This is a genomic window from Streptosporangium jomthongense (assembly GCF_042650425.1).
In the GTDB taxonomy this organism is placed as follows: domain Bacteria; phylum Actinomycetota; class Actinomycetes; order Streptosporangiales; family Streptosporangiaceae; genus Streptosporangium.
On the sequence record NZ_JBHSBC010000048.1, the window covers coordinates 1 to 54,530 of the forward strand.

The window sequence follows — 54,530 nt, forward strand, 5'->3', positions numbered from 1 at the left end:
CCGGAGTGCTCCTGGGCGCCGCCTGCGCGGTGAAGTGGTCGGGAGTGTTCTACCTCATCGCCTTCGCGGTGATGACACTGCTGTGGGACGCGGGAGCCCGCCGCGCCGTGGGGCTGCGCAGGCCGTACAGCGGGGCGCTGGGCAAGGACCTGCCGACACTGCTCGGAGCGGTCGGCCTGCTGCCCGCCCTCACCTACCTGGTCTCCTGGACCGGGTGGTTCATCAGCGCCACCGGCTGGGGCCGCAACTGGGCGCAGGCCACCTCACAGGGACCGGCCTTCTTCGTCTTCGACTCCATCCGGTCGTGGCTCAACTACCACTTCCAGGTGCTGAGCTTCCACACCGGCCTGTCGACCCCGCACAACTACCAGTCGGAGCCGTGGAGCTGGCCGCTGCTGCTTCGCCCCGTGGCCTTCTTCTACGAGGGCCCCAAGAACGCCTGTGGAGCCGATACCTGCTCACAGGCCGTCCTCGGCGTCGGCACCCCGGTCATCTGGTACGGCGGGCTCGCCGCCCTGGTCGCCATGATCGCCTGGTATGTGGCCACCAGGGACTGGCGGGCCGGAGCCGTCCTGCTCGGCTACGCCGCGGGCTGGCTGCCCTGGTTCTACTGGGCGCTGGCCGACCACCGCACCATGTTCATGTTCTACGCCATTCCCATGGTGCCGTTCATGGTCCTGGCCATCACCCTGGCGGCCGGGCTGATCATCGGCCCCGCGGACGCCATACCGTCGCGGCGGCTGCTCGGCTCCGTGGTGGTCGGCGCGTTCACGGTGATCTCGATCATCAACTTCTGGTGGCTCTATCCGGTGCTGACCGCCGAGATCATTCCCTACGCGGATTGGAGTTCCCGCATGCTCTTCAAGAAGGGGTGGATCTGAGCTCCGGCTCACGATCCGCTTAGCACCGATTTCCTAGGGTAGGCGACGTGCGCGATCCATTACGTCACGTTCATCGTCAGGGCAGGCCCGCATACGGCAGACTTCGAAGCATGCCTGCACCGGACGTGGCCGCGCTTCTGTCCGAGCTTGAGCGGTCCGAGCCCGACTGCGCCGAGCGCGCCCGTAACGCGGTCGACTGGCTGACCGGCGGCGAGCCGTTGGAGACGATCACCGAGCTCAACGTGTGCGAGTTCCTCTGGTACACGCTGCCGACCAAGGCCCGCGGTGACCGGGCCGCGATCGCCCATGCCCTGAGCCGCCTGCTGCGCCTGGGCGGTCTCGAACGTTACGCCGCGATCTGCGTCTCCCCCACCACCACCAGGATTCTGCGCGTCTACGCCCACGCCGGTGAGGAGGCCGGGATGGCCGCCTACCAGAGCGCGCTCGACGCCACCGGCGTGCTCCCGCCCGACGTCCCCGAGCTGCGGTGGAGCTCGATCATGGGTCCCGAGGAGCTGGGCGCGCACGGCGCCTGCTCGGCCGCCCTCGAACTGGCCATCGTCTCGGGACAGCTGAGTCCCGACTCGCGGGAGCGGATCGCGCTGACCCGCCGCTGGCTCACCACGCCCCGCGCCGAACTCGGCGGGGACAACTGGCTGCACCGGGTCCAGGGCGAACGGCTCAACCGCTGGGTGCTGGGCAGGGGCACCGCGTGGCGCGAACTCGCCCAGCCCTTCGAGGTGTGCCTGCACGCCCCGATCCCCGCTCCGGAGAAGGACCACCTCGAAGCGCTGCGGTGGCTGCTGAGGGTGGGCGACAGGCCCGGCGGCGTCTCACTGACCCAGCGCCACAACCTGGCCCGCGCCGTGCTCGCGGAGAGCACCTGGAGCGCCGGGGAACTGGCCGCGGCCAGGGAGATGGCGCAGACCCAGCTGGGCGCGCTGCACCGGGTCGGCAGACGCCTGGTGACCACCTCGATCGGGCAGCGACTGCTGGCCGACCCCGTCCTGCTCTGGGAGTCCGCGGCGGCCGCGTTGCTGACGCCGGTGCCGGGAGAGAACGACTTCGGCGCCTCGGCGCGGGAGGTCGCGCTGATGCTGCTGGTCGACGGCTCCCCCGCCGAGCGCGAGCACGTCACGGCGGTGATCGACTGCGAGAAATGGCAGGCGGCCGAGGTCGAGGCCTCGCTGACCGAACTCGGGCGGCGTCTGGACGCCTTCGGGCTCAGGGTCGGGGGCAGGCTGACGCCCGCGGGCCGTTCCGCCGCCCTGGCCGCCCTGCGCAACCACGCCCTGCGCCCTCGCCAGTACGTCAACCTTCCCTGACCGGACGGGCCCGGCTCTCCGTGTCGTGGAGAACCGGGCCCGCCGTACGGGAAGGGGTGCGTGTCAGACGCCGCTCTCCTGGCCCGCCTGCTCCTCACCCGTGTCCGGGGGCGTCGCGGGCGCGCTGGGCGTGGGGGTCGGCGTGGGGACCCCGGCCGCGGGCAGGGCGCTGCCCTTCTTCCACTCGGTCCAGCTGAGCTGCCAGAAGCCCCAGCCGTTGCGCCAGTCGAGCTTGCGCTTGGTGCCGGCGATCTTCACGACGTCACCGCGCTGGGCGATGCCGTAGAACCACTTGGCGCCCTCGGGCGTGGCGCGCACGCAACCGTGGCTCTGGTTGGAGCGGCCGAGGTACTGGTAGTAGCCCGCGCTCTGGTGGACGTACTCACCGCTGTCGGAGATCCGCACCGCCCAGGGGATCTCCTCCTTGTAGTAGCGCGGGTCCTTGGGGTCGGTGACGCCGAGCCAGGAGGAGGTCATGGTCTCGACCGCCTTCTTGCCCATCGTGAGGTGGACGCCACTGGTGGTGAGGTAGACGTCGACCCCGTTCTTGACCAGGCCTCCCCGGCCCGCGCTGATCGGGATGGTCTTGGCGAGCTTGCCGTCCCGGTAGACCTTCATCAGGTGCCTGGTGGTGCTCACCGTCGAGATGTTGGCCGTGCCGATCGCGAAGCGGCGGCTGACGTCCTTGGCCGCCTCGTTGCCGGGGATCTGGCTCAGGCGGGCGGTGAAGAGGACCTTCTGGTGCGGCTTCCAGTAGGTCTTGGTGCGGTAGATGACCTTGCGGTCGGAGACCCAGCGCCAGGCGCCCTGGACCGGCTTGTCCGCCTGGACCTGGAGGACGGCCTCGGCCGCGGCCCGCTTGGCGACCGCCCTGTCGAAGGTGACGATGATCGGCGCGCCGACGCCGATCCGCTCGACCTTCTCCCCCATGGGCGTGATGTCGGCGATGCCGAGTATGGGCTTGCCACGTCGTGCGGTCTTGGCGGCCTTACCCGCCGCGGGAGGCGGAACCGCCGCCTTGTCCGCGGCCGATGCGGCGCTGGACACGGACACGGGCGCCGCCTGTACAGCCGAGCCGCCCTCCCCAGCGCAGGCCGCAACGGCGGCGAGGGCCACGAGGGCGAGCGAGGCCTGGGCCGTCCGCCTGATGGTCTTCACGGTCTGCTCCTCATATGCATGCTTCCGCGCCCGTTTGAGCTACTGGCGCGCTCCATATGTGAGACAACCGAAAACCGCGTTATGCGTACCGGATCACGCAACGATTAGATAACAGAGTGATTGGTGGGGTTTGGCAGCGTTCCCACCAGGGGGAACGCCGCGACCGTCGAACAGCCGCGGCGCCCCGGAGGATGAGGTCAGCCCTGGCCCTTCCGGGCGGCGAGGAAGGCTGCGAGGTCCTCCCCGATGCTGGCCTCGGCGGCGGCCTTGTCGATCCCCAGGCCCGACAACACGCCCTGGCCGTCCTCGAATTCGAGCAGGGCGAGCAGGAGGTGCTCGGTTCCGATGTAGTTGTGCCCCAGGCGCAGGGCCTCCCGGTGGGTGAGTTCCAGCACCTTGCGCGAGCGCGCCTCGTACGGGATGAGGTCCGGCACCTCGGCCGCCGCCTCGGGCAGCAGGGCGACCACGGCCTGCCTGAGGGCCTCCGGCGTGACCCCCTGCCTGCCGATCGCCTTGACCGCCAGCCCCTGGGGCTCGGCCAGCAGGCCCAGCACCAGGTGCTCGGGGAGGACCTCGTCGTTGTTCGCGGCGTGGGCCTCGTTGTGCGCGGCCATCACGACGTTCCGCGCCCGATCGGTGAACCGGCCGAACATCTGGCCGAGGTCGCCGGAGGCGTCGCCCTTGGCCACGAAACGCTTCTGTACCGCCTGCTTCGTCACCCCCATGCTTCTGCCGATGTCCGTCCAGGAGGCGCCGGAACGCCTCGCCTGGTCGACGAAGTGACCGATCAGGTGGTCCGCCAGCTCACCCAGGTGGTCGGCGACGATGACCGCCCCGGAGAGCTGCGTGAGCGCGTCCGAATGGGACTTCTTGATGGCCTCGATCAGATCGTCGAGGCGAACCTGGTTCGTCATGCGAACTGAATCCGTCATGCGTCAACCATAGGTTGACGCCATGTGGTCGTCAACCCAAAGTTGACGCCATGGATCCCTTTTTCGTCCGCCTCCTCTGGCACCATCCAGCCATGGACCAAGACGACTTCTGGGCGACCATCGAACGAGCCCGTGCCCTGGGCGGCCCTCTCCACGAGGCCCTGGAGACGGTCCTGGCGGACATGCCGGCCGAGGCGGTCGTCGACTACAGCCAGCACTACGACGAGCACGGGGCGGCGCTCCACCGCTGGGACGTCTGGGCCGCCGCCTACCTGATCGGCGGTGGTTGCAGCGACGACTCCTTCATGGACTTCCGGGCCGGCGTCATCGCCCAGGGCCGTGAGTGTCACCGGATCGCCCTCACCGGCCCGGACCGCCTCGCGGACCTTCCCCTCGTCCTGGCGGGCGACGGCGAGGACCTCTTCTACGAGGACTTCGTCTACGTGCCCGCCAACGCCTACAGGCGCCTCACCGGCGGTGACGACCTGTTCGCGGCCCAGAGGACGCGATACCCGCAGCCACTCGACGAGCCGGACATGGGCGAGGACTTCGACTTCGACGACCCCGCCGAGATGCGCCGCCGCCTGCCCCGGCTGGCGGCCCTGTTCCTGGACGACTCCCCCCGCACATGAGACGCAGGGCCGCCTTTCACAGAAGGCGGCCCTGCCCGGTGAGCTCAGTGAGCGCGCAGGACGACCATGGGGATGACCCGTGTCGTCTTCTCCGCGTAGTCGTTGAAGCGCGGGTTCTCCGCCACCATCAGGGCGAAGAGCCGGTCGCGCTCGGCGCCCTCGGCGGGAACCGCGGTCGCCTGATACTTCTCCGCGCCGATCTCCACGGTCACCTCCGGGTTGGCCACCAGGTTGTGGTACCACGCCGGATGCTTCGGCGCCCCGGCGTAGGAGGCGGCCACGGCGACCGTGTCACCGTCCCTGACGTAGACCGCCGGGGTCGTGTGCGGCCTGCCGCTCCTGGCCCCCACCGTGGTGAGCAGAAGGAGGTCGGCCCCCTCGAAGAAGCCTCCGACCTTCCCCTTGTTCGCGCGGAACTCCTCGATGACGGCCTCGTTCCGGCTCTTCGGCGTCGGTGCGTCTGTGGACATATGTCGACTCCTCTGTGGGACGTTGACGGGCTCGTTCCAAACGATCCCTGTTCATGGAACACGATGGCACGCGTCGTATCCCGCGACGTTCGCGGGCGCTTCCGAAGACAGCCGGGACGAAAGATGTGGGAGGTGCCGCCGTCGTGGGCATGATCTCCGTCACCACACCAGGGCCGGACAAGGAGCGACGATCGCCGTGCGACCGAACAGACCCGCGCCGTCATGGAAGCTGAGCCGGAGGCTGCTGCGCCTGGCCTTCAACGTGGCGGAGCACATCGGCCCTTCGCTCGCCTCGATGCACTGGCACATCCCGCGTGAGGCCTACGCCCCGCCCGCCGAGCCCTGCGACCGCTGCCCGTCGCCCTTCGGCCCGCCGCCCGGCCACCCGGAACGGCTGATCCCGGAGGTCGGAGCCACCAGAGCCGAGCGCGCGCTCTGGGCCCAGCTCGACCTGGGCGCCATCGCGAAGTCCAAGGCGTGGAGCCAGCGCCGGTGCCCGCACACGTGAGGCCCTGACGGCGGTCAGTCCCCGTCCTGCGAGGGGTCCACGCCGGCGAACGCCCGCCTGCCGTACGCGAGCAGCTCACGCACGGCGGGGTTGTGCGTGTCCCGCCAGACCAGCGCGAGCAGCGCGGGCACCTCGGCGTCCTCGATCGTGAGGGCCGCGAGCCGGTCGCGGTGCCAGGCGGCCATCGAGTCGCTGAGGACCGCGACCGCCAGGCCGCGGGCGGCGAGGTCGGCCACGGCGTCGGCGGCACTGGCCTGCAACGCGACCACCGGGGTGAGGTCGCGGGCGGCGCAGGCCCGGTCGAACACCGTGCGCAACCCCGTGCCCGGCGGCATGCACACGATCGGGTGGGCGGTCAGGTCCCGCAGGGTGACACTCGGCCGCTCCGCCAGCGGGTGACCGTACGGCACGGCCGCGACGAGTCCCTCCCTGACGACCGTCAACGCCTCCAACCCCTCGGGGGTCGTGCCCGCGCTGCCGGCGAGGGCCAGGTCGGCGGTGCCCGCGCGCACCTCCTCGACGAGCCGGTCGGAACCTGCCTCGAACAGTGAGATCTCCACCCCGGGATGGGCCCGGTGGAAGGCCGCCAGGGCGTCGAAGAGCGGCGTGACGGTGCAACCGACGACCATTCCGACTGTGAGGCGCCCCCTGACCAGGCCGGTCACCTCCCCCACCGCCCGGCCGAACGCGGCGGCCCCGGCGAGCGCCGCGCGGGCGTGCCCGAGGGCGGCCTTACCCGCGACCGTGAGGGTCACGACGCGCGCCGAGCGGTCGAACAGCTCCGCCCCGACCTCCCGTTCGAGCTGCCGGATCTGGGCGCTGACCCCGGACTGGCTGATGCGGACCCGCTCGGCCGCCCGGGTGAAGTTGCGCTCCTCGGCGACCGCGACGAAGTACTCCAGCTGCCTCAGTTCCATAAGCATGGATTCTAGTTACGAGAAGAACAATCTGTTGGACTTCTGAAAAGGGGGTGACAAGACTGGAGAACGTCCGAACCGACGACCAGGAGGACCCCATGACGGAGTACGAGAAGGCCATGCGCCCCGAGGACATCACCCGGCTGTTCGTCGAGCGGTCCAACGCCGGTGACGCGGCCGGGGTCGCCGCCCTCTACGAGGAGAAAGCGGTCCTCGCCTACCCGCCCGGCGGCCGGACCGTCGGCCGGGAGGCGATCCGCGTGCTGTGGGAGAAGGTCCTGGCCAACCGGCCGCGCTTCGAGGCGGAGGAACCGCTGCCGACCCTGGTGAGCGACGACATCGCCCTCACCTCCACCCCGCCGAAGGACGGCTCGGGCGCCCGGGCCCAGGTCGTACGGCGCCAGCCCGACGGGAGCTGGCTGCGCCTGCTCGACCAGCCCGAGTTCGTCACGCCTCCCGCTCGCTGAACCCGCGGCCTTCGAGGGTCCTACCCGACGGCCCGGTGGAGCGTGCGCCGGCCGTCCTCGGCCTCGCGGGCGATGGCGTCCAGGGCGGCCTGCGAGGCCGCGTCGGAGGCCCGGTAGATGACGAGCCGGTGACCGGGGTCCTGCAACGGGTTCAGCACCTCGAAGTCGACGGTGAGCGGCCCCACCCTGGGATGCATGAGCGGCTTACGGCCCCGGCCGTTCACCTTCACATCACGGAGCGCCCACAGACGGACGAACTCCTCGCTCTGCTCCTGCAACTCGGTGACCAGGTCGCCCAGCGCGGCGTCGTCGGTGTGGGCGGCCCACGCCGCGCGCAGGTCGGCGATGCCCTCGCGCATCACCCGCTCACGGTCACGGTAGAAGTCGTGCAGCCCGGGGTGGACGAAGCAGAGCCAGAGCGAGTTGCGCTGCCGGGCGGGCACGGCGCCGAAGTCCAGCATCAGCGCGGCCATCTCACGGTTCCAGGCGAGAATGTCGAACCGGTGGTCGAGCAGCATGCACGGCAGTGGCGACAGGTCGTGGACCAGCCGGGCGACCGGCGGGGGAACCTGCCTCGACGGCGGAACCCGGGTCACCGCCCGCTGCCCGACCAGGTCGAACAGGTAGGCCCGCTCGTCGTCGCTCAGCCGCAGCGCCCTGGCCAGGCCGTCCAGCACCTCCGGCGAGGGGCGCAGCCCCCGCCCCTGCTCAAGGCGGATCACGTAGTCGACGCTCACCCCGGCCAGCTCGGCGACCTCCTCGCGCCTGAGGCCGGGAGTGCGGCGCGAACGTCCGCTTCGCGGAAGCGCGAGGTCGTCGGGTGCCAGCCGTTCACGGCGGGTGCGCAGGAACACCGCCAGCTCGTTGGTCACGTACGCGTTGCCGTTCACCGTCTCGATCCTACCTCCGGCCCCCTGGAAGAGCCGGTCCCCGGGCCTCGACGCCGATGTCGCCGTTGGGCGGGCGAAGGCCTCCGGTTGCCTGGGAGAGCCAGTCCCAGGAAGGACCTTCACTGGTTGGCCGTACGTGATCGTTCCAGCATGGGAGAAACGAATCCGGCACACAGGAGGCCATCGTGTCCGAACCCGTCTCCCTCGACCTCTACCGGCTGCTCGGCCGTTCCGGCCTGCGTGTCTCCCCTCTCTCCCTGGGCACCATGACCTTCGGGTCCGACTGGGGCTGGGGATCGGACAAGGACGAGGCCCGGCAGATCTTCGACGCCTATCTCGACCGGGGCGGCAACTTCGTCGACACCGCCAACCAGTACACCAACGGTACGGCGGAGCGGTTGCTCGGCGAGTTCGCGCACGGCCGCCGCGAACGTCTGGTGCTCGCCACGAAGTACACGCTGGCCACCCGCCCCGGCGACCCGAACTCGGGCGGCAACCACCGCAAGAGCATGATCGACTCGGTCGAGGCGAGCCTGCGCAGGCTGAACACCGACTACATCGACCTGCTCTACCTGCACGCCTGGGACGGCACCACCCCGGTCGAGGAGGTGCTGCGCGCCATGGACGACCTGGTCAGGGCGGGCAAGGTGCTATACGTCGGCATCTCCGACACCCCCGCCTGGCAGGTCTCACGCATGCAGGCGATCGCCGACCTGCGTGGGTGGAGCCCGCTGATCGCGCTGCAGATCGAGTACAGCCTGATCGAGCGGACCGTCGAGCGTGACCTCATCCCGATGGCGCGTGAGATGGGGCTCGGGGTGATCCCCTGGTCCCCGCTCGGCAGTGGCGTGCTGACCGGCAAGTACACCCGCGCCGATCTGGAGACCGGGGCGGTGTCGGCCACCGCCGAGGGGACGCGGAAGGACATCGCGGTGTCCAACGGCTCCCTGACCGAGCGTGGTCTCGCCATCGCCGACGTGGTCAAGGAGGTCGCCGCGGGCAGGGGCGCCACGCCCGCGCAGGTCGCGCTCGCCTGGACGCTGCTCAACCCGGCGGTCACGTCCTCGATCGTCGGAGCCAGGACCCTCAAGCAGCTTGAGGACAACCTGGGCGCCCTTGAACTGCGCCTCACCGAGGACGAGGTGACCGCCCTCGGCGAGGCCAGTGCCGTCGAGCTCGGCTTCCCGCACGCGTTCCTGACCAGCCCGATGCCCCAGGGCCTCATCTTCGGCGGCACCAGGGTCGCGCGCTGATCAACGCACGGCGGAGGGCTCACGCGTCCTGCGCGCCGCGACGCCCGCGGCCCACAGCGCGACGCCGATGTAGAGGATCTGCTCGGGGACCCGCTGCCACAGCGGTGCCGCGGGCTCCCCTCCGAGGGTCGTCCCGGCCAGCACGGCGTAGACGTTGGCCGGGAGCATGAGCACGAACAGCAGTGCCAGGCAGATCCCGGCCGCCCGCCGGGTGGCGGGAAGCACCAGCCCGACCGCCCCGGCCAGTTCCAGGACCCCGGTCAGGTAGACCACGAAGGCGGGCAGCGGGACGAACGGCGGAACCATCGCCACCATGTCGGCGTGGTTCGGCATGAACGTCACGCTCGACGGGACGAAATGGGCACTGGCCGTCATGACCAGCATGACGGCCAGCCCGCAGGCGGCGCTCATCCTCCAGGTGGCGAAGCGCGCCACGCCGAACACCGCCCCCGACAGACGGAAGCACAGCGTGGCCACGAAAAGAACGATCACGGTCATAGAACTCACCTTCCTTGGATAGTGATGTTATCCAACGTTCGATAGTGGCGCTACCTAACGAACTTCGCCGGTGAGTTCCGTGCTCCGCGGTGGCCCGCCCTGCCCGGGGATCAGCTCCCCGCGGGCGGGAGCCCCTCGGGGCCGATCACGTCCCAGGACGGATCGTCGATGACCACACAGGGCTTGACGGGGCCGTCGGTGACCTGGAAGAGGAACTGCCACAGCGCCCTCGGCTTCTCCGGACCCGAGGTCTGGTCATCGTTCTCGGTGAACTCCATGACCACGGTCCAGTTCGGCTTGATCTTCTCCGGGTAGATCTTCAGGCCGCCCCCCGGCACGGTGTCGTACGCCTGACGTGAGGGCGTGCCCTCCATCGCCTCCAGGACCCGCTTCCTGACCCCGGGGTCCTTGCTCCGTAGCTCCTCGGGGGTGAAGGACGGCTCATCGATGGTGGTGAACCGCCCCGGGGCGCACCTCTTGCCGGGTCGGACGTAGGAGACGTCCGCCTTCACGCCCAGATCGGCGAGGTCCCGCTCGACCTGGTCCGGGTTCCGGAACTCGTTGATCTTCAACGTGATGGATCCGTCCGGGTTCTCGGTCAGCGCGTACGCCGAGCTCTCCGTCCCCATGACCATCGGTACGGCCACCAGCGCCGCGGCGGCCAGGCCCGCCACCGCCACCCCCGTCAGCAGCCGTCGGCGCATGGGCCTGCGGACGGGCCCCCGCGCCATCCGCTCGCTCATCTCTGTCTTGAGTTCCATGAGCAGTCTCTCCTCGAAATTCATCGGAGTCCTTCCATGACCGTGGGGGAGGTGACGCCGGGAGCGTGGCGCAGTGCGCGGCGGGCGCGGTACAGCCGGACCCTGGCGGTCCCCTGCCGGATGCCGAGCGCGGTCGCCGCCTCAGGGATGGAGAGCTGGTCGACGACGACCAGTTCCAGGACGGCGCGTTCGCTCTCCGGCAGACCGGCCATGGCCTCGAAGGCCCGCCGGGCCGGGCTCTCCGCGTCCAGACGTTCCTCAAGCCGCAGCAGGTCGTCCGCGTCGAGGAGCCGCCGTCCGCTGATCCTGCTGGTGAGACGCAGCTCGCTCGCCGTCCGCCGCCGCTCCGCGGACAGGGTGTTGCGCGCCACGCCGTACAGCCAGCCGATCTCACTGCCCAGGCCAGAGCGGTAGGTGTGCGCCGAGTCGAGCACCGCGACGAAGACCTCCGCGACCAGGTCGGCGACCGTGTGCGGATCGTCCACCCTGCGGGCCATGAATCGCGTGACCGCTTCGACGTGGCGCCTGTAGAAGGCTTCGAAAGCCTCGGGATCGGTGGAGATCTCCACCGATCCCGTGTGTTTGAGGCGCACTGGCCGCGCTCCCTTCGTCGTCCTCCCGAACACGTCAGTGCTTGGAAGAAGGCAAAAGAAGCGTTACATGCCCAACCCCCACGATCCCGACAACCTTCGGCGTCCTCCGGTCACGTGAGGAGGCGAGCATGCCCCTGGGGCCGAGCGGTAGGCGCCGGCGAAACCACGATGAGACGCCCGGGCAGCTTCTCCAGGTCGTACCTCCGCCGCCAGGTGAGGATGCGCTCGCCGTCCGGTGCGGCGGAGGGCCGACGCGCGCCCGCCGTGATCACCCCGCTCGGAGCAGGCGCGGTCGCCGTACCCGCCTTGCTCGGAGGCAGATCCTTGCTCAGAGACAGATGGAGCCGGGCCGCGGGATCCGTCGCCCGGCCGATCGGTTCGAGGTGCTTTCCGGCCGTCCGCGCGGAGGACACCCGTCCTGGCGCGCGGTCACCGTACCCGGCCGGAGGGCCACTGCGACCCGGCGGGAGAACCTCCGCGACTCGGCACGGAGCCGCCATGGCTCAGCGGAGAACCGCCGTGACTCAACCGGAGAACCGCTGTGACTCAGCTGGAGAACCGCCGTGCGAGGTCCCGGGCCCATCGTGCGGCCTCGGCCGCCTGGTCGCCGGGGACGGGCGCGCCGGGCATCCGGCTCAGGCGCTCCACCTGCTCGGCGAAGCCGAGACACTCCCGGTGCGCGTGCTCCCGGCACGGCAGACAGGTGACGCTCTCCGGGCGGAGCGAGGTCATCGCGTAGAGCACCTGAAGCCCGCACCCGGTGGTGACGACGCTCGGACTGTCGGGCACGAGCCCGAACGACGAAACGATCACATTGCGAAAGTCGGCACCGGCCCGCAACACCTGCCGCCCGACGTGGACGTGCGGATCAACCTCCACACCGCCTCCATTCGAGTCGTCTGCAAATGAGACTAACGCGGTCCACCGGGCCGGTCAGTACCCTGCTGTTGTGGATCACTTGGAGCGTGCCGCCGGGGCGGTCGTCGGTTCGGCGGTCGGTGACGCTCTGGGCGCGCCTTTCGAGTTCGGTCCACCAGGTGCGTTCTCCGCCCGCTTTCCGGCGCCTGGCTCTGGAGACGAGATGAGCGAAGGCGGTGGTTGGAATGCCGGGGAGGCCACCGATGACACACAAATGGCTGTTCACGTCGCCGAGTCGCTTCTGGAACGCGGCGGCCTGGACCTGCCGGACATCTTCACGCGTTTCCTGCGCTGGGCGGCCGACGACCCCAAGGACATCGGGCTGCAGACCGAGGACGTCCTGACGCGTGGCCTGCCCTGGGATCAGGCCGCCGTCGCCCACTACCGCAGCAGTCACCGCGCCGCGGGCAACGGCTCACTGATGCGGGCCACCCCTTCAGCGGTGTACTTCGCCCCCAAGGGACGGCACGTCACCATGGACGCCGCCCGCCGCATCGCCGCCCTCACCCACGGCGACCCCGCGGCCTGGGAGGGCACCGCGATCTTCCACGACCTGGTCCGCGCCGCCTTGAGCGGTGTCGACCCGTTGGACTCCCTTTCCCTGACCCTCTCCGCCGTTCACCCCGACCACCGGGAGCGATACGCCGTCGTCCTGGCGCCGGACTGGCATCCCAGCCAGGCCACCGAGTCCAACGGCGCCGTCTGGGCCTGCCTCGGTTCGGCGGCATGGGCTCTGCGCACCACCCGGGGCTACGAGGACGCGGTCCGCGCCGCGATCGACCTGGGCGGCGACACCGACACCGTCGCCGCGGTCACCGGCGGCCTGGCCGGGGCCGTCCACGGGTTGGCCGCGATCCCGACTCGCTGGACCGAGCCCCTCCATGTCCCGCTTCCGGGAAGCGGCGGCCGGGTCCTGCGCCTGTCACACCTGCTCGACCTCGCCCATGGGCTGGCATCGTGAACGTACTGGTGACCGGGGCCACGGGTGGGATCGGGAGGGTGCTGGTCGACGCGCTCACCGAGGCGGGACATCGGGTGATCGCCGTGGGCCGTGACGTCGGGCGGCTCGACGTCCGTGGCATCGAGGCCGACCTGGCCGAACCCGCCACCCTGGCCGCCGCGCTGGAAGGGCTGGAGGACATACAGGCGCTGGTGCACTGCGCGGGCGTCTCCCCCGTCGAGGCCGTCGCCGAGAGCGACCCTGAGACGTGGCGGCGGACCCTGGCGGTGAACGTGGCCTCGGCCGCCGAGCTCGTACGGCTGACGCTGCCCGCGTTGCGTCGGTCCGGAGGTCACGTGATCTTCGTCAACGCCTCGCCCGGGATGACGGCGGTCCCCCGCTGGTCGGCCTTCGTCGCCAGCAAGGCGGCGCTGCGGGAACTGGCCGAGTCGCTGCGCGCGGAGGAGGCGGCCCACGGGGTGCGTGTCACCACGGTCTTTCCCGGGGGAACGGCGACCGACCTGCTCGGAGAGGTCAGGCACGCCTTCGGGCGCCCGTACGACCCCGGACTGTGCATCCAGCCGCGGTCTCTGGCCGCGATGATCGTCTGGGTTCTGAACGCGCCCCCCGACGCCTACGCCTGCGAACTGTCCGTACTGCCGGCGCCGCATTCGCCCTGACAACAGCGGGCTTTTCCCAGCCGTTCCGCGGACCGGGCAGCACCACAAGAACCAGGACGGTCGACGAAGCAAGGAACGCCCGAATGGAATTATAACGGTCGGTGATCGCACGATTCCGTTCGGCGGCGCCATATCCCCCAGCAGGGGCATTCGGCCCGGCAGAAAGCAACTCCGGCGAGCGGGACCCTCTCTGATATCAAGCGCGCCAAAACGGAATTGTCAGTAGCATAGACGCATGACGCCTATTACACCCCCCTACTACGCGGTGATCATCACCCAGAAGCTGAAGGACACCGGCCTGGAGGGGTATGACGAGATGGCGGCCCGGATGGTCGAGCTCGGCACCAAGTGGCCGGGCTATCTGGGCCGTGAGTCCGTCGCCAGAGCCGACGGCCACGAACTGACGGTGATCTACTACGCCGACGCCGAGTCGATCGCCGGCTGGAAGGCGGACGTCGAGCACCTGGAGGCGCAACGACTCGGACGCGAGCGCTGGTACGAGTACTACGACGTTCAGATCGCCCGGGTCGAACGCGCCTACAGTTTCAGGTCCTGAACATTCACAAGGCACCTCTTTCCGCCTGGCGGCGACGTATCCATAACCTGGGACCGAAGCCCGTGTTCCGGGTCTCCCTCTGGGAACGAAACACGCGCCGTGGAGGCGGAATGAGATCGTGACAAGAATCGCCAGTTCAGAACTGCATGTGACTCGGATAATGCCCGGGTGGTATTCAAAGGACTGAGGGCCCTACTCGTGGTGTTACTCATCCTCCCCACGACCGCCTGCGGGATGGTGGAGGACATCACGGGAAGAAGAGGCTTCCGAACCGGAAGTGCCGCGATGGAGCCCACCATCAAGAAAGGTCAGCACTTCATCGCCCGCATGGTCGGCGCAGACTTCGTTCCGAAGACCGGTGAGGTCATCCTCTACCGGCCACCCGCGTCCTGGACCGACCCGAGTTCCCAGCCGGACACCGGTTTCCGCATAGCGCGGATCATCGGCGCTCCCGGAAACTCCGTCAGTTGCTGCGACGCCACCGGGAAGGTGGTGGTCGACGGACGCTCGCTGTCCGAGCCGTACGTGTCCGCACATCCGGCCTCCGCCGCGGACTTCGAGCTCGACGTACCGCCGGGCCGACTCTGGATCATGGGTGACAACCGCGACATATCCGCGGACTCGCGCTATTACCAGGACACCGCCGAGCACGGCACGATCGCGGTCTCGGACGTCGTCGGCGTCGTGGACACCAGATCCAGCTGAGCCTCAGGCCGGGTCACCCGGACGACCTGTCGGTGGGCCTCCCTGGCTTCCGTGAGCGATGGACACCGCGTCGAACCGAGACAGCCGTGAGGAACCAGGGGCGCCCGTCGTCCTCGGTGAGACAGACCTCTGTGTGGGATCACCCGTTGCGACAGACGTGACTCATCTCGCGTAGGCGCTCAGATCCCGCACCCGCACGTCGCCGTCGCCATCCCCGGTGACGGCGACCGCTTTTCCACCCACATGTCCGACCGCTACGTCTCCGACCCAGTTGGCGTATCTCATTCGTTCGCCCAGCGGTCTGTGCGTACGTAGATCCCAAACCCGCACGGCACCGCCGCCGTTTTCGTCGTCGCCACCGCCGGTGAGGGCCACCGGCCGACCGTTGATCTCTTCGACCACCACTGTCCTGACCCCATGGACATGGCCGGCCGCCATCGGTGCACCGATGAGCCGGTGGGTGGTCAGGTCCCACACCCGAACGTCCTTATCGTCGCTGGAGACAGCGATCTGTCTGCCGTCCACCCGGCCAAGCGCGACATCCCCGACGCCGGCGCCGTTGGTCATCGGATCGCCGATCTGTTCGCGGGTGGTCAGGTCCCACATGCGTATCGTGCCGTCAACGCTGCCGGTGACGGCGACCGCTCGACCGTTCACCTCTCCGAGCGCCACAGTCGAGACGAAGTCGGTGTGTCCGATCATCGGATCGCCGAAAGGTTCGTGTGTGGCCAGGTCCCACACCCACACAGGCAGTTCATAGCCGGAGTCGCCCCAGCCCGCCGCAACGACGACGACGGCTCGACCGTTCACCTCCCCGACCGCAAGAGCATCGACGCGTTCGGTGTTGCCGAGCCTTATCGGTTCACCGACGAGGCCGCGCGTAGCCAGATCCCAGATCCGTACGGTGTTGTCGTAGCCGCCTGTGACGGCGACCGGCCTGCCGTCCACTTTCCCGAGTGCCATCGCCACGACGCCCTCCGGGTGAGCGACGATCGGTTCGCCGATCGGATCGCCTGTGGTCAGGTCCCACACCCGCAAGGTGGTGTCGTCGGGGCCACTACCGGCGCTTACGGCGACCGGCCTGCCTTCCAGTTCCCCCACTGCCGCCGCCCCGACAGGGTCGTCGTGATGCCCCAGCAGATCGAAGGAAGGCCACACGACGACGGCCAACGCTCCCAGAAGTGCCAGTGCGACGACCCACCGGAGACTTCGACGGAAGAACGACGGTCGCGCCGATACGGCTGTCGGCTTCATGGAGCCGGACCGAGCGGAGGGGAAAGATCGGTCGTCCACCGAGGGGTCACCCATACCCGGCGCGGTTGGACCGCCGGCAGAGGCATAGGAACCGTCCGTGTCCAGCCGCACCAGATCAGACACCACTCACCGTCCCTTGTGGCCGGTTCTCAGCCCGAGGGCGACCGGAGGAGTCAAACGATCACAGACGGCCGAGAGTAATGGCAGTACTCCCGGCACACCAGATCATGCAGACACCCTTGTTCTCCACCACAATGATCATGTGATCGATTACTACCGTGGCTTCTTCGAGCGGCATCAGTGGCTGGAGAACGGTCTCTCCTGGACCGTGGTGCTGCCCCTCAACGAAGAGATCACGGTGGATGACCTTCTACGGCGGCTGAACGGAGGTCGCGACCCCGAGCAGCGCGTCATGGACCATCCCGGGGAAGAGGCCATGGACGAAGGCCGCCCCGTACTCCTCCTCTCCGAGGGAGAAGGAACCTGGGGCTTCCTCGAACTCGCCTACGGCTTCGGCCTGTCCGACCGCGTCCTGACCGAACTCAGCAGGGAGTCACGCGTATGGATGGTGACCTGGCACTTCAACGGGGGATACACGATCCTCTACGCGGCCGACGGCAAGATCAGGGCACGAATGCGCGACTTCGTCTTCACCGAGCACCGCATTGAGGAGGGTGATCCGAGCACATTGACCGACTTCCGCGCCATGCTCGACACGCTCGGCCCGGAGGACTACCGCGGTAAGCGCAGTGCGGCGTTCGCCTTCATCGAGGCGGCCACCGGCATGGACCTGGACGGTGAGTTGCCGGTTGTGGAGAACGCCCCCGTCGTCATCCTCGACAACCCCGACGCCTGACCCGGTCATCGGCCACCGCCCCCGTCACGGGTGACGGCTCACCCGTTGCGAGGACGTTCGCTGACTCCGCCACACCTGTCCAGGGCTCGCTACTGAGATTAGATCTCTGGAGTTAGGCCAGTTCGAGAGGTAGACCGGTCTCGTTCGCTGATCTTCTCTCTAGCCGTGCGCGACCGGTCCTCTGTGCAGTTCAGCCTCCAATCGCTTTCGCTGCTGCTCGGTCACCTGGCATGGCCACCCGACCGCCCCCCTTTGAGGCCAAGGCGGCGGTTCCTCCTGTCTGCCAGGCGCGATACCAGCGGTTGGCAGACATCGGCGAGACCTGCAACATCTTGAGCTATCTGGGCCTGCGACGTTCCATCCGCGAACATATCCGCCGCACGTAGCCACATTTCCTCACGCCGTTCTCTATTTCGGGCGGCCAGTCCACCACCTTTGAGATATCCCATAATCACGATATTCAGAGCACAAAGCATCAAATAACCATAAAACACCCTCGATGACGCAGCATTCGAGATCTAATCTCAATAATCACTAGTGGACAAAAACAGCTAGAAGGTTGCAAATCCTCTAAATTAGAGCAAAGGTCCATAAGTGCGACATTTGCAGCCGCCAGCCCCATCTAGCGCACCGGCATGATCAATTTTCAAATCACACCCCTCGCGCCTGCGCTTACCGCCCGGAAGCGCACCTCACTCCATGCTGTTTTTATGCGGACGAAGCAAACCCTTGTGTGCGTCTAGACGTTCATGTTATGAATAGTTCCCGCTGGGACAAGGCTCATCAATGCCCGAGGTTCACACTCCCCCACCTATTTCATGCGGGCGAAGTTCGCATACAGAGGTTCGCCAGGCGTAGCACGGATTCGGACTCAGACCGTTCGCGAGCGCCACCCGAAGGCCGACAAATTCCTGTAAGCATCTCTCTGGAATCGGGTAAAGCAATGGAAGTAAACATCTTCAACGTCGGCATTGACCTGGTGACAAAACTGATCGATTTCATCAAGAGCTGGCCGAAATGGCTCAAGACCACTGTTGCAATCTTACTGATATTAGGACTCCCCCTTACCGGGTTTTTTGTAGGTGTCCGATACGCTCTCCCATCACCCTCTCCGGGCGGCATAGATGTGGCGAGATACTGCAAGTCTCTTAACTTCAACACAAACAATAGGGATCTATGCTCGTCTGACGTAGATCTTACCGATGCGTGCAACTGGCAGTACAAGAGAAACGATCTCTCTATCGTCTTTACATCCGCCAACCCGAACAGCGGGATTTGCACGGACCCCCAGAGCAGTCCCATCGGCGGCATAAACGACATGGCAGGTTACTGTCGCTATAAATACTCACCCAGCACCACCGTCGAGGCGGCGCTTTCGGGCAATACTTGGAATTGCCAGTTGAAGGTCAACCCTGACTCTGCCTGCAATTGGCAATACCAAAGGAACGATCTAGAGGCTCGTGAGGAAAACGGAATCCTGTACTGTTATTAGTGGGCTCGGGTTCCCCTAGTAAAACGGCGCAGAGCAGACCCCAGGAACCTAATTAAACTGAAGCAACACAACGCCGGCCACCTCACCTTCCTGGTTATCCAACATCGCCAACACCCCACAGCAAAAAGAGCCTCCGCTTCGACGGACCCCCTTCCAATCGATCCGCAATAAAACAAACCAACGGACGTTTTCTGGCATATAACCTGGTCCGAGGCGACACAATCAAAAAGGCGGACAAGCCATCGGCCGACCTAACCATCCAGCCCGCCAAAATAGGAACGTTTTCAAGATGGGGGCTCGTCCCCTAACCCTTCGATGCGAAGCCAAGTCACCGGGGTCCGAACAGTGGCCGACGTCGTCTGACGTCGTGGAAAAAGTCCCCGGCGGTCCGTGGTTATCCGGGCCTCGTCCGTGGCCATGGTTGCGTCCACGGAGGTGGTATACGAGTTTGACCTGGTCACAAGAGTGGCGCCAGGAAATGGTGACGGTCATCGCGTGATCCTTCGAGTATCGAAGATCAAGTTCGAAGGAGAACCAGGCGATGGCCGCAGACAACAGTGTGACGCCCGCGCAGTGGCTGGCGAAGCAGATCGAGACCGGCGATCCGGATCTGTTGCGATCCATGGTGAAGACCATGGCCGAAGCGTTGATGTCGGCCGAGGCCGACGGCCTGTGCGGCGCCGGATACGGCGAGCGGACCGACGAGCGCACCAACCGCCGCAACGGCTACCGCTCCCGCGGCTGGGACACCCGCGCCGGAACCGTGGAGCTCGCCATTCCCAAGCTCCGCTCGGGCTCCTACTTCCCCGATTGTCTGCTGGAGCGTCGACGGCGGGCCGAGCAGGCCCTGATCAGCGTGGTGGCCACCAGCTACCTGCTGGACGTCTCCACCCGGCGGGCCGACAAGCTCGTCGAACAGCTCGGCATCAAGACCATCTCCAAAAGCCAGATCTCCCAGATGGCCAAGGTGCTCGACGAGCAGGTGGAGGCCTTCCGCACCCGCGCGTTGGACGGCGGGCCGTACGCCTTCGTGTGGCTGGACGCCCTGACCCAGAAGGTCCGCGAAGGCGGGCGGATCGTCAACGTGCGCGTCCTGGTCGCCACGGCCGTGAACGCAGGCGGCAACCGGGAGATCCTCGGGCTGGAGGTCACCTCGGCTGAGAACGGCGCCGGCTGGCTGACGTTCCTGCGGGGCTTGGTGCCCGCGGCCTGGGCGGGGTGCAGCTGGTCGTCTCCGACGCCCGTCCTGGCCTGGTCGAGGCGATCGGCGCGACCTTGGCGGGCGCGTCCTGGCAGAGATGCCGCACCCACTACCTGCGCAACCTCTTGACGACCGTACCCAAGTCGGCGCAGCCATGGGTGGCCACCCTGGTGCGCACCATCTTCGACCAGCCCACCGCCGAGCAGGTACGCGCCCAGCATGCCTGGGTGATTGATGCCTTGGCGGCGAAGTATCCAGCCGCGTGTAAGCACCTGGAAGCCGCCCGCGAAGACCTGCTGGCCTTCGCCGCCTTTCCCAAGGAGACCTGGCGGCAGGTCTGGTCGAACAATCCGCAGGAGCGGTTGAACAAGGAGATCCGCCGCCGCACCGACGTGGTCGGGATCTTCCCGGACCGGGCCGCGATCGTCGGGCTCGTCGGTGCGGTTTTGGCCGAGCAGACCGATGAGTGGACCAAGGCCCGCCGCTCCATGGGGCTCGACATCCTGGCCAAATGCCGGATGCGCGTCCTTGCCGGCGACACACCGGCCCACAAACCGCTACCGCAGACACTTACCGCTTAACCTGCAGAAACAGGATCACGCGAAGGTCAGCTCATACACCACTTCGCTGGACGTGACCAAGACGGAGCTCGACGCGCACAACGTCCAGCGCTCCTTCCGAACCGTGCTCGAGAAAGCGGGCCTGAACGCCAGGGACTGGACACCTCGCGAGCTGCGGCACAGCTTCGTCTCACTGCTCTCGGACTCCGGGGTTCCCCGGAGAACATCTCCCGCCTGGTCGGCCCGCAACACCTCTATGACGGAGACCGTCTACCCCAAGCAGCTCCGCCCGATGCTCCTGGAAGAGGCCGAAGTGATGGACCATATCTCCGGGACGTTAACTGGGCATACGGCAAAAGGCCGCTTCCACATATGGGGAACGGCCTTCACATGTGGTCAGCGGCCGCTGAGCGAAGAGCCGCGAGCACCTGCGCGCCCGGGTAGCCGCTGAGCTCCGGAAACCTCCAGCGGTGGTAGCAACTCCAGTAGCTGGCGGCACGCTGCCGCGTCAAAACCATGAAGTCCGGGTTGTCGGCCGTGAAGCGCCCGTACCGCTGTCGTTGCCAGGTACCGGGAGTCTCCACTCCGGCAAGTCCTACTCGCACCACATCAATGATCTCGATGACATACTCGCCGACCAAGGTGACGACGAACGGCACAACCCAGTCAGCGTCAGTGGAGATCACCTTCTCCACGTACCGCTGGCGTACGTAACCACTCTGATGGCGGGTGAGCAGGCAGTCCAAGATTACCCGGGCTACCTCGCCGAGGTCGTCCATCGCTCCAGACGAGGGCGGGTCCTCATAGATCCGGTACGGGATCTGCGACCACTGCCCCCGCACCGACACGTCAAAGCCGTCCACCGGCGCATAGCGGGAGGGCACCAGCAGTCGCACGGCCTGCTCGACCTCGGCGCCCAGTTCGGGGGGAAACGCCTTCACCGCAGCATCGCGCAACCTCGTCCACCTCGCCCCCGCATCACCGGTTTCCGCATGGCGTAGTCACCCAGCAACGCAGAAGGCCGCTCCCGATCTCTCGGAAGCGGCCTCTTGTCCTGGTGGAGATGAGGGGATTCGAACCCCTGACCCCTTCGATGCGAACGAAGTGCGCTACCGGACTGCGCTACATCCCCGAAGACGTCCCCTAGATTAGCAAACATCCGGAGGCGCTCGCGCCATCCGTGCATCGGGGTGTGGAGGAGATCAGTCGCCGACCGCGCGGCGGTTCGGTTCGGCGTACTGGTCGAAGATCTCGTCGCGGTGGGCCGACAGGTCGATGATCTCGGCGGCCGGGCGCCGTGTCTCAAGCTCGGCCCGCCTGCGGGCCCGCCTGGCGCGTTCCGCACGCGCCTGAGCCGCGGCCTGACGACGCTGGGCGTCGAGCCGTACGGCGCTCCTGAGAACCACCAGATAGAGGCCGAGAAGGGTCACAGAGGGCGCCACGCCCCACCAGGGGATGACCTGAACAGAGGCCGTCACCGTTGAGGCGACGACCAGGAGAAAGCACCACAGGGTCAACCGTCTGCGTTTGGCCACCCGTCTGGCCCGGCCACGCAGTTCCGCGCGCCTGCGTTCCGTGGCGGAGCGCCGTAGGGGCCGGGTGGACGGGGCGGGGGTCCCACGAGGCGCGGACGCCTCCGACGAGGTCTCCCGGAAGCCGGACGACGCCGCTGCCGGACGATCGGACGCTCCGGCCTGACGGGAGCCGGACGACTCAGCCGGACGGGGGTCGGACGGCCTGTCCAGGTTTTCCCGGACGACCGGGGCCGACGGCGCCGAGGGGAGAACGATGTCACGCTGCGTTTCGACCGAGTCCTCTGAGGGCAGTTCCTCCTCGTCCTGAACGTACGGCTCGGCGTCCTCGGTGAGTTCGGTGAAGGCGGCCCGGTCGCGACGCAACCACATGGGCACGAGCACGCACAACCACATGACAACAATGGCCAGGTACAGAAGAACGCTGCTCACGGCCACCTCCGGGCAGCATGGAAACGCCTGGGGTCCTTTGGCGTCTCCAATGTGCTCACGTCACGCACAGTAAGACCGCGTGTCACTATTTGACGAGTATTCAGTGCGGTGTGTCGCGAGATCTTCAAGCCTCTTCATGGGGAGGGCCACCATGAGCCGCCGCCTCCCGGGCCCTGCGCCAACGCACCAGCAAACCTCTTGGTGCGTCTTCAACCGTGAGCGCGTAACAAATGTGGTCGCGCCAAGCGCCATCTATGTGCAGCTGGCGCCGTCTTATGCCTTCCTCCCTAAACCCCAGTTTTTCAACCACCCGTCGGCTCGCGTGATTTTCCGGACGGATATTCGCCTCAACCCGGTGCAGACCGGTGGTGAAGAAGCAGTAGTCGACCGCCATCGCCACGGCGGTCGGGGTGATGCCCCGGCCCGCCAGGGCGCCGTCGATCCAGTAGCCGATCTGAGCCGACCTGGCCGAGCCCCAGACGATGGCGCCGATGGTGAGCTGCCCGGCGAAGGCGCCACGGTAGGTCATCACCCAGGGCAGGGCGAGCCCCTGTCTGGCCTCCCTGCGCAGGGTGCCCGCCATCGAGATGTAGGGGCCGAGACCGGTCCGGAAGAGCGGGGTCTCCGGATTGCTCGGCTCCCAGGGGCGCAGCCAGCCGGCGTTGCGCAGCCGCGTCTCGCGCCAGACACGAACGTCTCGCAGGCGCAGCGGCCGGAGTCCCACCGGGCCCTCCGTCAGGGTCACCGGCCAGCCACGAAGTCGATCCACGTTCCCCATCATCCTCCCAAGACGCGCCGACGTGCCATGGAGTCCCCCGGCCTGTCAGCGTGTGCGACAGGAGGGCGTCATCGGGGGTGGTCGCCGCCCCTGATCTGGTCGACCGCGTGGCCGAGGATCGGCGCGAGCACCGCCATGCCGTCGCGGACCCCGCCGGAGGAGCCCGGGAGGTTGACGACCAGGGTGTCGGCGGCCTGTCCCGCGAGCCCTCTGGACAGGATCGAGGTGGGCACCCGGTCGCGGTTGGCCTGCCGTACGGCCTCGGCGATGCCGGGGATCTCGCGGTCGAGCACCCGCGCGGTCATCTCCGGGGTCAGGTCGGAGGGGGTCAGCCCGGTGCCGCCGGTGGTGACGATCACGTCGTAGTCTTCGGCGATCCCGGCGCGCAGGGCCTGTTCGACCGGTTCTCCGTCGGGGACCACCCGTGGGCCGTCCACCTGGCATCCGGCCTCGGCGAGCAGCTCCGCCAGGAGCTTTCCTGATTTGTCCTCGTATATCCCGGCAGAGGCCCGGTTGGAGGCGGTGATCACCAAGGCTCTCATGTCCTGGTCCACGTCCCGGTCTTGCCGCCGGTCTTCTCCTCGACCCGGACGTCGGTGATCACGGCCGCCGGATCGACCGCCTTGACCATGTCGATCAGTGTGAGGGCCGCGACCGAGACGGCGGTCAGCGCCTCCATCTCGACGCCGGTCCGGTCGGCGGTCCTGACCAGGGCGACGACGTCCACCCCGTCGTCGGCCACGGTCAGCTCGACCTTCACCCCGTGCAGCGCGATCGGATGGCAGAGCGGGACCAGGTCAGGGGTGCGTTTGGCCCCCATGATGCCCGCGATCCGCGCGGTGCCGAGCGCGTCGCCCTTGGGCACCTCACCCGACCGCAGCAGGGCGACGGCCTGCTCTGACAGCAGCACCCTGCCGGTCGCGCGGGCCGTACGGACCGTGACGTCCTTGGCCGAGACGTCCACCATGCGCGCCGCGCCGGTCTCGTCGATGTGTGTGAAGCCACTCATAGCGGGATGACCTCGACTTCCGTTCCCTCGGGCACCGCGGTTACGTCCTCGTCGACCACGATCAACGCGTTCGCCGTGGCGAGCGCGGCGAGCTGGTGGGAGCCCTGTCTGGTCACCGGGGTGACGGATCCCCCGGTGAGCACGGCGCGCAGATAGGACCGCTTGCCCTGGGGCGAGCGCAGCGGGGCGAGGGTCACGGCCCGTACGGCCGGCACGGGCCCCGGCTCCAGCCCTCGCATCTTCCGCAGCGCGGGCCCGACGAACAGTACGAACGACACGAACGACGACACCGGGTTGCCCGGCAGGGCGAAGACCGGGATCCGGCCCTCCCCCGCGACTCCGAAGCCCTGGGGCATGCCCGGCTGCATCGCGACCTTCTCGAAGCGGAAGGTGTCGAGATCGCCGAGCGCCTCCTTGACCGGCTCGTAGGCCCCCATCGAGACCCCGCCGCTGGTGATCACGGCGTCGACCTCGGGCAGGTGGGCGTTGAGCTGGTCGAGGAAGCCCGTGGCGTCGTCGGCGGTGATCCCGGCCCGGTAGGCCCCACCGCCCGCCTCCCGCACCGCCGCGGCCAGGGCGTAGCTGTTGGACTCCCAGATCTGCCCCGGCCCCAGCGGCGTGCCCGGCTCGGCCAGTTCGGAGCCGGTCGAGATGACCACCACCCGTGGGCGGGGCCGTACCAGCGCGTGGGCGCGGCCGACCCCGGCCAGGATGCCGAGCTGGGCGGGTCCGATCAGTGTCCCCTCGGGGAGCACGACGTCGCCCGCCAGGACGTCCTCGCCCGCCAGGCGGATCGCGTTCCCGGCGGGCGCGGACCGTTCGAACCTGGCCTGTTCCCTACCGCCGTCCGTCCACTCGACCGGTATGACCGTGTCCGCGCCCTCAGGCATGGGGGCGCCGGTCATGATGCGCATGGCCGTCCCCGGCGCGACGACCGGCCGTCCGCCCTCGCCGGCCGCGACGTCACCGGTGACCGGCAACGTCACCGGAACCTCCGCGACGTCACACGCCCGTACGGCATAGCCGTCCATGGCCGAGTTCGCGAAGGGCGGCAGCGCGACGGGAGAGGTGACATCCTCGGCCAGGACCGTGCCCAGCGTCTCCTGAAGCCCCGTCTCCCTCGGGGCCGTCGGCCGTACGGCGAGCAGGATGTCGGCGAGGTGCTCGTCGACCGATCTCATCGAGGTCATCGGTTGGCCAGGAACTCCTTCAGCCAGGGCAGGAACTCGGGTGCCAGGTCGGGGCGGTCGGCGGCGAACTGGACCACCGTGCGCAGGTAGTCGAGCTTGTTGCCGGTGTCGTAGCGACGGCCGCGGAACAGCACGCCGTGCACCGGGCCGCCCTCGTCGCCGCCACGGGCGGCCAGGGTGCGCAGTGCGTCGGTGAGCTGGATCTCGTTCCCGCGGCCGGGCGGGGTGTTCTCAAGGACCTCGAACACGGCCGGGTCGATCACGTAACGGCCGATGATCGCCCAGTTGGACGGCGCCTCCTCCGCCGGGGGCTTCTCGACCAGGTCGGTGACCCGGACCACGTCGTCCTCATCGGTCGGCTCGATGGCCGCGCAGCCGTACAGGGACACCTGCTCCTTGGGGACCTCCATCAGGGCGATGACGCTGCCGCCGTGGGCCTGGCGGACCTCGATCATGCGTTTGAGCAGTTCGTCGCGGTAGTCGATCAGGTCGTCGCCGAGCAGGCAGGCGAAGGGGTTATCGCCGACGTGCTGCTTGGCGCACAGCACCGCGTGGCCGAGACCCCTCGGCTCGCCCTGCCGTACGTAGTGGAGGGTGGCCAGATCGGCGGGCTCGCGCACCTGCGAGAGCCGTTCGTCGTCACCCTTCGCTTCCAGGACTTCCTCCAGCTCGATGGCTCGATCGAAGTGGTCCTCGATGGAGCGCTTGTTCTTGCCGGTGACCATGAGGACGTCGAGCAGACCGGCGGAGACCGCCTCCTCGACGACATACTGGATTGCGGGCTTGTCGACGATCGGCAACATCTCCTTGGGAGTCGCCTTGGTCGCCGGTAGGAAGCGGGTGCCCAGGCCCGCGGCAGGGACGACGGCTTTGGTCACGAGATCGAAGTCGGCCATACGAAAACGATAGTGGAGGGGTTGTGGACAAGCCGAGGCTGCGGTCGGCGATCGGGGTCGCGCGCGCCGCGGTTTCCGAGGAAGACAGGCACACCGCCTCCGTCATGACGAGGGAGTCGCTGCTCGAACAGCCGTGGGTCCAGATGGCGGGGCTGGTGGCGTGTTACTGGTCGATCGGCACCGAGCCCTCGACCCACGGGCTCGTCTTCGCGCTGTGGAAGCACGGCGCCACCGTGATCCTTCCGGTGCTGCGTGAGGACGACGATCTCGACTGGGCTGTCTACGACGGTCCCGACACCCTCGCCCCCGGGCGTTTCGGGATCATGGAGCCGGTCGACACCCGGCGTGGCGTGGACGCCGTCAGGACCGCGGCCCTGGTGATCGTGCCCGCCCTGGCGGTAGACCGCTCCACCGGGGTGCGGCTCGGCCGCGGTGGTGGCTCCTATGACAGGGCCCTGGCCAGGGTCGGCCCGAATGTGCCCACGGTCGCCCTGCTCTACGCGAACGAGCTGCGGGAAGACGTCCCCGGAGAACCGCACGACATACCGGTTCGTTACGTCGCGCAACCAAATGGAATCACCCGAATTGTCCCTTGATGTGCCTAACGACTCTGTCCAATACGACACAATGGTCCCTGGAATCAGAGAGGGGACCGGATGGGGTTGGATGTCTGGCTGCTTCTCGGTGCGGGTGTCGTCATCGCGGCGATCGTCGCGGTACGGGTCGCCCACCGCAGCGGACTTCCCAGTCTCCTGATCTTCCTGGCCTTCGGCCTGCTCATCGGTGAGTCCGGCCTCGGGCTCCAGTTCGAGAACCCGGTGCTCGCCCAGCAGATGGGCCTGATCGCCCTGGCGGTGATCCTCGCCGAAGGTGGCCTGACCACCAACTGGAACCACGTACGGCGCTCCATTCCCACCGCGCTCGTGCTCGCGACCGTCGGGGTCGGGGTGAGCGTCGCCACCGTCGCCGCCGCGGTGCACACCCTGCTCGACATGGACTGGCGGACCTCGCTGCTGCTCGGCGCGGTCCTCGCCTCGACCGACGCCGCGGCGGTGTTCTCCGTACTGCGCCGCCTGCCCCTGCCCTCCCGGCTGGCGGGCGTCCTCGAAGCCGAGTCCGGGTTCAACGACGCGCCGACCGTCATCGCGGTCATGCTGCTGAGCGCCGCCGCCTCCCCCAGCCTGGGAGAGGCACTGCTCATGGTCGTCGTCGAACTGGCCGTCGGAGCGGTCGTCGGCCTGGCGGTCGGGCCGCTCGGCGTCTACGCGCTGCGCCGTATCGCGCTGCCGATCTCCGGCCTGTACCCGATCGCGGTGCTCGCGCTGGCGTTCGTCGCCTACGCGGGCGCCGTACTCCTGCACGGCAGCGGTTTCCTCGCGGTCTACCTGGCCACCCTGGTCATGGGCAACTCCCGGATGCCCCACCGCGCCTCGTCGAGGGGCTTCGCCGAGGGCGTCGCCTGGCTGGCCCAGATCGGCCTGTTCGTCATGCTCGGCATGCTGGCCAGCCCTTCCGAGATGCCGTCGGCGATCATTCCGGGCCTGGTCGCCGGACTGATCCTGGTCGCCGTCGCCAGGCCGCTCTCGATCGTTGTCTCCGCCCTGATCGTCAGGAGCGCGCGGATCGACCGGCTCAACTGGCGGGAACAGGCCTTCCTGTCCTGGGCGGGACTGCGCGGCGCGGTGCCCATCGTGCTGGCGACCATCCCCTGGGCGGCCAACTCGGTGCACAACGGCGTCGCGAAACTCGTGTTCAACGAGGTCTTCGTGATCGTCGTCGTCTACACGCTGCTGCAGGGGCCGACGCTGCCCTTCGTCGCCAAGGCCCTCGGCCTGTCGACACCGGACGAGGCACGTGACCTTGAGGTCGAGTCCGCTCCCCTTGAGGAACTCAACGCCGACCTGCTGCAGGTCAAGGTGCCGCCGACCTCCAAGCTCCACGGCGTCGAGGTCTTCGAGCTACGGTTGCCGACCGACGCCCAGGTCACCCTGATCGTCAGGGACGGCAGGACGTTCGTTCCCTCGGACTCGACGAGGATCAGGATCGACGACCAACTCCTGATCGTGACGACCGCGGCCTGCAGGGAAACGGTCGAGCGCAGGATGAAGGCGATCAGCCGCCGGGGCAAGCTGGCGGGCTGGTTCGGCGAGCGGGGCAGCTGATCCATTCATTCCCACCCGGAATGCGACAGATCCGACTCGCGTTTATGCTTGTCGGCTGCCTATCATTAGCAGTCGCGTCAGTAGAGTGCCAGACGGCGCGGATCGAAGGAGGAGGAACGGTGCCCACCTACCAGTACGCCTGCAGCGCATGCGGCAACGAGTTCGACATCGTCCAGAAGTTCTCAGACGACGCGCTCACCGAGTGCCCGTCCTGTGCCGGTGAGCTGCGCAAGGTGTTCTCCGCGGTCGGCATCGTGTTCAAGGGCTCCGGCTTCTACCGGACCGACAGCAGGTCCTCCTCGACCAGCACGGTGAGCTCGTCCTCGACGTCCGCCTCCTCCGGCTCGTCCGGAGAGTCGAAGTCAAGCGAGTCCAAGCCGAGCGAGTCCAAGCCCGCCGCCGCCGGCACCCCGGCTCCCGCGGCCTCCTAGCGCGGCACCCGTCACGCTCCGGCGGCTCCTCGGGGGCGGTCGGAGGCAGAGCCGAGCATCTCGTGGGGCAGCCTGTCCAGCAGCTCACGAAGCCCTGGATGCCGCGCGGGGTCCCAGTCGTCGATCATCCGCCGCAGCCCCTCGCGGGCCTCGGCGACAAGTGCCCCGGCCACCCGTTCACCGGCCGGGGTCAGTTCAAGGCGCCCGCCGCCGTCGGTACGGCGGGCCAGCCCTCGCGTGACGAGCAGATCCGCGTACGGCCTGCCCCTCTCGACCGTGACCCCCGCCCGTTCGGCGAGTTCCACGCTTTTCTGACCGCCCCCGGTGCCCAATCTGGCGATCAGCCACACCGAACCCGGCGGCAGGTCGAGACCGGCCGTCTCTCCAAGACGGCGGTAGTAGTCCCGGCGCATGTCCGCGTCGGCCAGTCGCCACAGCCCGCGTTCCACCTCGCGCAACGAGGAACGCTGCGCGGACACCGCGCCGTAGCACTCCCCCAGGTCCACGGGCCTGGTGGTCTCGCGCAACGGCACCTCGGGCAGCAGCCAGGCCGCTGCGAAGGCCACCAGCGCGACGGGCGCGGTGTACAGGAACACCCCGGCGATCGCGTCCGAGTAGGCCGCCAGGAACGCCGCCATGGCCCCGGGCTCCAGCCTCCTGACGGCCGTCGGGTCCGACTGGACCGCCGTGGCGACCCCCGGCGGGAGCCGTACGGTCCGCGACAGCCGTACGAGGTCGTCGGTCAGCCGTGAGGCGAAGACCGTGCCCGCGACGGCGACGCCGAAGGAACCGCCGATGGAGCGGAAGAAGGTGACCCCCGAGGTGGCCACTCCCAGGTCCTCGAAACCGATGGCGTTCTGCACCACGATCACCAGCACCTGCATCACCAGGCCGATGCCGACGCCCAGTACGAGCAGGTAGACGCTCAGTTCGAGGACCGGGATGTCCACCCGGACCCGGGAGAGCAGGCAGAGTCCGAGCGTGGTGACCGCGCCGCCCGCGATCGGGAAGACCTTGTACCTCCCGGTCCGGGTGATGATCTGACCGCTGACGATCGAGGTCACCAGCATGCCCGCCATCATCGGCAGCAGGTGGATGCCGGACCACGTGGGCGAGACCCCCTGCACGACCTGGAGGAACAGCGGCATGTAGGTGAGCGAGCCGAACATCGCGAAGCCCACGGCGAAGCCGATCAGCGACGCCACGCCGAAGGCCCTCGACCGGAACAGATGGGGCGGCAGCACGGGCTCCCTGGCCCGGTTCTCCACCCGCCACCAGAGGGCCAGCAGGAGCGCCGCCACCAGCACCAGGCCGACGACGACCGTGTGGGTCCAGGGGTAGACGGTGCCGCCCCAGGTCGTCACCAGCACCAGACAGGCGGCGGCCGAACCGAGCAGGACGATGCCGAGATGGTCGATGACGTGGTGGGTCCGTTCCGTGTCCTGGGGCAGCGCGGAGGAGATGACGGCGAACGCCACAACCCCGACCGGCAGGTTGACGTAGAAGACCCAGTGCCAGGACAGACGGTCGACGAACAGGCCGCCGAGCAGCGGCCCCGCGACGCTGGAGACGGCGAAGACCGCGCCGAAGAACCCCTGGTATCTCCCACGTTCCCTGGCCGGCACGACGTCCCCGACGATCGCCTGGGCCAGCACCATGAGCCCGCCCCCGCCGAGCCCCTGCAGGGCGCGGAAGCCGATCAGCTGTCCCATGTTCCGCGACAGGCCGCACAGCGCGGAGCCGATGAGGAAGATGACGACGGCGGCCTGGAAGAGTCCCTTCCTGCCGTACTGGTCGCCGAGTTTGCCCCACAACGGCGTCGAGACCGTCGAGGCCAGCATGTAGGACGTGACCACCCAGGAAAGCTCCCCGAGGCCGCCGAGGTCGGCCACGATCGTCGGAAGCGCGGTGGCGACGATGGTCTGGTCGAGGGCGGCGAGCAACATGCCCATCATGAGCGCCCCGATGACGAGCCCCACCCCGGCCCCCGTACGGCGCGCGACATCCATGCCGTTCCCCTACCCACGGCTCTTGTTTCCGTACGGCATGCCCTGGCAGGGATCAGCCAGGTTTGTTCGTCCGGGCCATGTCTGTCCCGGCGGCGCCCGTCGTGTCCGGCCCCTCACGGTTGTCGGATCGCCCCGGTGGGAGCGGCTTTACGACAGGACCTTGTTGAACCGTTTACGCGACGCTTTCACCTGGATCATGGGCTTTTATGTGACCCACCGCCCTTGACCGTTTTCATAGCGGGTTTCACGATCCATGACGCTGTTGTCCAGGATTACGGCCCGGTTTTCCACAGGGAGAATGTGCTGTTCTCCAGTTATCCACAGGGCGCGCATGGGCCTCCTCAACGGCTCGCCGATAACGCTAATCTCGGCGCCATGGTCACCAAAGCGGACATCGGAGTCATCGGCGGCTCAGGCTTCTACTCTCTGCTCGACGACGCGGCAGAGGTCGAGGTAAGCACCCCCTACGGCCCGCCCAGCGACGTCATCACCGTCGGCCGGATCGGATCGCGGTCGGTCGCCTTCCTGCCCAGGCACGGCCGCGACCACCGTTTCGCCCCTCACCTCATCCCCTACCGCGCCAACCTGTGGGCCCTGCGCTCCCTGGGTGTCCGCCAGGTTCTGGCCCCCAGCGCGGTCGGTTCCCTGCGTCCCGAGCTCGGCCCCGGCACCCTGGTCGTTCCCGACCAACTCGTCGACCGCACCCTGGGACGCACCCAGACCTACTACGACACCGGCGGCGTCGTTCACGTCTCCTTCGCCGATCCCTACTGCCCCCTGGGGCGCACGGCGGCCATCGAGACCGCCCAGTCCTCCGGGTGGGAGCTGGCCAAGGACGGCACGCTGGTGGTCATCGAGGGCCCTCGGTTCTCCACCCGCGCCGAGTCCCGCTGGTTCACCTCCAACGGCTGGACGATCGTCGGCATGACCGGCTCCCCCGAGGCGGTCCTCGCCCGTGAGCTGGCCATGTGCTACACCACGCTGTCCCTGGTCACCGATCACGACGCCGGCGTCGAGGTGGGTGAAGGGGTCACCCACGAGGAGGTCCTGGCCTTCTTCTCCACCAACATCAACCGGATGCGCTCCCTGGTCGCCGACGTCGTCACCGCCCTGCCCGAAGAGCGCGCCTGTCCCTGTCCCAACACTCTGAACGGCCTGTCCCTCCCCTTCGAGCTCCCCGGCTGACCAAGATCTCCTACGGCAGGCGCCCGGCTTCCGCGCCGGGCCTGCCGTACGGCACCGCCCGTCCGCTCTGTTCGGCTGTTCCAGACACCACTGCCCGAGACGACACATCTCCGTACGGCGAGACCCGGCCGCTCAGCCGACCCGCGTGCTCCTCGGTCCCGTCCAGCATCGCCTCGCTCCGCGAGAGGCGCCCCGCACCACTCCCGAGGCCGCGTTCCCCGCCTCCGGTGCCTCAGAAGGTCTTTCCTCCCGCGGCCTCTCACCGGCTCCCAGCACGTCGACGCCTCCCGCCTTCGGCTCTTCCGGCGTCCTCTCCCGCCGTCTCACCCACTGATGTCCGGTCGTTCCGACGACCGGATCTTCGACCACCCCTGGAGTCAGACATGCGCGTCCTCCGCGATCCGGCCGGTCCCCCGGCTCGGTCTCCCGCCCGCCCTCGCGCCCCCTCCGCTCCCGGCTCCCCGGTCCGTGGCGTGGACGCCCTGCTCCGTTTCGGAGGGCGTCGTCATCGGATCGTCGCGGCCCTCGTCGCCGCGTCGGCGATGGCCTGTGCCCTGGTCGGGCTAAGGCCCGGCAGTGCGTCGGTGACCGTGCTCACCGCAGCCAGGGATCTTCCCGGAGGGGCGCTGGGCGCCTCCGACCTGAGAGCGGTCGCCATGCGGCCCGAGACCGTCCCCGACGGCGCGCTGAAACCCGGCGCGCCGATCGTCGGCAGGGTCCTGACCGGTCCCGTGCGACGAGGGGAGCCGCTGACGAACGTCCGTCTGCTGGGTCCCGGCCTGCTGTCCGCCCGGGGGCCGGGGACGGTCGCCACCCCTGTCCGGGTCGCGGACCCTCAGACGGCGCGCCTGCTGTCCGCCGGCGACGTCGTGAACGTGCTCGCCACCCCCTCCTCCTGGGACGGCGCCGCCCCCGCCCGGACCGTGGCCGAGGGGGTCACCGTACTGGCCACGCCTGGAGGCGAGGCGGACCAGGGCGCGCTCGTGGTGCTGGCCACCTCATCGGCACAGGCCGCCGAGCTGGCGTCCGCCCAGGTGGGTGGTCACCTCTCGATCACCATCAACCCTCACATAAAGTAATGTGACAGATACTCAAGGTGATGACATGGATGCCGGCTGAGCGCATGGACGAGGGGGAACCATGATCAACGGATTCAAGAACTTCCTGCTACGGGGCAACGTGATCGACCTCGCCGTCGCGGTGATCATCGGCGCCGCCTTCACAGCGATCGTGAACTCCTTCGTCAGCGACATCCTCACGCCGTTGATAGCCGCCATCGGCGGGCGTCCCGACTTCTCCGCGCTCACCCTGCGCATCGGCGGGGGCGAGATCAAGTACGGCCTCTTCCTCAACGCCCTGATCTCGTTCCTGATCGTGGCGGCCGTCATCTACTTCCTCATCGTCAGCCCCTACGAGAAGCTCTCCTCCAGGTTCGCCAGGCGGGAGGAGAGCAGCCTGCGCGACTGCCCCGAATGCCTCTCCGAGATCCCCCGGGCCGCCGTCCGCTGCTCCCAGTGCACCGCCCAGGTCACCCCTGTCCGCTGATCACGAAAGGCACCGGTCATGAAGGGCACCTGCCCTAAAGAGCTCTGGTCGCGAAAGGCGCGCCATGGCTTCGCGACCACGTCGCAGCCCTACAGCAGGGAGCCAAGCTTCGGGTCGTACTCCCAGTGCCAAGGCTCAAAAGGACTGACATACGCCCATTTCGGATGCATCCAGCCGTACTTCTTGCTGTTGGCCTCCAGCCAGTTGAACTCGGCCGACCGGAACCGCTCCACGCCCCCGCACAGGTCCACGGCGAGCCCGAGACCGTGGTTGCTGCGACCGGGCACGGCGGCGAATCCGGGCCTGCGGTAGTAGACGGACTGCTGTTCGGCCAGGCTCCGATAGCTGTCCGTCACGCACATGTGCTTGCCGAACCTCTGCCGGTAGGCCTCGTTCAGGCTGATGAACGCCAACGCCGCGTCGGCCCGTAGCTGGTTGCCCTGTTGCTGGAGCGGACAGAGATAGGCCTTGGGGATCAGGCCGTTGGGGAAGTCCTCCAGCGAGGTCGCCCTCGTCGGATCACACCCCCCCACGGGGTTGCCCGACCTGTTGACCTTGACCCCCAGTTTCACCAGTGCCTGCGTCAGCGATTTCACGATCTTGGAGGAGCGGTCCCTGAGAGTCTGGATCTCGGCGTTCATCTGCGCTTCCGCCAGAAGGGTGCTCGCCCGGAGTTCCTGGGCCTCCCCCGCCAGGCGCTCCTTCTCCGCCTGCAGACGGGCGCCGTCCCCAAGGACCTGGTTGCGTTCGGCCGCGATCTGGTTGATGTCGGCCATGGCTCTGAGGGTGGAGGCGTCGGCGTCACCGGCCAGGAAGAAAAGGGCGTCGCCCCCGAGGGGACGCTGGTAGAGCTGACCGATCAGGTCCGACAACGGCTGTCGTAGCTGTGCGAAGGCCCGCTCCGCGACCTGCAACTCACGGAGCTTGGCGGCCAGTTCCTTCTCCGAAGCCTGGATCTTGGCACGCCTCTGCTCCAGCGCCTTTGTCGCGCTCTCCAGCTCCTTGGCTGCTTTCTCCGCCTCACGCCGCAGCTCGGTGAGGTTGACGGGTGCGCGAAGGGTTCCAGTCGGGGTGACCCGCGTTTTCCCTGCGAGGGTGGTCGACTTACCGGCGGCGACCGACTGGGCCTTCGTCTGCGTCGGATTCGCGGTAGCCACCCCCGGGACGAGGGAAGACATCGCCGCGACGACGACGATCAGGCCCGCCGATCGACGAGGTGGCACGTTCGACCCCTCCGTTTGCGAACTCGTGACCTGGGTCAGGCACGCACGTTACTACAGTCAACCAAGTGCCTGGGTCGGACTCAGTACAGCTGATATGCGTCAAACACCCCATTTGACCATCTGGTGGCTCAGGTCTTGTTGCGCATCTCTTCTACGCAGACCTCCCACAACCAGGTGTTCCGCCACTCCTTGGGGCACTCGAATCTGTCGTTCGACGGTTCGGGGCGCGGAGGCTTCTGGACAGGCCGTCGCACCGGCGGAGCCGGACGCTCCTTTCTGATCACACGAGTCGGGGGAGGCGGCTTGGCGACCCCCGCGGAGCGCGCCTTCGGAACGGCCACCGGCGGCACCCGCCTCCCGTAGACGCGGACGAGCCCATGCCGATGCGGGATGCCTCTCGGTCCCAGGACCGTACTCGGCGAGCCGGCCTCCGCCCGCTGGAGTGCGCCCGGGGGAACGGTCTCGGCCCTGCGCACCACATCCCGCACCGGTGCGATCGTGACGGGCACCAGGGCGATGGCGCGCGACGAACCACCGTTTCCCTCCTCCTCTGTCACTCCCCAAACCCCAAGTGCCTGCCTCGCCGCCTTCACCCTTTCCACGTAGGACTCACGGCGGCCACGATCATGAGCCCGAGCGAGCGCCCAGTCCTTCTCGTGCCTCAAGGCTCTGCCGATGTCACCGAGCCCTCGAAAGGCGGGTTGTGTGTCGAAGCCCTCGAAACCCTTACGGATGCCATGAAACCCATGGGCATGAGACTCGTGGGGGATATGAGGACCACGAGGCAGGCCACCACGGAACTGTCCTCCGGCGACCCCGCGAGAACCTGTCCGGTATCCGGTGAGTTCCGCCACCAGCAGGCCTATCGCCAGAAGCACGGGCGCCAGCATCGCCCCGCACAGCACGAGCAGCTGCAACGCTCGGTGCCCGTGGATTCGCTTCCGTTGCCCGTCCGTCACGGAGTGTGACACTAGGCGTCGCCGCTCCGGCGACACTCGTCCACTTGCCGCCCTTTTACCGCAGCTCAGCGAACCGATAACCCGGCGATCGCCGCCAACTCCCCCTCCGGGCGCGCATCCACTCCACACTTTCGCTACTCTTATGGAGAGTCCCTGCCTCCGTAGCTCAGGGGATAGAGCACCGCTCTCCTAAAGCGGGTGTCGCATGTTCGAATCATGCCGGGGGCACTCTTCTTCCAGCGGGTACACGCTCGACCTGTGGCTGGGCCCACCCGGGCGGGTCACGTCCACGCCGATGGCGCGTGATCCTGTTTCTACAAATTAAGCGGGTTGTGGGCCGGTACACCGTCCGCGACGAGGCGCATCCGGCACCTGGCGAGCCCATCGAACCCCAGGTGGCGGCGGGCCCCCCACCCATCGGCCTGCTCGGTCAAAACCGTACCGACAAGCCGGACGGTCACCGCCCGGTCGAGGAAGATCCCGACCACGTTGGTGGGGCGGACCTCCTTGTTCAACCGCCCCGCGGGTTGTTCGACCAGGCCTGCCATCAGGCCTCGTTCGAGAAGGCGGCCGCGCGTGGTCCAGGCGCCCACACGCGACTGGCTACCCGGCCTCCAAGGCCTCGATGGCCCAGGCCTACTGGACGCACATCCGCTCGACGGCGGGCCGGTCGAAGACAGCGCACGCCAGAGTCGCCGCTCGCGGCGGTCGGCGCGTTCATCGGTCCGCTCACCGCGTCCGGCGCCACAGGACATTGGCATCGGCCGACATCGGCGTCTCGGCCATGGTCTTCGCCATGGATCGCAACAGATCCGGATCGCCGGTCTCGATCTGCCGCGCCGGCCATCGCCTGGTTCAAGTTTCGAACTTGGTCTTCGCCACTCGAAGGATCACGTGACGGCCGTCCTCACTCAGGGCACCGCGCCATCCAGCCGGAAAACTCACACACCGCCTCCGTGGAGACGACCACCGGCCTCCCCCATATCAAGCACGGTTTGTGCGGGAGGACAGAGGAACCATCTCATATCGCCTTTCGAGCGACCCGCCACATCTAATCATCATAATATGTTATGTTACCCTCCCTAAAATCGTGATCTAGGAGGTTATATCGGTGAAGCGCTGGAAAAGAGGACTGGTCCCTGCGCTTCTCGTGGCGGTACTGGCAGTGACATGGGCCCAATCCGGGGAATCCGGCAGTGAGCGGGCCAGGGCATCCTACGCGTCCTTGAGCGAAGTACCGCAGAAGCTGGAAAAGGACGGCACGACGGTCTCGATCGGTGATCCCAACGCGGCCGTCACCGTCCATCTGTATGAAGATCCGCGCTGCCCGGTCTGCGAGGAATTCGAGCTGACGGGCGGTGGACCGGTCCTGCGGAACTGGGTCCTGCAGCGGAAAGCGAAAGCCGAATACACGCTGGCCTCTTTCCTGGATGATCGGCTGGGCGGCAATGGCTCGAAAAGAGCCGTCAACGCCCTCCGAGCCGCCCTTGAGGTCGGGAAGTTCGCCGAGTACCACGCGGTCCTCTACGCGCACCAGCCCGATGAGCCGAACGACGGCTTTACCGAGGCACGGCTACTCGAACTGGCCTCTCTGGTCGACGGGCTCCGAAGCCCATCCTTCGACACAGCCGTGAAAGGGATGAGGCACCAGGACTTCATTACAAGATCGCAACAGCAGTACCAGCAGGCGGGCACATATGAAGGCCGGCCGGGCCCGGGAACTCCCGCCGTAGACATCAACGGCAGACGGGTTCCCGACGAGGACTTCGAGGCCATCTTCGACGAAGAAGGCTTCGCCTCGCTCCTCAGCATGGCCGAACCGGCGTCATAGCGAGCCTGCCTGGTTCCGTCACGGGCGGCACACGGAGTGATCCTGAAGGTGCTCGCCCACTTCGCCGCTGTTTTCCAAGCGTTCCATCCGCATGGATCCCCCGGCCCGGCACCGGCATCACGTTCGGATCATCCTTACCGCGGACGTCGTCGGCGAACGGCCCTCGGGCCCGCGGGCGATCGGGCTCGGCGGGGGCACCTGGCCGGACCAGGATCACGAGGAGAACCACACCGTCGCCGACGTCCTTGAGGGCGAACGGGAAGCCCCGGTGCGCGCCGGTGGCCGATCGCGGAGACCCACGCCTGTCGGCGTACTCCTCAGGCGGGTCGCGACGGGGCCAGGGCGTTGAACACCCGTTGGCGCAGCAGTTCGTACTGCTCGCGGCACCGGCGGGGCGGGCCCGGTGGCCGATGCTGTACGTGGCCGCCGACAACGACCTCGCCGGAGCCGAACTGGTCGGAGGTGAAGTCAACCTCGGTGCCGTCAGGCAGCCGGTTCCAGTAGTGGTTCCAGGCCTTGGCCCCGTCGACATGGACCTCGCCAAGGATCAGGTCTCCGCCGAGCAGGTCCTGAACCACCAGTGCCGTCGTGCCGCACTGGCTTCTCGCCGGGTTGTCCGGCCGCCACTGTTCACGGCCCACCGGATCACAGGTGTCGGGTCCCCATGCGGCTCTCAGCAACGGCCGCAGCAGTTCCACGCTCAGCATCCTGGGAGTGTCGCAGAGAGGTACGACAAATCCGTTGACCGGCCGACGGGGCCGCGGCCGACTTGGGATCCTCCGCTTCCGCATGCGGCATTGGCCTCAACCGCGACCGTGGTGCCCTGACCCTCCACGGCACCGGAACACCCCACAACCGCGACCATGGCACCCGTTCTCTCTGTCACGTCATGCGCAGAACCAGATAACGGCACGAAGGCCAGAAGGGTGATCACCGAGTTCGCCGGAAATCCGCCGACCGACGGGGAGCACAGGTCCGCGTCGCGCTCGGTACACGCGCGGAGGCGCGCCGACCCGGCGGCGAGCACTCCGGTGCCTTCGTGTCCGGCCGAGTCACCTCGGCCTCAGCGCGGCGGGATCCGCCGGGGCGGCCGACGCCCGGCCTCCTTTGTCCGCATACGGCCATGAGGACAGCCCGACGAAAGAGGGGAGAATTCCCGCCGGAACCTCGATCAGCCAACCATCACGAATGGGACTTTTCACATAAAAACGGCTGATATCAATGGGCATTTTCCTTTTCGGTGCGCCCAATCCGCCCACAACAATCCTGTCAGTTCGGCCACATTTTTGGCACTGGCGCCCATCACGCCCCATTGATAAATGTTGCTCACCAGGCCGCTCTTTCCAGGGCCTGCCATGTGGATCGCCCCCCTGGAAACCGTTCCAGAAGCCCGGAGACAGGCCCGGAGGCGGGTTCTTCCCACTGAACGCGGCAGCCCAGGAATGCACGCGTGCGCTCCCTGCGACGGAACACGAGACGTCGAGGGCGTCGAGCCGAGCGGCTCGGCGCGAACCACCCAGAGAGGATTCCGTAGCCACCATGACCACCCCGGTTTCCAGCCTCACCGCGACCGAGATCGAGCGGACCACCGCCCTGGTACGCGAAGCCGGTCTGGCCGGCGAGAGCGTCCGCTTCGTCTACGTCGGCCTGCTCGAACCGCACAAGCAGGAGGTGCTCGCCTTCCAGGCGGGCACCGGGCCCAGGCCCGACCGCCGGGCACGGGTGCTGCTGCTCGACACCGCGACCGGTGACGCCCGGGACGTGACCGTCGACCTCACCGCCGACGTGGTGGCCGCGATCGTCGACGTCGACGGTTCCCACGGCGGGATGCCGATCCTGGCCGAGGAGTTCATGGCGGTCGACGGGATCCTCGCCCAGGACCCGGCCTGGGTCGACGCGCTGGCCAAGCGCGACCTGACCCCCGAGCAGGTGAGATGCGCACCGCTCTCGGCCGGTGCCTTCGGCCTGCCCGGTGAGGAGGGCAAACGGATCATCCGGGTGCTCTGCTTCGCCCTGCTCGACCCCGACGCTCACGTCTGGGCGCACCCGGTGGACGGGTTGAGCGCCTACGTCGACCTGATCGCGAGGAAGGCGACCGAGATCATCGACATCGGCGTCTTCCCGCTGCCGGAGGAACGGAGCAGGTTCCACCTCCCGCAGGGGCGCCCGGCGCCGTTGGAGACCCTGAGGCCCATCGAGATCACCCAGCCGGAGGGGCCGTCGTTCCAGGTCGAGGGCGACCGGATCACCTGGGCGAACTGGTCCTTCACCTTCGGGTTCGACGCCCGTGAGGGTCTGGTGCTCCACCAGTTGTCCTACGCCGACCCCGACCACGACGGCGAGGTCCGGCCTATCGTCTACCGCGCCTCCATCGCCGAGATGGTGGTGCCGTACGGCGATCCGGCGCCGGTCCGGTTCTGGCAGAACTACTTCGACACCGGTGAGTACCTCTTCGGCCGGTTCGCGAACTCGCTCACCCTGGGCTGCGACTGTCTCGGCGAGATCCACTATGTCGACGTCGACCTGGCCGACGAGACCGGCGACGTGCGGCGCATCCCCAACGCGATCTGCCTGCACGAGGAGGACCACGGCACGCTGTGGAAGCACACCGACATCTACACCCCGAACTCCGCCGAGGTCCGCCGCCAGCGCCGCCTGGTGATCTCGTTCTTCACCACGATCGGCAACTACGACTACGGCTTCTACTGGTACCTCTACCTCGACGGCAGGATCGAGTGTGAGGCCAAGCTCACCGGCATCCTCTTCACCTCGGCCTACCGCGGGCTGCAGGAGTGGCCCTACGCCGGAGAGGTCGCCCCGGGTCTGGGCGCACCGTTCCACCAGCACCTGTTCAGTGCCCGCCTCGACATGATGGTGGACGGTGTCCGGAACGCGGTCGACGAGGTCGACGCGGTCCGGGTGCCGGTCTCTCCGGAGAATCCGTACGGCAACGCCTTCGGCCACGCCCGCACCCGGATCGTGAGCGAGGCCGAGGGGGTTCGCAGCGCGGACGCCTCCGTCGGGCGGTCATGGCACGTGGTGAGCACCGAGCGCACCAACCGGCTCGGACAGCCGACCGGCTACGTGCTGCGCTCCGAGCAGCACCCGACCCTGCTGGCGGACCCGTCCTCGTCGATCGCCGCGCGGGCGGCGTTCACCACCCGGGATCTGTGGATCACCCGGTACGCGCCCGAGGAGCGGTACCCGGCCGGCGAGTTCGTCAACCAGAACCCCGGCGGGGACGGCCTGCCGGCGTACGTGGCGGGTGACCGGCCCCTGGACGGCGAGGACGTCGTGCTGTGGCACACCTTCGGCGTGACCCACTTCCCGCGGCCCGAGGACTGGCCGGTGATGCCGGTCGACCACACCGGATTCTCGCTGACGCCGTACGGGTTCTTCGACCGCAACCCCACGCTGAACGTGCCCGCCAACACGGCCAAGCACTGCGACGGACACCATCACTCCGAAGAGTGATCACCAAATGGTGACATATCCGCCCATGGCGTATTGTCGCCGCAGTCGCCAGGTACGGCGATTGCGGCGGCAGTGGGACGGGGCGTGGCGTGGTGGGGGAAGAGGGCTTCGACCGGCGGGTCGAACCGTTCCGGGCGGAACTGCTGGCCTACTGCTACCGGATGCTCGGCTCGGCCCACGACGCGGAGGACCTGGTCCAGGACACGTACCTGAGGGCGTGGCGGGCGCGGGAGCAGTACGACGACACTCGCAGCTCGCTGCGCACCTGGCTCTACCGGATCGCGACGAACGTCTGCCTGACCGCCCTGGAGGTTCGCGGTCGTCGGCCGCTGCCCTCGGGGCTGGTCGCCGCCTCCGACCCGCTCGCGCCGTTCGTCCAGGGAGAGCACGCCACCTGGCTCCAGCCTCTGCCGGACTCGTCACTGGAGGCGGGTGACCCGGCCGGGACCGTGATCGACCGCAGCAGCCTGCGTCTGGCGTTCGCCTCCGCCCTGCAACACCTGTCGGCCCGGCAGCGCGGCGCGCTGATCCTGCGTGAGGTGCTCGGCTTCTCCGCCGCCGAGGCGGCGGAGATCCTCGGCACCACCGTCGTGTCGGTGAACAGCTCCCTGCAGCGGGCGCGTACCCGCATGAAGGAGATCGGCGACCTGCGGGAACGGGTCAGCGAGCCGTCCGCGACCGAGCAGCGCGCCTGGATCGAGCGTTACATGAAGGCCTTCGAGCTCGCCGACGTCGAAGGCCTCAAACGGCTGCTCACCGAGGACGTCATCATGGAGATGCCGCCGATGCTCAACTGGTTCTCCGGCCGCGGCAACTACGGCCTGTTCATGGAGTGGGTCTTCGAGAAGGCCGGGAAGGACTGGCTCCTCAAGGAGGTCACGGCCAACGGCGGCCAGCCCGGCTTCGCCGCCTACCGGCGTGTCGGCGACGGGTACGACCTGCACACGCTCCAGATCTTCACCGTCGTCGGCGGGGGCATCGCCCGGAACTCGGTGTTCCAGGACCCCGCCGTCTACGCGACCTTCGGTCTGGCGGCCAGGCTCGACGACGAGGGACGCGCCGTCGCCGGGGTCTGATCGGGCCCCGGCCCGTGCGCCGAAAACGTCCCGGCGTCTTCTGCGCGCCGGCGCGATGAGTTCCGACCTCACCGCCGGTATGTACTGACGAGCTCGCCGGAACACCCCGGCGAGCCGTTCACAGGGGAGAATCCGATGTCGGACAGTCGTGTGGAAGACGAGGCCGCGATCCAGGCCGTACTGGTCGCCTCCTACAGGGCGTGGGCGGCGGGCGACGCCGACGGCATGGTCGCCGACTACACCGAGGACGCGACCGCCATCATGACCGGCTCACTCCGCGGCAGCCGTGAGGTGATCCGTCAGAACATGGCCCTGGGCTTCGAGGGCCCGCTCAAGGGCAGCTGGACCCACAACAAGCAGCTCGGCATCCGTTTCGTCGGCAGGGACGGCGCGATCGTCATCAGCGAGTCCGCCATCCTGTTCCCCGGCGAGACCGAGGTCCCGGACGACCGGCGCAAGGTGAACGCGACCTGGGTCTTCGAGAGGCGGGACGGCCGATGGCTGATCGCCGCCTACCACAACAGCCCGGTGGTGGCGCACTGACGAACTGACCACGCAACGGGGGCGGCCACCACCTTCCCCCTCATCGGAGAAAGGTGGTGGCCGTACGGCCCGTGGGGGGTGCCCAGACGGCGGGCAGGAGTTCGGTGGCCCTCCGGTAGGCGAGTTTGAGGGTGGCGTGCCGGATGGCCGCGGTCTCGCCGGTCTGGGTCATGAGGACCTCGCGCAGCGGATGACGTGACTCGATGAGGTCGTTGTTGCGCTGTTCGAGCCAGGGCATCCACTCCTGGTGCGGCGCCCGGTCCCGTTTGGCGTCGTTGCAGGGCTTGCATGCCAGGACCAGGTTCCAGATGGCGTCGACGTCGGGGCCGTTCCAGTGCCGGGTGAGCAGTTTCCACGGCAGGACGTGTTCGACGACGGGCCCCGCCATGACCTGGTCGCAGTAGGCGCAACGGCCGTCCTGGTATCCGTTGAGGGCGGCGACGACCCCGGTCACCGACTTGCGACGCTGTCTGGTCCGCAGAACCAGCTCCTGGGTTCCTGAGTCGTAGACCAACCCGAGCACGGCGTCGGACACACCGGTCGCCCACGCCGTCTCCACCAGCCGCCAGCGGGCGGTGATCTCGGCGCCGAGGCCCGGGGCGTGCGCTGACAGGGCGAGTTCGCGGAGTTCGTCGCGCAACACCAGCCCCGGAGCGGTGGAGTCCCGGCGCCGGTCCTCGTAGTAGCGCACCGGCGCCAGGCCGCCGCCGAGCTGCGGGAAGGCGTCGACGACGTTGGCGAAGCCGAACTGGACGGTGCGCCGGTGCAGCGTGTCCCGGTCGAGTTCGCCCGCGTTGAACGCGCGGCAGGCGTCCAGGAACCTGCTGCGGGCGGCGGTGCCCTGCCGGTCCTGACGGCGCAGGGCCTGACAGAGCAGTTCCGCGTACGGCACCGCCAGCTCTTCGAGCGTCACGTGGGTGCGGCCGGTGGCGGCGACCTTCAGGAGGGTCGTGCCGAAGGCGAATTTGTAGGTGGCCGAGTTGGCACCGTACAGGACGATGGCACGCCATACGCTCTCACCGGTGACCACGCCGCGTCGGTAATCCACCCGTGCAGTATCGATCAAGGGGGCGACATTTTGCGCCAAAGCCGGACAATCACCTATGGCAAGTTGGTCCGCGACCGGATTCCGGAGGTCATCGAGGCCGACGGGTTGACGGCCGAGGTCAGGGTGCTCGACGAGTCGGAGCTGGTCCCGGCGTTGACCGCCAAGCTCGTCGAGGAGGCCGAGGAACTACGTCAGGCGAGCCCCGACGACCGTCTGGGGGAGCTGGCCGACATTCACGAGGTGTTGACGACCCTCACCGAGACACTCGGGTTCTCCGATGAGCAGATTCGGGAGGCGGCCCGCCGTAAGCGAGCCGAGCGAGGCGGCTTCAAGCGCCGCCTGTGGCTCGACAAGGTGACGCGACCCGACGAGCTCGGGGGCTGATGGCGCCCTGCCCCGGTGTGTCAGGGGCAGGGCGCCGAACGGTCCCGGTCAGTCGCGTTCCAGGATCACCAGGGGGATGTCCCTGGGCGCCTCGGCCTGGTACTTGTCGTAGAGGGGGAAGATCGAGGTCATCAGCCGCCACAGTGGGGGCTTCTCCTCCTCGGTCGCGGTGCGGGCCCTGGCGGTGAACCTGTCCGGGCCGACCTGCACCGCGACGGCCGGGTCCTCGCTCAGGTTGAGATACCGGGCGGGGTGTTCCGCCGAACCGGCGTTCGAGGCCACCAGCAGATGGCGGCCGTCGGCCTGGCCGTAGATCAACGCGGTACGGCGCAGCATGCCGCTCCTCCTGCCCCGGGTGGTGAGCAGCAGGGTCGGCCATCCCTGGTACATGTGGCCGTCCGCGCCGTCGGTCTCGACGTACCGGCGGATGTGCTCGGCCACCCAGCCCGTCCTGCTGTCGTGAACCTCTGGATCCGTCATCCGGTCACCCCGGTGGGACCGGTTCTGGCGAGGCTCGCGTGAAGGTGGTAGCGCCTGAACTCGTTCCTCCGCACGCCGGGGAACTCCAGGACCCGTAGCCATTCGGGTGCGGAGCCGACGGTTCCCCGCCCACTGTTGTCCAGGGCCTCCTGGTGGGACGCCTCGTCCGTCCATTCCGCGTAGTTGAGCACCCGGGTGCCGTCCAGGCTGGTGTGGAAGTGGCCGGAGATCCCTCCGGGATGCAGGTCGGTCTCGGCGGCCAGCGCCGCGAAGACCGTGTCCACCCACCGTTCCTGCCGTTCCCGGTCGGGGCCGTCGAACTCGACGGAGACGATGACGACGCATCCCGGCACCGGCGCGTTCTCCCTGAGCCCGCTGCGGTAGAGCCGGTAGGCGACCGGCTCGGCCCCCATCGGGGAGTAGGGGCCGTCCGGCTCGTCCGCCCACTGCTCGTAGACCAGCACGTCCTGCCCGTCGGTGCTGACGTAGACGTTGACCGAGACAAGTCCTTCGGGCCACGGTCTGTTCTCCCACGCCGTGGTGACGGCCATCGGTGGCGTGTGCCGCAGGGGCCACCGGCCGACCAGTACGGCACCGGCGTCGGCGCGGGCCAGGGTGGGGTTGAGGTCTCGGACGAGGTTCGTCATGCCGCCTGCTTCCTGTCGTTGTACGGGTTCTTGTTCCTTGCGTCCCTGAGCGCGTCCGCCCACCACAGGAGCTGGTCGAGCAGGGTTTCGGCCGCCGGACCGCAGCCCGGGTCCTTCGGCAGGCCGTCGGGACCGAAGCGGTTCCAGGCGTCGTGGAAGCTGACCGTCTCGCGGACGGTGACCGTGTGCAGTTCGGCGAAGACCGCGCGAAGGTGCTCGACCGCCCGCAGGCCCCCGGACATACCGCCGTAGGAGACGAAGCCGACCGGTTTGGCCTGCCACTGGGTGAAGTGCCAGTCGATCGCGTTCTTCAGGGACGCGGGGAAACTGTGGTTGTACTCGGGGGTGACGACCACGAAGGCGTCCGCCGCCTCAAGCCGCGGGGTCAGTGTCTTCAGGGCCTGTACGGCCTCGGGTGACGGAGCCTGCCCGAAGGCCGGAAGCACCTCGGGCAACGGTGTGTCGGCCAGGTCGACGAGGTCCACCAGGACGTCGTCGCGTGACCTGGCCCGGTCGGCGAACCAGTTCGCCACGGTCGGCCCGAACCGGCCCTGCCTGACGCTGCCCACGATCACCGCGAGCCGCAACGGTTCCATGACATGTCCTCCTTTGGGACCCCGAAGCGGGGAACCCCGAGACGGTGGGGTGAGAACAAGCCTGGAACTTAAACAAAGGTTCAAGTCAAGCTAGGGTGGGCCGCATGACACGCGCCGGGGAACTCACCGTCGGCGAGCTGTCGGCTCGCAGCGGTGTCCCCACCTCCGCCCTGCGCTTCTACGAACGCCAGGGGCTGATTCACAGCAGACGCACCACGGGAAACCAGCGCCGCTACACCAGGGGCACGCTGCGCAGGGTGGCCTTCATCCGCGCCTCGCAGAGCGTCGGTCTCCCGCTCTCCGCGATCGGTGAGGTCCTGGCCCTGCTGCCCGCCGACCACACCCCGAGCAAGGAGTTCTGGGTCCGGGCCTCGGATTGCTGGAGAGATCGGCTCAACGAGCGCATCGAACGGCTGGAGCGGATGCGTGACCGGTTCACCGAGTGCATCGGCTGTGGCTGCCTGTCGTTCGAGGAGTGCGCGCTGGTCAATCCCGGCGACGCCATGGGTGAGGAGGGGTCCGGGCCACGGCGGCTGTTCGCCCCCTGACCCGCGGGGCGAGCCGTACGGTGACCGGGTGTGAGACGCCTGCCTCGTCGGCGAGGCGGCCGAAGGGCAGGGTGAGACGCGGGCCGGTCACGGCGGCCGGGGGGCGTCGAGCGCCGCGGTAACGCCCCCCGGAACGCCTCTCGGCAGGGCTTCACATCGGGTCAGGCACGGTCGCTCATCCAGAGTTCGATGAGCCGTCCTGTGTCGGCGGTGAGCGGGGTGACGCTCTTCTCCCGGTGGTTCACCTCGACCTCGACCGGCCGCAGGTCGGGGACCTGTCCGCTGGCGAGCGCGGCCGGCTCGGGCAGTTGCTCGTAGGCCCCGGGGAACCACCAGTAGACCTGCGCGGTGAGGGCCTTGTCCCCCTTCTCGACGTGGGTCCTGGTGAGCTCCTGCATGGCCTCCAGGGCGGCGACGATGTGGGTGTCGCCGATCTCGTGGACGATCAGGTACTCGGGGACGGGGAAGGAGACCAGCGCGCCGTACCTGGCGGCTCCGACGTGGCGCCTGAGCACGTGGATGTGGGAGCCGACGTAGCGGTGGGTCTCCCCGACGTGGGTGATCGGGACGCCCCAGATCGCGTCGGTCTTGGCGTAGTGGGGTTCCTTGGTCAGGGAGGCGTGCAGCGCGGCGCCGAAGACCTGTTCCTCGGGTCTGTCGCCGATCTGGGAGCGGTTGAGCGGCACGATCGAGTCGGGCGTGTCGACGACCACCGTCTCGACGAGTCCCGGAGCGAGCGCGCGGGTCAGCAGGGCGTCCCGCAGGCCGGGCGGCTCGGACAACGCCTCCTCGGTGTACAGGCGCATCCGCAGCGACTCCTCGGCCAGCAGCCGCTCGATGTCGGACCACGGCGGTGACGGCTGTGCCTGCGCGCGGATCGACCTGGCGAACCCCTGGGCGACGTGCGCGATGAACGACGGCAGTTGGGCCGGGGGAATCTCGGCGGCGCGGGCACGCCACTCACCGATGTCGATGGTGAAGTCGCTGACACCCGGGTAACTGACGCCGACGGTCGTCGGGCCGATGAGGCTGCCCGTGACACCCTCTTCGGCGAGGGCCTTGACCAGGCCTTCGCCGACGACATCGTGGGTCATGGGTTCTCCGATCAGAGAGGACCGATGACGGCTGTGTCGCCCCCGTTGGCACAGCGTCACGGGCCAGGCATCGGTCGCCGGTATTACCTAACCCGGGCATTATGCCGCTTTCGCCGGTCGCGATGATCACCGAAGGAGTCCCCTGGGAGGGGGACCGCCGATCATCCGCGTGACGGACGACCCGCCCGGCCGCCCCCGCCTAGCCTTCCGGCATCGGACCGCACCGGACGGCCCGCGGAAACAGGAAAGGCAGGAACGACGTGAGCAAGTCGCGTACCACGCTCGACGACATCGCGGCCCTCGGCCCCGAGCTCGACGAGAACCAGCTCCTCCAGGTCAGCGGCGGCGCGAAGAGCCAGGTCATCGTGATCCACGGTAACCACTCCCACACCTCCGGCGACAGCTGATCGGTCCGCCACGGGGACGTGTGGGACCGCGTCCCCGTGCGGGATCCCTGATGATCCTCGTACTGACCTCCGCAGGAGACGACCACGCTGACCACGTGACCGGTCTCCTCACGTCCGCGGGCGCGGACGTCGTCGTCTTCGACCCCGCCTCCTACCCGGTCCGCGCGAGCGTGGAGATCGGCCTGTCGGGTGACGGTTCGACCCGCAGGGTGCTCGACACCGGTGAGCGCAGGGTCGTGCTGGACGAGCTGACCTCGCTCTGGTACCGCAGGCCGCTGCCCCCTGCCGTGAGCCCCGCCATCCGCCGGGAGCACGTGAAGGCCTCCGTGAAGGCCTACGTCGAGCAGGAGTGCCTGGCCGTGACCGAGGGGCTGTGGGACGGTCTCGGCTGCCTGACGGTTCCCGCCCCGAGGCCGGTCGTCGACCGGGCCGGGCGCAAGCCGTACCAGCTCGAACAGGCGCGGCTGCTCGGCTTCGAGCTGCCCGAGACGTTGATCACCACCGATCCGGACGGCTTCCTCGACTTCTACGACCGGCACGAGGGACGGGTGATCACCAAGCCCGTGCACGGCAACCGGTTCGAGGCGGACGGGGAGCGGTTCGGCCGGTTCGCGGCACCGGTCACCCCCGCGGACGTGGCGCACGCCGACGCGCTGCGGCTGTGCCCGGTCATCGTCCAGGCCTACGTGCCCAAGCGGGTCGAGGTGCGGGTGACCGTGGTCGGGCGGCAGGTCTTCGCCGCGGAGATCCACTCCCAGGTGAGCAACCACACGCGCTACGACTGGCGGCACTACGACCCGGGCGCCACCCCCATCAGGACGCACGAGCTGCCGGCCGAGATCGCCACGCGGTGCGTGCGGCTGGTCGAACGGCTCGGCCTCGTCTACGGCGCGATCGACCTGATCCTCACACCCGACGGCCGCCATGTCTTCCTTGAGATCAACCCGAACGGCCAGTTCCTCTGGATCGAGGCCGCGACGGGACTTCCCATCGGCGCGGCGATCCGCGACCTGCTCATGATCGGAGCGACGTGATGGCGGACGGCCGGACGCTGGCTGAGGCGTTGCGCGTGCTCACCGACGGCGCCGACCTGGGCGCCTTCCGGCGCGCCAACCCCGGTCTCCGGGTACGGCTGGTCGCCCAGCGGGAGGAGTTCGACGGCTCCCTCCAGCACGCCCTGCTCCTCAAGGAGCCCGACGGCTCGACCGTCTCCCTGTCGTGGTCCCCCGACCTGGGGCTGCCCTGGCCGCTGCGCGGCGTGCACCGGGCGGCAGAACACCTGCTGCTGCGGGTCAACGGCGTCGAGACCCCGGTCGCCAGGGCCGTCGCCTGCCTGGACTTCGTCTGGGACGAGCGCGGGGTCGCCGACCGCCTGGTGACGGACTGCCTGGTGCGGGAGGCGCTTGAGGAGGAGCCGGAGCCGATCTCCGACGCGGAGCTGCAGCGGGCGATGGACGCCTTCCGCCGGGCGCGCGGGCTGCTGACCGGCGCCGGGACCCGGGCCTGGATGGAGCGCAACCACATCTCCCACGCCGAGCTTGAGGAACTGGTCGCGGTCGAGGCCTCGGTCGCCAGGCTGCGTTCGCGGGTCGCCGCCGGGCGGGTCGAGGACTGGTTCGCCGCCCACGGCCGCGACCTCGACGCCGTACGGTTGGCCAGGGTCGTCCTCGCCCCCGCAAACCCCAGGAGCCCCGAAAGCCCCAGGAGCCCCGGCCTTGGAAGCTCCGGCCTTGGGAGTCCCGGCCTTGGGAACCCGGACGACTTCCTCGCCGACGTCGAGCGGGCGTTCGCCGCGGGCCTGGCCGTACCGGGTGAGGTGTTCGTCACCGCGCGCAGACCGGAGCTGGCCGGGGAGATCGGTGAGGAGGCGGCCGAGGTGGTCCTGTCCGCCGCGCCGGGAACACTCGCCGGCCCCTTCCCCACGGCTCTGGGCGACCTGACGGTCAAGGTGCTGGCTGTGGAGCCCGCCGTACTCGACGACGCGGTCCGTGACCTGGTCGAGCGGCGGATCTTCGCCGAGTGGATCGAGCGGCGCAGGAGGGCCGCGAAGATCGAGTGGTTCTGGGGTACGGCGGAGCGCACCGGCGGCACACGGGAAAATCAGCCCGAAAGGTAAGAGAAGTCCGCCGGGCTCGGGGGAGAAAATCACGGGAAGCCCTGGAAACCGCAGGAACCCGTGACGAGGAGAATCCGATGACGTTGCTGACCGTCTGGGCCGACGACGACCCGGACACCGTGCTCACCAGGACCGAGGACCCCGAGGAGGTCGCCGACGCGCTCAAGCCGTTCGGGATCCGGTTCGAGCGGTGGGAGCCGGTCAGGGACCTGCCCGCGGAGCCGACCCCGGAGCAGGTGCTCGACGCCTACCGCGACGAGGTCGACCGGGTGATCGGCCAGGAGGGATACGTGCTGGTCGACGCCGTGCGCATGACGCCCTCCGACGATCCGGAGTGGGCCGAGCAGGCCGCCAGGGCACGGGAGAGGTTCCTCTCGGAGCACACGCACGCCGACGACGAGGACCGTTTCTTCGCGCGGGGCGCCGGGGTGTTCTACCTGCACCTCGACGACAGGGTGTACGCGGTGCTGTGTGAGGCGGGTGACCTGCTCAGCGTGCCCGCGGACACCACCCACTGGTTCGACATGGGCACCCGGCCCGACTTCGTGGCGATCCGGTTCTTCCACGACGAGGACGGCTGGGTCGGGGACTTCACCGGCAGTCGCCTGGCCGACGACTTCGCGGACTTCGACACGCTCATCGCCACCCGCTGACCGGCGGGGTCACCCGGTGGGAGACTCCACCCGCCGTCTCAGCTCGGCGTTCAGGCGCAGGGCCTCCTCAAGCCGGTCCTCCAGGGCGATGATGCGGCAGGCCGCGTCGAGTGGGGTGCCCTGGTCGAGCAGCCTGCGGGCGCGGGCGGCCAGGTGGAGCCGGCGGCGGGAGCATCTCCGGTGGCCCCCGGCGGACCGGAGGGGTTCGATCAGCCGGGCGACGCCCAGGCTGCGCAGGAACGCCGGGGCGACGTCGAGGATCTCCGCGGCCCGCCCATGCTGTAGGCGGGGTGGTCGTCATCGTCGAACCTGTCGAACAGCGCCGGCCGGGCCTCTCCCATCGCACCTTCCGTGACGTGTGTCGGGCCCCGGTGCGCGCGAAGCACCGGGGCCCGAGGAGTTCAACACCATCTACCGGCTATCCTGCCGGTCTTCCTTGACCGCACACGCCCCGTCGAAGGCGGGGCGGGCGGGAATCGCGTGTGAGTTGACGAGGAACCACCTCCAGAGCCGTGGGTCTGCGGTGTGGTGTCCGTCTTCCCTTTCCCATGTTCCGCGACGCGGCGGGCACCGGGCGGGACCGTGTCGCGAGAGGTCCCGCGCGACCGGTGGCCTCCCCGCGTCGCACGGCTTTTTCGTCACCTGTCACAGATGGTTTTCCCTTTCCGTGACACAAAAAATGCTATGTCGCCTATATCTGAATGTCTACATCCATGACTGGAGATTTACCCAGATCACTCCTCGGTACGGCCCCCGCCGGGGGAGCCGAGGGACAGGCTGGCCAGCAGGCCGACCGCGAGGAAGCCCGCCGCCCCGAACGCCGCGTAGCGCGTGCCGACCGCGAAGGACTCCTTGGCCGCCTCGGCGACCCCGGGCAGCCGGGACAGTCCGGCGATGGCCCCTCCCGCGCTGCGCTGCACGGCCGAGACGATCTGCTCACGCCGTACCGGGTCGACACCGTCCGCCTGGCTCAGCCGGTGGTCGAGGTCGGCGCTGAGCCCGCCGAAGAGCAGCGTGCCGAGTACGGCGATGCCCAGCGCGGAGCCGATCTGCCTGACCGTGCTCTGCGTGCCCGAGCCCTGACCGCTGCGCTCAACCGGGACCTCGGCCAGGACCACCCCGGTGAGCTGGGCGGTCGCCAGCCCGATGCCCATGCCGTAGCAGAACAGGAACGGCACCGGCAGCGCCCACGGGGTGCCGGCGGAGATCACCAGGCCGAGTCCGGCGATCCCGGCGATCTCCAGAACCAGGCCGAGCCGGACCACGAAGGCCGCTCCCCTGGCCCGCGACAACGGGGAGGCGAAGGCACTGGCGGCGAAGGAGCCGACCGCGAGCGGCAGCAGGGCGACCCCCGTCTCCAGCGGCGAGTAGCCCAGGACGAACTGCATCCACAGCGGCAGCGCGAACAGCACGCCGAACTCGCCGAGGCTGACGATCAGCGCGGCGATGTTGCCGTTGCGGAAGGAGGTGATGGACAGCAACGACAGGTCCAGCAGGGCGACCTGGCCACGCCGGCCACGACCCCGCTCGACCAGCACGAAGGCGGTCAGGGCCAGCGCGGAGGCGGCGAAGGCGACGGGCACCGGGGACAGCGCGAACGGCCATCGCCATCCGCCGACGGTGAAGGGCTCGACGGACCGCCACCAGCCGTAGACCCTCCCCTCGACCAGCCCGAACACCAGCAGGCCGAACCCGAGCGTCGACAGCACCGCGCCGCCCAGGTCGGCGCCCCGCCTGCCGTCCGACTCACGCGACTCGGCCACGAAGACCAGCACCCCGGCCAGTACGGCCACCGCGACCGGGATGTTGACGCCGAACGCCCAGCGCCAGGACAGGTCCGTGGTGAGCCAGCCGCCGACCAGTGGCCCGAGCGCGGCCATCCCCCCGATCGTGGCGCCCCAGACGGCGAACGCGGTCGCCCTGTCCCTGCCCCGGAAGCCCGCGTTCAGCAGGGACAGCGTCGTGGGGAAGATCATGGCCCCGCCAACGCCCTGCAGGATCCTGGCCCCGATGAGCATCGGCCCGCTGACGGAGAAGGAGGCCAGCAGGGACGTCAGCGCGAACAGCGCGACCCCGGTCAGCAGGAGTCTGCGCCTGCCGAGCCGGTCGGCGAGCCTGCCGAAGGTGAGCAGCAGCGCGGCGAACACCAGCGCGTAGGACTCCTGGATCCACTGCGCGTCGGTCGAGCTGAGCCCGAGGTCACCGATGATCTGCGGGACGGCCACGTTGGTGATCGTCGTGCTGGAGATGACCATCGCCACGGCCAGCGCGATGAAGGCCAGCCCGGCCCACCGCGTCCGTTTCGTCTCCGCCGTCTCCGGCGGCGCCGTCACGCCCATACGCTCTCCTTTTCGAACCTTGACCCTCTTCGGGCCGAAAATACTAAGTACCCTTAGCATCCTTCGGATAGCGTGGACGGAGGGTTTCAGCCGAAGGCCGGAAAAATGGGGTTCATGGATGATCACGCCTCATGGGCGACCGGCCGCCTGCTCCTGGTGGCCGCGCGGCTGGTGGAACGCGAGTGGAACGCCGTGCTCGCCGAACGCGGCCTGACCCACGCGGGCTTCCTGACCCTGCACGTCCTGCAGGACGGTCCCCGGACCCAGCGGGAGCTCGCGGCCCACACCTACGTCGAGGAGCAGACGATCCGGCCGGTGCTCGACCGGCTCGAACGCGACGGTCACATCGTCCGCGAGCGGGACACGGCCGACCGGCGCCGGGTGATGGTGAGCCGTACCGACCTGGGCGGGCGGACCTACGCCGAGATCATGAAAGGAGACCCGGCCGAGCGAATCATCGCCGACCGGGTCGAGGACCCCGGCGCGCTGCGCGCCGAGTTGATCCGGCTGATCACCGGAATCCGGAGTCGTTGAACGGCCGGTGGCCCCGGAGGACGCACGGGACCACCGGCCGTCGGTCACTTCTCCGAGGTGTAGCTGGTGAAGGAACGTTCCGGCTTCAACGTGACGGCGTTGTAGCACTTGACGCCGTTGACGACGGCGTCGTTCGGCGGGGTGACCCAGAGCTTGTAGATGTTGCAGTACTCGGGGCCGGGGCCGAACGCGGTCACCTGGACGTGGTCACGGAGATAACCGATCTTGGGGAAGGTCACCTTCCGTCCGGGCGCGAAGTTCTGGACGGTGTTCCCACCGGGCACCAGGGTGTTGAAGTTGATCCCGGCGGGAGTCGGCGCGTACGGCCCGGCCGCCGTCGGGTTGGTGTCGAGGACGTAGCCGAAGAACCTGGGCGGAACCGCGGCCCCGGTGATCGCCCGCTGACGCTGGTAGGTCAGCGTCCAGCCGGTGTTGATCGGCCGGCTCGTCGCGTCATGGCAGATCACCTTCACGTTCTGCGCGCTGACGGCCGATCCCCACGAGCCGATCTTGCAGCGGGCAGGCCGCTGCGGGTCGACGGCGGTCACCTGGAAGCCGCCCTCGGGGCCCGGCGACCCGAGCCCGGGAAGGGTGACGCCCCAGACGCCGGTCCCGCCCGAGGCGACCGTGTTGACCGCGCCCGACGAGTTGAACTGCGAGGCGATCCCACCGCCGTTGTAGTGGATGTAGCCGAGCGCCTGCGGCGCGGGCAGCAGGCCGGTGCTCGTCTCGTAGACGATGGTGAAGGGGGTGAACACCGGGGTGCCGCCGTACTTGTAGCACTGGACGACCGCGACCTGGTCAGCGCCGGAGGGCAGCCAGGTCTGCAGTTGGCACCATTCGGCGTTCGGCGAGACGGCCGTCACGTGCGCGACGCCACCGGAGCTCGCGATGCCCGGGAAGACCACCTTCACCTGGCCCGTCGCACCGGGCGAGACGGTTACGGTCGGCCCCGACGCCCA

Annotated in this window: 59 protein-coding genes, 2 tRNA genes and 2 pseudogenes (1 of these 63 running past the window's edge); 31 read left to right on the forward strand and 32 right to left on the reverse strand. The window is 68.5% G+C overall.

The window, feature by feature from the left end:
- Together ACFOYY_RS35805 and ACFOYY_RS35810 are read left to right on the forward strand one after the other, a co-directional pair.
- Positions 1-881 (forward strand): dolichyl-phosphate-mannose--protein mannosyltransferase (locus ACFOYY_RS35805; RefSeq protein WP_386195662.1); only part of this gene is annotated, 881 nt, incomplete at its 5' end.
- A 110-nt stretch (positions 882-991) separates the two neighbouring features.
- Positions 992-2,206 carry a hypothetical protein gene (locus ACFOYY_RS35810; RefSeq protein WP_352014158.1) on the forward strand — a complete coding sequence of 405 codons (1,215 nt, stop codon included), beginning with the start codon at positions 992-994 and terminating at the stop codon, positions 2,204-2,206.
- A gap of 63 nt (positions 2,207-2,269) precedes the next feature.
- Here ACFOYY_RS35810 and ACFOYY_RS35815 read toward each other — a convergent pair whose 3' ends face one another.
- Positions 2,270-3,364 (reverse strand): L,D-transpeptidase, encoded by a 1,095-nt coding sequence (locus ACFOYY_RS35815; protein ID WP_386195664.1) that lies wholly within the window; start codon positions 3,362-3,364, stop codon positions 2,270-2,272.
- 197 nt (positions 3,365-3,561) lie between these two features.
- Positions 3,562-4,296, reverse strand: coding sequence for a Clp protease N-terminal domain-containing protein (locus ACFOYY_RS35820; protein WP_386195666.1), 735 nt, complete (start codon positions 4,294-4,296; stop codon positions 3,562-3,564).
- 92 nt (positions 4,297-4,388) lie between these two features.
- Here ACFOYY_RS35820 and ACFOYY_RS35825 point away from each other — a divergent pair, with 92 nt between their 5' ends.
- Positions 4,389-4,928 carry a DUF4240 domain-containing protein gene (locus ACFOYY_RS35825; RefSeq protein WP_386195669.1) on the forward strand — a complete coding sequence of 180 codons (540 nt, stop codon included), beginning with the start codon at positions 4,389-4,391 and terminating at the stop codon, positions 4,926-4,928.
- A 44-nt stretch (positions 4,929-4,972) separates the two neighbouring features.
- Here the strand turns inward: ACFOYY_RS35825 and ACFOYY_RS35830 are convergent, their stop codons facing one another.
- On the reverse strand, positions 4,973-5,398 hold the full coding sequence (locus tag ACFOYY_RS35830) for a nitroreductase family deazaflavin-dependent oxidoreductase (protein WP_362918661.1): 426 nt from the start codon (positions 5,396-5,398) through the stop codon (positions 4,973-4,975).
- Between the two features lie 196 nt (positions 5,399-5,594).
- Between ACFOYY_RS35830 and ACFOYY_RS35835 the strand changes: the two genes are divergently transcribed.
- On the forward strand, positions 5,595-5,906 hold the full coding sequence (locus tag ACFOYY_RS35835; RefSeq protein WP_386195671.1) for a DUF6059 family protein: 312 nt from the start codon (positions 5,595-5,597) through the stop codon (positions 5,904-5,906).
- Positions 5,907-5,920: 14 nt separating this feature from the next.
- On the opposite strand, the gene ACFOYY_RS35840 is transcribed toward ACFOYY_RS35835, so the two are convergent.
- Entirely contained in the window at positions 5,921-6,823 is a 903-nt protein-coding gene (locus ACFOYY_RS35840) for a LysR family transcriptional regulator (protein ID WP_386195673.1), read from the reverse strand.
- Between the two features lie 98 nt (positions 6,824-6,921).
- On the opposite strand from ACFOYY_RS35840, the gene ACFOYY_RS35845 reads away from it, so the two are divergent.
- Complete coding sequence (locus ACFOYY_RS35845; RefSeq protein ID WP_386195675.1) at positions 6,922-7,290, forward strand: YybH family protein; 369 nt, start codon at positions 6,922-6,924, stop codon at positions 7,288-7,290.
- Positions 7,291-7,310: 20 nt separating this feature from the next.
- Here the strand turns inward: ACFOYY_RS35845 and ACFOYY_RS35850 are convergent, their stop codons facing one another.
- Positions 7,311-8,180, reverse strand: coding sequence for a helix-turn-helix transcriptional regulator (locus ACFOYY_RS35850; protein WP_352014166.1), 870 nt, complete (start codon positions 8,178-8,180; stop codon positions 7,311-7,313).
- Between the two features lie 185 nt (positions 8,181-8,365).
- Between ACFOYY_RS35850 and ACFOYY_RS35855 the strand changes: the two genes are divergently transcribed.
- The gene (locus ACFOYY_RS35855) at positions 8,366-9,433 is read left to right on the forward strand and encodes an aldo/keto reductase (protein ID WP_352014167.1); all 1,068 of its coding nucleotides are present in this window, start codon (positions 8,366-8,368) and stop codon (positions 9,431-9,433) included.
- Here ACFOYY_RS35855 and ACFOYY_RS35860 read toward each other — a convergent pair whose 3' ends face one another.
- The 4 genes from ACFOYY_RS35860 to ACFOYY_RS35875 form a co-directional block, all read right to left on the reverse strand.
- The gene (locus ACFOYY_RS35860) at positions 9,434-9,931 is read right to left on the reverse strand and encodes a DoxX family protein (protein WP_386195678.1); all 498 of its coding nucleotides are present in this window, start codon (positions 9,929-9,931) and stop codon (positions 9,434-9,436) included.
- Positions 9,932-10,041: 110 nt separating this feature from the next.
- Positions 10,042-10,692: a hypothetical protein gene (locus tag ACFOYY_RS35865; protein WP_352014169.1), complete on the reverse strand. Its 651-nt coding sequence runs from the start codon at positions 10,690-10,692 to the stop codon at positions 10,042-10,044.
- Positions 10,693-10,712: 20 nt separating this feature from the next.
- On the reverse strand, positions 10,713-11,285 hold the full coding sequence (locus ACFOYY_RS35870) for an RNA polymerase sigma factor (protein ID WP_352014170.1): 573 nt from the start codon (positions 11,283-11,285) through the stop codon (positions 10,713-10,715).
- A gap of 546 nt (positions 11,286-11,831) precedes the next feature.
- Entirely contained in the window at positions 11,832-12,164 is a 333-nt protein-coding gene (locus ACFOYY_RS35875; protein ID WP_386195681.1) for a hypothetical protein, read from the reverse strand.
- Positions 12,165-12,234: 70 nt separating this feature from the next.
- On the opposite strand from ACFOYY_RS35875, the gene ACFOYY_RS35880 reads away from it, so the two are divergent.
- From ACFOYY_RS35880 to lepB, 4 genes are all read left to right on the forward strand, one after another.
- The gene (locus ACFOYY_RS35880; protein WP_386195683.1) at positions 12,235-13,164 is read left to right on the forward strand and encodes an ADP-ribosylglycohydrolase family protein; all 930 of its coding nucleotides are present in this window, start codon (positions 12,235-12,237) and stop codon (positions 13,162-13,164) included.
- The gene (locus ACFOYY_RS35885) at positions 13,161-13,823 is read left to right on the forward strand and encodes an SDR family NAD(P)-dependent oxidoreductase (RefSeq protein WP_352014173.1); all 663 of its coding nucleotides are present in this window, start codon (positions 13,161-13,163) and stop codon (positions 13,821-13,823) included. The genes ACFOYY_RS35880 and ACFOYY_RS35885 overlap by 4 nt, the downstream gene beginning before the upstream one ends.
- Before the next feature lie 235 nt (positions 13,824-14,058).
- Complete coding sequence (locus tag ACFOYY_RS35890; protein WP_352014174.1) at positions 14,059-14,379, forward strand: antibiotic biosynthesis monooxygenase family protein; 321 nt, start codon at positions 14,059-14,061, stop codon at positions 14,377-14,379.
- 234 nt (positions 14,380-14,613) lie between these two features.
- The gene (gene lepB, locus ACFOYY_RS35895) at positions 14,614-15,084 is read left to right on the forward strand and encodes a signal peptidase I (RefSeq protein ID WP_386195876.1); all 471 of its coding nucleotides are present in this window, start codon (positions 14,614-14,616) and stop codon (positions 15,082-15,084) included.
- Positions 15,085-15,246: 162 nt separating this feature from the next.
- Here lepB and ACFOYY_RS35900 read toward each other — a convergent pair whose 3' ends face one another.
- Positions 15,247-16,461, reverse strand: coding sequence for a WD40 repeat domain-containing protein (locus ACFOYY_RS35900; protein ID WP_386195686.1), 1,215 nt, complete (start codon positions 16,459-16,461; stop codon positions 15,247-15,249).
- A gap of 139 nt (positions 16,462-16,600) precedes the next feature.
- Here ACFOYY_RS35900 and ACFOYY_RS35905 point away from each other — a divergent pair, with 139 nt between their 5' ends.
- The 3 genes and pseudogenes from ACFOYY_RS35905 (at position 16,601) to ACFOYY_RS35915 (ending at position 20,468) form a co-directional block, all read left to right on the forward strand.
- On the forward strand, positions 16,601-17,194 hold the full coding sequence (locus ACFOYY_RS35905) for a hypothetical protein (RefSeq protein ID WP_386195688.1): 594 nt from the start codon (positions 16,601-16,603) through the stop codon (positions 17,192-17,194).
- Positions 17,195-18,137: 943 nt separating this feature from the next.
- Complete coding sequence (locus ACFOYY_RS35910) at positions 18,138-18,686, forward strand: hypothetical protein (RefSeq protein WP_352014177.1); 549 nt, start codon at positions 18,138-18,140, stop codon at positions 18,684-18,686.
- Positions 18,687-19,227: 541 nt separating this feature from the next.
- Positions 19,228-20,468: pseudogene (locus ACFOYY_RS35915) on the forward strand (IS256 family transposase).
- Between the two features lie 365 nt (positions 20,469-20,833).
- On the opposite strand, the gene ACFOYY_RS35920 reads toward ACFOYY_RS35915, so the two are convergent.
- The 8 genes from ACFOYY_RS35920 to galU all read right to left on the reverse strand — a co-directional run bounded on the left by ACFOYY_RS35920 (position 20,834) and on the right by galU (position 26,284).
- On the reverse strand, positions 20,834-21,403 hold the full coding sequence (locus ACFOYY_RS35920; protein WP_386195690.1) for a hypothetical protein: 570 nt from the start codon (positions 21,401-21,403) through the stop codon (positions 20,834-20,836).
- A gap of 99 nt (positions 21,404-21,502) precedes the next feature.
- A tRNA-Ala gene (locus ACFOYY_RS35925) sits at positions 21,503-21,579 on the reverse strand.
- Positions 21,580-21,649: 70 nt separating this feature from the next.
- On the reverse strand, positions 21,650-22,411 hold the full coding sequence (sepX, locus tag ACFOYY_RS35930) for a divisome protein SepX/GlpR (RefSeq protein WP_386195691.1): 762 nt from the start codon (positions 22,409-22,411) through the stop codon (positions 21,650-21,652).
- A gap of 124 nt (positions 22,412-22,535) precedes the next feature.
- Entirely contained in the window at positions 22,536-23,189 is a 654-nt protein-coding gene (locus ACFOYY_RS35935) for a GNAT family N-acetyltransferase (protein WP_352014343.1), read from the reverse strand.
- A 68-nt stretch (positions 23,190-23,257) separates the two neighbouring features.
- Positions 23,258-23,731 (reverse strand): MogA/MoaB family molybdenum cofactor biosynthesis protein, encoded by a 474-nt coding sequence (locus tag ACFOYY_RS35940; protein ID WP_352014180.1) that lies wholly within the window; start codon positions 23,729-23,731, stop codon positions 23,258-23,260.
- Positions 23,728-24,198, reverse strand: coding sequence for a cyclic pyranopterin monophosphate synthase MoaC (gene moaC / locus ACFOYY_RS35945; RefSeq protein WP_352014181.1), 471 nt, complete (start codon positions 24,196-24,198; stop codon positions 23,728-23,730). The genes ACFOYY_RS35940 and moaC overlap by 4 nt, the downstream gene beginning before the upstream one ends.
- The gene (gene glp / locus ACFOYY_RS35950) at positions 24,195-25,379 is read right to left on the reverse strand and encodes a molybdotransferase-like divisome protein Glp (protein WP_386195878.1); all 1,185 of its coding nucleotides are present in this window, start codon (positions 25,377-25,379) and stop codon (positions 24,195-24,197) included. The genes moaC and glp overlap by 4 nt, the downstream gene beginning before the upstream one ends.
- Positions 25,380-25,384: 5 nt before the next feature.
- The gene (galU, locus tag ACFOYY_RS35955) at positions 25,385-26,284 is read right to left on the reverse strand and encodes a UTP--glucose-1-phosphate uridylyltransferase GalU (protein ID WP_352014182.1); all 900 of its coding nucleotides are present in this window, start codon (positions 26,282-26,284) and stop codon (positions 25,385-25,387) included.
- Positions 26,285-26,307: 23 nt separating this feature from the next.
- On the opposite strand from galU, the gene ACFOYY_RS35960 reads away from it, so the two are divergent.
- The 3 genes from ACFOYY_RS35960 to ACFOYY_RS35970 all read left to right on the forward strand — a co-directional run bounded on the left by ACFOYY_RS35960 (position 26,308) and on the right by ACFOYY_RS35970 (position 28,877).
- Entirely contained in the window at positions 26,308-26,880 is a 573-nt protein-coding gene (locus ACFOYY_RS35960; RefSeq protein WP_386195694.1) for a 5-formyltetrahydrofolate cyclo-ligase, read from the forward strand.
- A gap of 60 nt (positions 26,881-26,940) precedes the next feature.
- Positions 26,941-28,446, forward strand: coding sequence for a potassium/proton antiporter (locus tag ACFOYY_RS35965; protein ID WP_352014184.1), 1,506 nt, complete (start codon positions 26,941-26,943; stop codon positions 28,444-28,446).
- 119 nt (positions 28,447-28,565) lie between these two features.
- Positions 28,566-28,877: an FmdB family zinc ribbon protein gene (locus ACFOYY_RS35970; RefSeq protein ID WP_362779466.1), complete on the forward strand. Its 312-nt coding sequence runs from the start codon at positions 28,566-28,568 to the stop codon at positions 28,875-28,877.
- 11 nt (positions 28,878-28,888) lie between these two features.
- On the opposite strand, the gene ACFOYY_RS35975 is transcribed toward ACFOYY_RS35970, so the two are convergent.
- Entirely contained in the window at positions 28,889-30,886 is a 1,998-nt protein-coding gene (locus ACFOYY_RS35975; RefSeq protein WP_386195696.1) for an MFS transporter, read from the reverse strand.
- A 375-nt stretch (positions 30,887-31,261) separates the two neighbouring features.
- Here ACFOYY_RS35975 and ACFOYY_RS35980 point away from each other — a divergent pair, with 375 nt between their 5' ends.
- The 3 genes from ACFOYY_RS35980 to mscL all read left to right on the forward strand — a co-directional run bounded on the left by ACFOYY_RS35980 (position 31,262) and on the right by mscL (position 33,616).
- A complete protein-coding gene (locus tag ACFOYY_RS35980) occupies positions 31,262-32,071 on the forward strand; it encodes an S-methyl-5'-thioadenosine phosphorylase (protein WP_362779462.1) in 810 nt (269 codons plus the stop codon).
- A 383-nt stretch (positions 32,072-32,454) separates the two neighbouring features.
- The gene (locus ACFOYY_RS35985; RefSeq protein ID WP_362918556.1) at positions 32,455-33,150 is read left to right on the forward strand and encodes an SAF domain-containing protein; all 696 of its coding nucleotides are present in this window, start codon (positions 32,455-32,457) and stop codon (positions 33,148-33,150) included.
- Between the two features lie 61 nt (positions 33,151-33,211).
- A complete protein-coding gene (gene mscL, locus ACFOYY_RS35990; RefSeq protein ID WP_352014189.1) occupies positions 33,212-33,616 on the forward strand; it encodes a large conductance mechanosensitive channel protein MscL in 405 nt (134 codons plus the stop codon).
- Positions 33,617-33,705: 89 nt separating this feature from the next.
- On the opposite strand, the gene ACFOYY_RS35995 is transcribed toward mscL, so the two are convergent.
- The gene (locus ACFOYY_RS35995) at positions 33,706-34,839 is read right to left on the reverse strand and encodes a D-alanyl-D-alanine carboxypeptidase family protein (protein ID WP_352014190.1); all 1,134 of its coding nucleotides are present in this window, start codon (positions 34,837-34,839) and stop codon (positions 33,706-33,708) included.
- Positions 34,840-34,967: 128 nt separating this feature from the next.
- Positions 34,968-35,396: a hypothetical protein gene (locus ACFOYY_RS36000; protein WP_386195700.1), complete on the reverse strand. Its 429-nt coding sequence runs from the start codon at positions 35,394-35,396 to the stop codon at positions 34,968-34,970.
- Positions 35,397-35,953: 557 nt separating this feature from the next.
- On the opposite strand from ACFOYY_RS36000, the gene ACFOYY_RS36005 reads away from it, so the two are divergent.
- Positions 35,954-36,026, forward strand: a tRNA-Arg gene (locus ACFOYY_RS36005).
- 86 nt (positions 36,027-36,112) lie between these two features.
- On the opposite strand, the gene ACFOYY_RS36010 is transcribed toward ACFOYY_RS36005, so the two are convergent.
- Positions 36,113-36,346: a hypothetical protein gene (locus ACFOYY_RS36010; protein WP_386195702.1), complete on the reverse strand. Its 234-nt coding sequence runs from the start codon at positions 36,344-36,346 to the stop codon at positions 36,113-36,115.
- A 677-nt stretch (positions 36,347-37,023) separates the two neighbouring features.
- Between ACFOYY_RS36010 and ACFOYY_RS36015 the strand changes: the two genes are divergently transcribed.
- On the forward strand, positions 37,024-37,629 hold the full coding sequence (locus ACFOYY_RS36015; protein ID WP_386195704.1) for a thioredoxin domain-containing protein: 606 nt from the start codon (positions 37,024-37,026) through the stop codon (positions 37,627-37,629).
- A gap of 317 nt (positions 37,630-37,946) precedes the next feature.
- Here the strand turns inward: ACFOYY_RS36015 and ACFOYY_RS36020 are convergent, their stop codons facing one another.
- A complete protein-coding gene (locus ACFOYY_RS36020) occupies positions 37,947-38,336 on the reverse strand; it encodes a YunG family protein (protein ID WP_386195706.1) in 390 nt (129 codons plus the stop codon).
- Positions 38,337-38,827: 491 nt separating this feature from the next.
- Positions 38,828-38,959: a hypothetical protein gene (locus ACFOYY_RS36025; protein ID WP_386195708.1), complete on the reverse strand. Its 132-nt coding sequence runs from the start codon at positions 38,957-38,959 to the stop codon at positions 38,828-38,830.
- A 209-nt stretch (positions 38,960-39,168) separates the two neighbouring features.
- Between ACFOYY_RS36025 and ACFOYY_RS36030 the strand changes: the two genes are divergently transcribed.
- From ACFOYY_RS36030 to ACFOYY_RS36040, 3 genes are all read left to right on the forward strand, one after another.
- Positions 39,169-41,103, forward strand: a complete 1,935-nt coding sequence (locus ACFOYY_RS36030; RefSeq protein WP_352014194.1) for a primary-amine oxidase — start codon at positions 39,169-39,171, stop codon at positions 41,101-41,103.
- Between the two features lie 89 nt (positions 41,104-41,192).
- Positions 41,193-42,179 carry a sigma-70 family RNA polymerase sigma factor gene (locus tag ACFOYY_RS36035; RefSeq protein ID WP_386195710.1) on the forward strand — a complete coding sequence of 329 codons (987 nt, stop codon included), beginning with the start codon at positions 41,193-41,195 and terminating at the stop codon, positions 42,177-42,179.
- A gap of 135 nt (positions 42,180-42,314) precedes the next feature.
- Positions 42,315-42,722, forward strand: coding sequence for an SgcJ/EcaC family oxidoreductase (locus ACFOYY_RS36040; protein ID WP_352014196.1), 408 nt, complete (start codon positions 42,315-42,317; stop codon positions 42,720-42,722).
- Between the two features lie 40 nt (positions 42,723-42,762).
- Here the strand turns inward: ACFOYY_RS36040 and ACFOYY_RS36045 are convergent, their stop codons facing one another.
- The gene (locus tag ACFOYY_RS36045) at positions 42,763-43,770 is read right to left on the reverse strand and encodes an HNH endonuclease (protein WP_386195712.1); all 1,008 of its coding nucleotides are present in this window, start codon (positions 43,768-43,770) and stop codon (positions 42,763-42,765) included.
- A 30-nt stretch (positions 43,771-43,800) separates the two neighbouring features.
- Between ACFOYY_RS36045 and ACFOYY_RS36050 the strand changes: the two genes are divergently transcribed.
- Positions 43,801-44,154, forward strand: coding sequence for a nucleoside triphosphate pyrophosphohydrolase (locus ACFOYY_RS36050; RefSeq protein WP_362779438.1), 354 nt, complete (start codon positions 43,801-43,803; stop codon positions 44,152-44,154).
- 48 nt (positions 44,155-44,202) lie between these two features.
- Here ACFOYY_RS36050 and ACFOYY_RS36055 read toward each other — a convergent pair whose 3' ends face one another.
- The 3 genes from ACFOYY_RS36055 to ACFOYY_RS36065 are packed head-to-tail and all read right to left on the reverse strand — an operon-like array spanning position 44,203 to position 45,877.
- Positions 44,203-44,634: a nitroreductase family deazaflavin-dependent oxidoreductase gene (locus ACFOYY_RS36055; RefSeq protein ID WP_386195715.1), complete on the reverse strand. Its 432-nt coding sequence runs from the start codon at positions 44,632-44,634 to the stop codon at positions 44,203-44,205.
- Positions 44,631-45,281 carry an antibiotic biosynthesis monooxygenase gene (locus tag ACFOYY_RS36060; protein ID WP_362779433.1) on the reverse strand — a complete coding sequence of 217 codons (651 nt, stop codon included), beginning with the start codon at positions 45,279-45,281 and terminating at the stop codon, positions 44,631-44,633. The genes ACFOYY_RS36055 and ACFOYY_RS36060 overlap by 4 nt, the downstream gene beginning before the upstream one ends.
- Positions 45,278-45,877, reverse strand: a complete 600-nt coding sequence (locus ACFOYY_RS36065) for an NADPH-dependent FMN reductase (protein WP_362779431.1) — start codon at positions 45,875-45,877, stop codon at positions 45,278-45,280. Before ACFOYY_RS36065 ends, ACFOYY_RS36060 begins: the two co-directional genes overlap by 4 nt.
- 104 nt (positions 45,878-45,981) lie before the next feature.
- On the opposite strand from ACFOYY_RS36065, the gene soxR reads away from it, so the two are divergent.
- Positions 45,982-46,425: a redox-sensitive transcriptional activator SoxR gene (soxR, locus tag ACFOYY_RS36070; protein ID WP_352014202.1), complete on the forward strand. Its 444-nt coding sequence runs from the start codon at positions 45,982-45,984 to the stop codon at positions 46,423-46,425.
- 161 nt (positions 46,426-46,586) lie between these two features.
- On the opposite strand, the gene ACFOYY_RS36075 is transcribed toward soxR, so the two are convergent.
- Complete coding sequence (locus ACFOYY_RS36075) at positions 46,587-47,519, reverse strand: hypothetical protein (RefSeq protein ID WP_386195718.1); 933 nt, start codon at positions 47,517-47,519, stop codon at positions 46,587-46,589.
- Positions 47,520-47,779: 260 nt separating this feature from the next.
- Here ACFOYY_RS36075 and ACFOYY_RS36080 point away from each other — a divergent pair, with 260 nt between their 5' ends.
- The 4 genes from ACFOYY_RS36080 (at position 47,780) to ACFOYY_RS36095 (ending at position 50,695) form a co-directional block, all read left to right on the forward strand.
- A complete protein-coding gene (locus tag ACFOYY_RS36080; protein ID WP_184718277.1) occupies positions 47,780-47,926 on the forward strand; it encodes a hypothetical protein in 147 nt (48 codons plus the stop codon).
- 50 nt (positions 47,927-47,976) lie between these two features.
- Positions 47,977-48,960 carry an MvdC/MvdD family ATP grasp protein gene (locus tag ACFOYY_RS36085; RefSeq protein ID WP_352014204.1) on the forward strand — a complete coding sequence of 328 codons (984 nt, stop codon included), beginning with the start codon at positions 47,977-47,979 and terminating at the stop codon, positions 48,958-48,960.
- Positions 48,960-50,042, forward strand: coding sequence for a TIGR04500 family putative peptide maturation system protein (locus ACFOYY_RS36090; protein ID WP_362918530.1), 1,083 nt, complete (start codon positions 48,960-48,962; stop codon positions 50,040-50,042). Before ACFOYY_RS36085 ends, ACFOYY_RS36090 begins: the two co-directional genes overlap by 1 nt.
- 77 nt (positions 50,043-50,119) lie before the next feature.
- The gene (locus ACFOYY_RS36095; RefSeq protein ID WP_362779422.1) at positions 50,120-50,695 is read left to right on the forward strand and encodes a 1,2-dihydroxy-3-keto-5-methylthiopentene dioxygenase; all 576 of its coding nucleotides are present in this window, start codon (positions 50,120-50,122) and stop codon (positions 50,693-50,695) included.
- A 9-nt stretch (positions 50,696-50,704) separates the two neighbouring features.
- On the opposite strand, the pseudogene ACFOYY_RS36100 reads toward ACFOYY_RS36095, so the two are convergent.
- Together ACFOYY_RS36100 and ACFOYY_RS36105 are read right to left on the reverse strand one after the other, a co-directional pair.
- A pseudogene (locus ACFOYY_RS36100) lies at positions 50,705-51,036 on the reverse strand (MerR family transcriptional regulator).
- A 393-nt stretch (positions 51,037-51,429) separates the two neighbouring features.
- The gene (locus ACFOYY_RS36105) at positions 51,430-53,034 is read right to left on the reverse strand and encodes an MFS transporter (protein WP_352014207.1); all 1,605 of its coding nucleotides are present in this window, start codon (positions 53,032-53,034) and stop codon (positions 51,430-51,432) included.
- Positions 53,035-53,148: 114 nt separating this feature from the next.
- Here ACFOYY_RS36105 and ACFOYY_RS36110 point away from each other — a divergent pair, with 114 nt between their 5' ends.
- On the forward strand, positions 53,149-53,568 hold the full coding sequence (locus ACFOYY_RS36110) for a MarR family winged helix-turn-helix transcriptional regulator (protein WP_352014208.1): 420 nt from the start codon (positions 53,149-53,151) through the stop codon (positions 53,566-53,568).
- Between the two features lie 44 nt (positions 53,569-53,612).
- Here the strand turns inward: ACFOYY_RS36110 and ACFOYY_RS36115 are convergent, their stop codons facing one another.
- Positions 53,613-54,530: the 3' portion of a hypothetical protein gene (locus ACFOYY_RS36115; RefSeq protein ID WP_362779416.1), read on the reverse strand. It continues 168 nt past the right edge of the window; the window shows 918 of its 1,086 coding nt (coding positions 169-1,086); its start codon lies off the right edge, out of view — the gene reads right to left on this strand; its stop codon occupies positions 53,613-53,615.

What these genes read in the sequence shown, in the direction of transcription:
- ACFOYY_RS36075 (WP_386195718.1), bottom strand. Translation starts at nt 47,519, where the DNA reads ATGACCCACGATGTCGTCGGCGAAGGCCTGGTCAAGGCCCTCGCCGAA.
- ACFOYY_RS35975 (WP_386195696.1), bottom strand. Translation starts at nt 30,886, where the DNA reads ATGGATGTCGCGCGCCGTACGGGGGCCGGGGTGGGGCTCGTCATCGGG.
- ACFOYY_RS35860 (WP_386195678.1), bottom strand. Translation starts at nt 9,931, where the DNA reads ATGACCGTGATCGTTCTTTTCGTGGCCACGCTGTGCTTCCGTCTGTCG.
- ACFOYY_RS36030 (WP_352014194.1), top strand. Translation starts at nt 39,169, where the DNA reads ATGACCACCCCGGTTTCCAGCCTCACCGCGACCGAGATCGAGCGGACC.
- mscL (WP_352014189.1), top strand. Translation starts at nt 33,212, where the DNA reads ATGATCAACGGATTCAAGAACTTCCTGCTACGGGGCAACGTGATCGAC.
- ACFOYY_RS36040 (WP_352014196.1), top strand. Translation starts at nt 42,315, where the DNA reads ATGTCGGACAGTCGTGTGGAAGACGAGGCCGCGATCCAGGCCGTACTG.
- soxR (WP_352014202.1), top strand. Translation starts at nt 45,982, where the DNA reads ATGACACGCGCCGGGGAACTCACCGTCGGCGAGCTGTCGGCTCGCAGC.
- ACFOYY_RS36060 (WP_362779433.1), bottom strand. Translation starts at nt 45,281, where the DNA reads ATGACGAACCTCGTCCGAGACCTCAACCCCACCCTGGCCCGCGCCGAC.
- ACFOYY_RS35985 (WP_362918556.1), top strand. Translation starts at nt 32,455, where the DNA reads ATGCGCGTCCTCCGCGATCCGGCCGGTCCCCCGGCTCGGTCTCCCGCC.
- ACFOYY_RS35825 (WP_386195669.1), top strand. Translation starts at nt 4,389, where the DNA reads ATGGACCAAGACGACTTCTGGGCGACCATCGAACGAGCCCGTGCCCTG.
- ACFOYY_RS36055 (WP_386195715.1), bottom strand. Translation starts at nt 44,634, where the DNA reads ATGACGGATCCAGAGGTTCACGACAGCAGGACGGGCTGGGTGGCCGAG.
- ACFOYY_RS35940 (WP_352014180.1), bottom strand. Translation starts at nt 23,731, where the DNA reads ATGAGAGCCTTGGTGATCACCGCCTCCAACCGGGCCTCTGCCGGGATA.
- ACFOYY_RS36010 (WP_386195702.1), bottom strand. Translation starts at nt 36,346, where the DNA reads ATGGCAGGCCTGGTCGAACAACCCGCGGGGCGGTTGAACAAGGAGGTC.
- ACFOYY_RS36020 (WP_386195706.1), bottom strand. Translation starts at nt 38,336, where the DNA reads ATGCTGAGCGTGGAACTGCTGCGGCCGTTGCTGAGAGCCGCATGGGGA.
- ACFOYY_RS36065 (WP_362779431.1), bottom strand. Translation starts at nt 45,877, where the DNA reads ATGGAACCGTTGCGGCTCGCGGTGATCGTGGGCAGCGTCAGGCAGGGC.
- ACFOYY_RS36105 (WP_352014207.1), bottom strand. Translation starts at nt 53,034, where the DNA reads ATGGGCGTGACGGCGCCGCCGGAGACGGCGGAGACGAAACGGACGCGG.
- galU (WP_352014182.1), bottom strand. Translation starts at nt 26,284, where the DNA reads ATGGCCGACTTCGATCTCGTGACCAAAGCCGTCGTCCCTGCCGCGGGC.
- moaC (WP_352014181.1), bottom strand. Translation starts at nt 24,198, where the DNA reads ATGAGTGGCTTCACACACATCGACGAGACCGGCGCGGCGCGCATGGTG.
- ACFOYY_RS35840 (WP_386195673.1), bottom strand. Translation starts at nt 6,823, where the DNA reads ATGGAACTGAGGCAGCTGGAGTACTTCGTCGCGGTCGCCGAGGAGCGC.
- ACFOYY_RS36110 (WP_352014208.1), top strand. Translation starts at nt 53,149, where the DNA reads ATGGATGATCACGCCTCATGGGCGACCGGCCGCCTGCTCCTGGTGGCC.
- ACFOYY_RS35965 (WP_352014184.1), top strand. Translation starts at nt 26,941, where the DNA reads ATGGGGTTGGATGTCTGGCTGCTTCTCGGTGCGGGTGTCGTCATCGCG.
- ACFOYY_RS36090 (WP_362918530.1), top strand. Translation starts at nt 48,960, where the DNA reads ATGGCGGACGGCCGGACGCTGGCTGAGGCGTTGCGCGTGCTCACCGAC.
- ACFOYY_RS36095 (WP_362779422.1), top strand. Translation starts at nt 50,120, where the DNA reads ATGACGTTGCTGACCGTCTGGGCCGACGACGACCCGGACACCGTGCTC.
- glp (WP_386195878.1), bottom strand. Translation starts at nt 25,379, where the DNA reads ATGAGATCGGTCGACGAGCACCTCGCCGACATCCTGCTCGCCGTACGG.
- ACFOYY_RS35865 (WP_352014169.1), bottom strand. Translation starts at nt 10,692, where the DNA reads ATGGAACTCAAGACAGAGATGAGCGAGCGGATGGCGCGGGGGCCCGTC.
- ACFOYY_RS35830 (WP_362918661.1), bottom strand. Translation starts at nt 5,398, where the DNA reads ATGTCCACAGACGCACCGACGCCGAAGAGCCGGAACGAGGCCGTCATC.
- lepB (WP_386195876.1), top strand. Translation starts at nt 14,614, where the DNA reads ATGGTGGAGGACATCACGGGAAGAAGAGGCTTCCGAACCGGAAGTGCC.
- ACFOYY_RS35935 (WP_352014343.1), bottom strand. Translation starts at nt 23,189, where the DNA reads ATGGGGAACGTGGATCGACTTCGTGGCTGGCCGGTGACCCTGACGGAG.
- ACFOYY_RS36085 (WP_352014204.1), top strand. Translation starts at nt 47,977, where the DNA reads ATGATCCTCGTACTGACCTCCGCAGGAGACGACCACGCTGACCACGTG.
- ACFOYY_RS35980 (WP_362779462.1), top strand. Translation starts at nt 31,262, where the DNA reads ATGGTCACCAAAGCGGACATCGGAGTCATCGGCGGCTCAGGCTTCTAC.
- ACFOYY_RS35810 (WP_352014158.1), top strand. Translation starts at nt 992, where the DNA reads ATGCCTGCACCGGACGTGGCCGCGCTTCTGTCCGAGCTTGAGCGGTCC.
- ACFOYY_RS35890 (WP_352014174.1), top strand. Translation starts at nt 14,059, where the DNA reads ATGACGCCTATTACACCCCCCTACTACGCGGTGATCATCACCCAGAAG.
- ACFOYY_RS35845 (WP_386195675.1), top strand. Translation starts at nt 6,922, where the DNA reads ATGACGGAGTACGAGAAGGCCATGCGCCCCGAGGACATCACCCGGCTG.
- ACFOYY_RS35910 (WP_352014177.1), top strand. Translation starts at nt 18,138, where the DNA reads ATGGAAGTAAACATCTTCAACGTCGGCATTGACCTGGTGACAAAACTG.
- ACFOYY_RS35820 (WP_386195666.1), bottom strand. Translation starts at nt 4,296, where the DNA reads ATGACGGATTCAGTTCGCATGACGAACCAGGTTCGCCTCGACGATCTG.